This window comes from Thermomonas flagellata (assembly GCF_022419185.1).
Classification (GTDB): domain Bacteria; phylum Pseudomonadota; class Gammaproteobacteria; order Xanthomonadales; family Xanthomonadaceae; genus Thermomonas; species Thermomonas flagellata.
Map to the genome: position 1 here is coordinate 53,503 of NZ_JAJOZK010000011.1, position 48,892 is coordinate 102,394.

The window sequence follows — 48,892 nt, forward strand, 5'->3', positions numbered from 1 at the left end:
TACGGCGAACTGGACTGGGGCGAGGACGGCCGCTATCCGCTGTTCGTCCTGCGCAGCCGCGGGTGGGATGACGCGCGGCCGCTCGCGCTGGTCACCGGCGGCGTGCACGGCTACGAGACCAGCGGGGTACAGGGTGCGCTGCTGTTCGCGGCGCGCGATGCGGCGGCCTACGCCGGCCGCGCCAACCTGCTGGTGGTGCCCTGCGTCAGTCCCTGGGCCTACGAGCGCATCCAGCGCTGGAACCCGCTGGCGCTGGATCCCAACCGCAATTTCGTGGCGGCAAGCCCGTGCGCGGAGTCGGCGGCGCTGTGGGCGCTGGTGCATCCGCTGCGCGGGCGGATCGCGCTGCACATCGACCTGCACGAGACCACCGACAGCGACGAGCGCGAATTCCGCCCGGCCCTGGCCGCGCGCGACGGCAAGCCGTTCCAACCCGGCACCATTCCCGACGGGTTCTACCTGTGCGCCGACAGCGCGCGGCCGGCGCCGGCCTTCCAGCAGGCGATCAATGCTGCGGTCGCCGAGGTGACGCACATCGCGCCGGCGGATCCGGACGGCACGATCATCGGATCCAAGGTGGTGGCGCCGGGCGTGATCGAGTACGACTACCGCGCGCTCGGCCTGTGCGCCGGGATCACCGATGCGGCCTACGTCACCACCACCGAGGTCTATCCGGACAGCCCGCGCGCCAGCCCGGCGCAGTGCAACGAGGCGCAGGCGACGGCGGTGCGGGCGGCGCTCGCGTTCGTGCTGGCCGCGTCCTGAGGCGGCGGCGCCCCCCACCAACGGCACAGGCACGCCGCCGGCACCCGCACTAGGGTGCAGCGGTTACTACCGGCACTCACAGGTGGAGCACATGGCAAAGCGGACATGGCTGGCGATCGGGATCGCGCTCGCGCTGGGCGCGACGGCGGTGGCAGTGGCGGCGCCCCCGCCGGGCAAGGCTGCGGGCAAGGCCCAGATCGGCGATTTCGGGGTGGACCTGTCCGCGCGCGACCTCGCGGTGAAGCCCGGCGACGACTTCAACCGCTATGCCAGCGGGCACTGGATCGACACCTACCAGCTCAAGGACTACGAGACCAGCTACGGCTCCTTCAATGAGCTGCGCGACCGCGCCGAGGCGCAAACCCGGCAGATCATGGACGAGCTGCTGGCGCGCAAGGACCTCGCCCCGGGCAGCAACGCGCAGAAGCTGCGCGACTACTACCTGAGCTTCACCGACCGCGCCACCCGCGACGCGGCCGGGATCAAGCCGCTGCAGCCGGTGCTGGACAAGATCGCCGCGATCGACGGCAAGGACAAGCTGGTCGCGGCGTTCGGCGAGGCCGGGATCGACGGCAGCAGCGCGCCGTTCGGGTTCTACGTCGGCATCGACCGCAAGAACCCCGACCGCTACCAGGTCAACCTCGGGGTCGGCGGCCTGGGCCTGCCGGACCGCGACTACTACCTCAACCCCGATCCGCGCTTCGCCAAGATCCGCGAGGCCTACCTCGCCCACATCCAGCGCATGCTTGGCTTCGCCGGCATCACCGGCCCCGACGCCAAGGCGCGCGCCGAGGCGGTGCTGGCGCTCGAGACCGCGCTGGCCAAGCCGCAGTGGGACCGGGTGCAGCTGCGCGACCGCGACAAGACCTACAACGTCCTGACCTTCGCCGAGCTGCAGCAGAAATACCCCGGCTACGACTGGGCCGCGCAGCTGCGCGCGCAGCAGATGCCGCAGCCGGCCGACCTCAACGTGGCCACCCCGGACGTGCTGCAGCCGGTGATCGACATCGTCGACGCCACCCCGCTGTCCACCTGGCGCGACTACCTCGCCTTCCACGCGGTCGATGGCAACGCCGAGCTGCTCAGCAGCCAGATCGACCAGGCCGCGTTCGAGTTCAACGGCAAGGTGCTGGGCGGGCAGAAGGCGCAGCGCGAGGACTGGAAGCGCGCGCTGGCGCTGGTCGGCGCCCGCAACGGGCTGGGTGACGCCCTCGGCGAGCTGTACGTGGCGCGCTACTTCAAGCCGGAGGCAAAGGCGGCGATGGATGCGCTGGTGGAGAACCTGCGCGCGGCGCTGCGCCAGAACATCGAGCAGCTGGACTGGATGGGGCCGGCGACCAAGGCCGAGGCGCTGCGCAAGCTGTCCACGTTCCGCCCGAAGATCGGCTACCCGTCGCAGTGGAAGGACTATTCCAGCGTCAGCATCAGGCCGGACGACCTGCTCGGCAACGCGATCGCGCTGCGCAAGTTCAACCGCGTCGACCAGAACCGCCGGGTCGGGCAGAAGACCGACCGCGAGGAATGGGGCATGACCCCGCAGACGGTGAACGCCTACTACAACTCGGCGTTCAACGAGATCGTGTTCCCGGCCGCCATCCTGCAGCCGCCGTTCTTCGACGTGAACGCGGACCCGGCGGTGAACTACGGCGCGATCGGCGCGGTGATCGGCCACGAGATGGGCCATGGGTTCGACGACCAGGGCAGCAAGTCGGATGCCGACGGCATCCAGCGCAACTGGTGGACGCCCGAGGACCGCGCCCGCTTCGAGCAGCGCACCCAGGCGCTGGCCAAGCAGTACGACGCCTACTGCCCGCTGCCGGGGCAATGCGTGAACGGCAAGCTGACCCTGGGCGAGAACATCGGCGACCTCGGCGGCCTGTCGATGGCCCACACCGCCTACCAGCTCAGCCTCAAGGGCAAGCCGGCGCCGGTGATCGATGGCCTGACCGGCGACCAGCGCTTCTACTTGGCCTGGGCGCAGGTGTGGAAGGGCAAGTACCGCGACGAGGCGCTGCTGCGGCTGATCAAGACCGACCCGCACGCGCCGGTGATGTACCGCGCCAACGGCCCGGTGCGCAATCTGGATGCCTGGTACCAGGCGTTCGGGGTGAAGCCGGGCGACGCGATGTACCTGCCGCCGGAGCAGCGCGTGCGCATCTGGTGAGGCCGGCCCGCCGCCGCGCCCTGCATCCGGCGCGCGGCGGGTGCATACTCGTGGCGCGGCGCGGGGACTCCCCCGGAACGCCGCCTAACGGGAGGAGCGCGTCATGCAGGCGAACGTGGGTGGCATCGACAAGTGGCTGCGGATCGTGGTCGGGCTGGCGCTGATCGCCTGGGCGTTGCTCGGCGGGCCGGTCTGGGCCTGGATCGGGGTGGTGCCGCTGCTGACCGGGCTGTTCAACTTCTGCCCGATCTACAAGCTGATCGGCGTGAATACCTGCCGACGCTGAGCGCCGGCAAGCCCGTTACCATCGCGGTGGCCGCGGCGACGCGGCCGGATGCGCCTCAGCCGCCCTTGGCGGATGACGCGGCGGCGGGCGCCTTGCCGCCGGCCTTGGCCTGCGCGGCCTGCAGGGCGTCCAGCATCTGCTTGACGTGCTGGTTCGGGTTCATGGAGTCGTACTCGGCGAGGATGCGGCCGTCCTGCCCGATCAGGTAGGACGTGCGGCTGGACAGGTCCGGCTTGAGCGTGAGGGTGGCGTCGTAGGTCTTGGCGATCTTCGCGCCCTCGTCCGCCGCGACCGGGAACTTGCCGGCGCATTTCTCGGTGTCCTTGGAAAACTCCGCCAGCCGCTCGGTATTGCCGGCGGTCACGCCGATCACGCTGGCACCGTGCGCCTTGAACCGGTCGATGGCCTGCGAGAACGCGGCGGCTTCGACGTTGCAGCCCGGGGTGAAGGCGGCCGGGAAGAAGTAGAGCACCACCGGCCCCTTGGCCAGCGCGGCCTTGAGGTCGTAGGTGAAGGGCTGGCCGGCGAGGAAGGCGGGTGCGGTGAACATCGGCGCGGGCGTGCCGGGCTTGAGCGCGGCGCCGGCGACGGACGAGGCGGCCAGCAGGCCGAGCAGGACGGGCAGGGCGAGGCGGCGCATGGCAGGCTCCGGTGGGGGTGGCAGCCGATGGTACGCCCGCGGCACGGCCGCGGATGCGCCCGGCCTTCGCCGTGCCGCAGCATGCGCCGGCCGCGGTGGTTTGCTAGCGTCCGGCCATGGCCTCGGTCGATCCCGCCAGCGCCCCGGAGCCGGCGCCGCGCCCGTTCGCGGTGCCCTGCCGCCGGCTGGGCTGGGACGCGCCGTGGCGCTGGCTGGCGCTGGGCTGGCGCGACCTGCGCCGCGCGCCCGGGATCAGCCTCGCGTTCGGCGCGGTGGTGGTGGTCGTCAGCCTTGTGGTCGCCGCGCTGGCGTGGTCGCTCGGGCGCTTCGCGCTGCTGGCGACCCTGCTGTCCGGCTTCGTGTTCGTGGCCCCGCTGCTGGCGGTCGGCCTGTACTGCGTCAGCCGCAGCCTGGAGCGCGGGCTGGCGCCGAGCCTGCGCTGCTCGTGCGGGATGATGCGGCGCGTGCTCGGCCAGGCCGGGGTGTACGCGCTGGTGCAGGGCGTGGTGATCCTGCTGTGGTCGCGCGCCGGGATGATGCTCAGCGCGCTATGGCCGATGGAGGCAGGCGACCGCCTGGCCCTGTTCGAATACCTGCTGGTCGGCAGCGGCGTCGGCGCGGTGTTCGCCGCGCTCACCTTCGCGATCTCCGCGTTCTCGCTGCCGATGATCGCCGATCGCGACGTGGACATGGTCACCGCCTGCGTCTCCAGCGTGAACGCGGTCCTGCGCAACAAGCCGGTGATGCTGCTGTGGGGCGCGCTGCTGGTGGCGATCACGGCGCTCGCCTTCGCCACCGCCCTGCTCGGGCTGGCGGTGGCGATGCCGTGGTTGGCCTACGCCACCTGGCACGGCTACCGCGAGACGTTATTGCCGAACGACTGGCCAAGCCTCGAATAGGCCCGGCCTGCGCCCGGCGATCAGTGCAGGCTGAACCCGAGGATCGCCGCCAGCACCACCGGCAGGATCACCGCGTAGTCGTTGCCGCGGTCGTAGTAGCCATACTGGTAGCGGGCGTAGTAGCCGTCGCGGTAGCCGCGCTCGAAGCCCTGCCGGAAGTAGTAGCGGTAGGCGTCGTAGCCGATCAGATAGCCGGGATAGCCGAAGCTGGCGTCGATCCAGGCGTAGTTGGCGCGCGGGTCGTAGCGCCAGCCGTCCTGGCGGTCGGCGCGGCCGGCGTACCAGCCCTCGCGGTAGCCGTCGCGCACGGCGCGCTCAAGCACCTCGGCGCCGTACTGGTTGGTGAAGTACCAGCGGCCGTCGTAGCCGTAGCGGATGCGTGCCGGCGCCGCGTAGTAGGGCGACTGCCAGTTCCACCACGCCCGCTCGCGCTCCCAGCGCGCCTGTTCGGCTTGCCAGCGCCGCCAGTAGTCGCGCTGGTAGCGCAGTTGGGCGGCGCGGCGCTCGCGCTCGGCCTCCTGCTGGCGGCGCTCGTAGTCCCACTGCCGGCGCGCCTGCTCGCGCTGCCACTGCTCGGCCTGGCGGCGGTCCTGCTCGTAGCGGCGGCGCGGGTCCTCGCGTCCGCGCGGGTCGTCGCGCCAGTCGCGGCCCGGGCGGGCATCGCGGTCGCGGCGTTCCTCCCAGCTGCCGCGGCGGGCCTCTTCGCGGGCGCGCTGCTCGGCGATCATGCGTGCATCCGCCTGCAGGCCGGCGCGCCGTGCCGCGTCGTCCGCCTGTCGCCGTGCCTCCTCGGCCACGCGCGCCTGCTGCGCATCTGCCTGCGCCCTGGCCTCGGCCTCGCGGCGGGCGGTTGCGGCGCGGCGTGCTTCCTCACGCGCCTGTTGCCAGTCCTGCGCGGGCAGCTCCGGCCGGTGCGCGTCGCGTGCCGGGGGAGGCGCGCCATCGCGGATATCGAAGCCGGCCCGGCGCTCGGCCTGGCGCTCGCGCAGGGCATCGCCCCAGGGCTCATGGCGCTCCGGCCGGATCGGGCCTTGGAACCGCGGCGGCGCATCGGCCTCGCCCTGGTGCTCGCGCGGCGGACGCAGGCGCTCGCCGAACGCGGCGCGGCGTTCCTCGGCCACTTGCGGGCGTGCCTCCGCCTCGCGCGGCTGCGCATGGCGCGGCTTGCGCGCCTCGATGCCGTCCTCGGCGTCCTGTGCGGCGGCGGGCAGGGCCGCGCCGGCACCGGCGAACAGGCCCAGGGCGATGACCAGGGAAGTGCGTTCGGCAAGGCGGAACATGGTCGGTCTCCGGCGATGCGCGAGCCCCCTCGCGCTGCTCGCAGTTGACGCGGCGGGCAATGAACGCCTGCTGAGAATTCCGCCTTGCGGTGCCCCCGTCCGCGTCCGGCCTCACGGGCATTCAGCCGGCGTCCGGCGTGACCATCGGCAGTGGCCGTGGTCGTGCCGGAATGCCAGCCTGCGCGCCTTCCGGCAGGAGCATGCGTATGCGGCGATGGGTGGGGTGGCTGTTGTGGGCGGTGGCGATGCCGGCCATGGCGGTTGCGGCTGACCAGCCGGCGCTGACCACCACCACCGCCGCCACCGGCCTGCCGCGCACGCCGGAGCAACTGGCGACCACGATCGAACTGGCCGACCTGGCGTTCAAGGTCGATCCCGCGCGCAAGTGGCTGGATGCGGACGCGCACCTCACCCTGCGCCTGGCGCGCCCGCTGCCGGCGCTGGTGGTGGACCTGGACCGCAACTACACGGTGTCCGCGGTGGAGGTGGACGGCCGCCCGGTGCGCTGGAGCAACCCCGAGGGGCGCATGCGCATCGCGCTGGAGTCACCGCTGCCGGCCGGGGCGCGGCCGGTGCTGCACATCCGCTACGCCGGCCACCCGCACGAGGCGAAGAAGGCGCCGTGGGACGGCGGCATCGTCTGGGCCACCGCACCCACCGGCGAGCCGTGGGTGGCCACCGCGGTGCAGGGCGAGGGCTGCGACCTGTTGTGGCCGTGCATCGACCACCCGCTGGCCAAGCCGGAGCGGGTGGTGCAGCACATCACGGTGCCGGCGCCGCTGGTGGCGGCCAGCAACGGCGTGCAGACCGGGATGGAGGAGAAGGACGGCTGGCGAACCTACCACTGGAGCGCGCGCCAGCCGGCCACCTACGCGATCGCGCTCAACATCGGCCCGTACGAGCTGCTGCAGGCCGACTACGCCTCCCGCTACGGCAACACCATCCCGCTGCGCTTCTGGTACCTCAAGGGCCGCCGCGCGCAGGCCGAGGGGCTGTTCGCACAGTTCGCGCCGATGCTGGAGTTCTTCGAGGAGAGGATCGGCCCGTACCCGTTCGGCGACGAGAAGATGGGGGTGGTGGAAACCCCGCACCTGGGCATGGAGCACCAGACCATCAATGCCTACGGCAACGATTACCGCAAGGCCGAGACCGGCTACGACTGGCTCTTGCAGCACGAGTTCGCGCACGAGTGGTTCGGCAACCAGCTGACCAACACCGACTGGGACGACTTCTGGCTGCACGAGGGGTTCGCCACCTACATGCAGCCGCTGTACCTGCAGTGGCTGCGCGGCGACATGGAGTACGACGCCGCGCTGATGAAGATGCGCTCGGTGCTGATGCTGAAGCACCCGGTGGTGGCCGGCCACCCGATGCTGGAGAAGGACGTGTCGGATGCCAGCCGCGGCCCGGGCAACGACGTGTACTACAAGGGCGCGCTGATGCTGCACACCCTGCGCGGGTTGATCGGCGAGGATGCCTTCTTCCGCAGCATCCGCGAGCTGGTCTACGGGACGGATGCTCCACGGCCCGGGCAGTTCCGGCCGCGCCAGGCCTCGACCGACGATTTCGTCGCGATCGTCAACCGCGTCACCGGCCGCGACTACCGCTGGTTCTTCGATGCCTACCTGCGCACGGTGCAGCTGCCGGCGCTGCTGGCCGAGCGCGACGGCGGCATGCTGCGTCTGCGCTGGCAGGTGGAGGGCGGGCGCCCGTTCCCGATGCCGGTGCAGGTGCGCATCGGCCGCCGCGTGGTGGAGGTGCCGATGACCGGCGGGCAGGGCGCGGTGGCGATCGCGGCGGACGAGAGCTACACCCTGGACCCGCATTCGAAGGTGCTGCGCGACCTGCCGTACATGGCCGAATTCCAGCAGGACCAGGCCGCGCGCGCCCGCGCCGCGGCGGAAGCGGCCAAGGCGGCGACGGAGAACGCGGCAGCGGGCAACAACACGGCGACGGACAAGCGCTGAAGGCGGCCTTGTCGGGAGGGCTCAGGCCCGCGCCTGCAGCCAGCGCGCTGCGCCTTCGCCGGCGAGGCGGCCTGCGCGCGACTAGAATGCGCGCTTTGCCGCCAAGCGCCGCGCCGCCACCGCATGATCCTCAACATCGCCGCCTACCGGTTCGTGGCGATCGCCGATGCCGATGCGCTGGCCGCGCGCCTGCACGCGCGCGCCGCGGCTGCCGGGTTGCGCGGCACCGTGCTGGTCGCGCCGGAAGGCCTGAACCTGTTCCTCGCCGGTGCGGAGGGGCCGCTGCGCGGGTTCCTCGCCTGGCTGCGCGCCGACCCGCGCTTTGCCGCGCTGCACGCCAAGGAAAGCTGGAGCGAGGCGGTCCCGTTCGCGCGGCTGAAGGTGAAGCGCAAGCCGGAGATCATCACCTTCCGGCGCGAGGCGGCCTCGCCGCTGCGGGCCGGCCTGCGCGCGCCGGCGGTGGATGCGCCGACGCTGGCGCGCTGGATCGCACAGGGCCATGACGATGCCGGGCGCCGCCTGGTGGTGCTGGACACCCGCAACCGCGAGGAGGTCGCGCACGGTACTTTCGCTGGCGCGCTGACCCTGCCGATCGACCGCTTCACCGACCTGCCGGCGGCGCTGGCCCCGCACCGCGAGGCGCTGCGCGATGCCACCGTGGTCAGCGTGTGCACCGGCGGCATCCGCTGCGAGAAGGCGGCGTTGTGGATGCGCGCGGACGGGATGGACAACGTGCTGCAGCTGGACGACGGCATCCTCGGCTACTTCGCGCGCGTCGGCGGGGTCGGCTACCGCGGCCGCTGCTTCGTGTTCGACGACCGCATCGCGCTGGATCCCCGGCTGCGCCCGCTGCGGGACGGCGCCCCGGCATGAGCGGCGATCCCGCGCTGCACGTGGTGCACAGCGACTGGCTGGCGGTCCTGCTGCTGGTGCTGGCCCTGTATGCCGCGTTCAAGCTCGCCGGCGCGCTGCTCAAGGCCGCGCTGTGGATCGCGATCCTGCTGCTGGCCTGGTGGTACTTCGGTCCCGCGCTCGGGCTCCCCTGGCCGTGGTGAGCGAGGCAGTGCGGGCTCAGGCGGCCAGCGCACGGCCGGCGGCATGGCCGCTGGCCCAGGCCCACTGGAAGTTGTAGCCGCCCAGCCAGCCGGTGACGTCCACCACCTCGCCGATGAAATACAGCCCCGGCAGGTGGCGCGACATCATGGTCTGTGATGACAGCCCCTCGGTGTCCACCCCGCCAAGCGTGACCTCGGCGGTGCGGTAGCCCTCGGTGCCGCTGGCCACCAGCGGCCAGTCGCGCAGCAGTGCGGCGATGCCGTCCAATTCGCGCGGGGTGTACTGGCGCAGCGGTTTGCTGGCGATCCAGTGCGCGCACAGGCGCTGCGCGAAGCGCTTGGGCAGCACCTCGGCCAGCAGCGTCTTCAGTTCGGCATCGCGCCGCGCGTGCTGCCACTCGCGCAGCAGCGCATCCGCATCCTGCCCGGGCAGCAGGTCCAGCCGCAGGTCGTCGCCGGGTTGCCAATAGTTGGAGATCTGCAGGATCGCCGGGCCGCTGAGGCCGCGGTGGGTGACCAGCAGGAAGTTGCGGAAGGCCATGCCGTTGCAGCGCGCCTCCACCGGCAGCGCCACCCCGGCCAGGTCGTGCAGGCGCTCGGCGTGCCTGCCGCTCAGCGTCAGCGGCACCAGCCCGGGGCGGGTGGGCCGCACGGCGTGGCCGAACTGCCGGGCCAGCGCGTAGCCGAACCCGCTGGCGCCCATGCTGGGGATCGACAGCCCGCCGCTGGCGACCACCAGCGACGGCGCCTCGAAGCGGCCCTGCGCGGTGTGCAGGCGGAAGCGCCCGGCGTCGGTGTGCTCCACCCGCTCGATCGCACAGTGGGTGCGGATCTCCACCCCGGCGGCCGCGCACTCGGCCAGCAGCATCGCCACGATCTGCTTGGAGGACTCGTCGCAGAACAGCTGGCCCAGTTCCTTCTCGTGGTAGGCGATGCCGTGCCGCTCCACCAGCGCGATGAAATGCCAGGGCGTGTAGCGCGCCAGCGCCGACTTGCAGAAGTGCGGGTTGGCCGAGAGGTAGTTCGCGGGCGTGGTGCCGGTGTTGGTGAAATTGCAGCGCCCGCCACCGGACATCAGGATCTTCTTGCCGACCTTGTTGGCATGGTCGAGCACCCGCACGCGCAGGCCGCGCTGGCCGGCGGTCAGCGCGCACATCAGGCCGGCGGCACCGGCGCCGATGACGAGGGCATCGCAGGACGTGGCGGGCGGGGCGGTCATCCGCGCAGGGTCAGGGCAGGGGAGGGCGCGTCATTCTCGCCGCAGGGCGTGCTCGCGCGCGCCAGCGCGGCGATGGCACCCTGCGCGGGGACTGCACGGGAATGGCGGCGGGAGCGGGTCGCGTGGCTCAGCGCGGTCCGCGCGGCTTGAAGCCGCCGGGCTTGCGCGGGCCGCCGGGGCCGCCCGGGCCCGGACGGGCGCCGCGCGGCGGACCGAAGGCGCGCTTGCGCTTGGGGGCGTCGATGTCGGCATCGGTGGCCGGGCGCATCCGCAGCGGGCGGCTGGCCACGCGCACCGTCTGCAGGTGCTGCAGCAGTTCGTCGGGCATGCCTTGCGGCAGGTCCACCAGGGTGTAGTCGTCGCGGATGTCGATGCGGCCGATGTAGCGGCTTTCCAGGTCGGCCTCGTTGGCGATGGCACCGACGATGTGGCCGGGTTGGGCACCGTGCCGGTAGCCCACCTCGATGCGGTAGGTCTGGATCCCGACATCGGCCGGCAGTGGCGTGCGCGGGCCGTGTTCGCGCGGCGCGCGGGCCGGACGCTCGGGCCGCGGCGGCCGCCCCTCGCGAGCGGCAGGGGTCTTTTCCGGGACGGCCGGCGTGGGCAGCAGCAGCGGGGTCTTGCCCTGCACCAGCTTGGCCAGGCCGGCGGCGATCTCCACCGCCGGCACGTTCTTCTCGCGCTCGTAGCGCTCCACCAGGTCGCGGAACACCGACAGGTCGTCGCCGGCCAGCGCGCCGTCGATGCGGTCGAGGAACTTGGCGACCCGGCGCGCGTTCACCGCGTCCACGCTGGGCAGGGCCATCGGCTCGATCTTCTGCCGGGTGGCGCGCTCGATCGCACCCAGCATGCCGCGCTCGCGCGGGGCCACGAACAGGATCGCCTCGCCGCTGCGGCCGGCGCGGCCGGTGCGGCCGATCCGGTGCACGTAGCTCTCGGTGTCGTAGGGGATGTCGTAGTTCAGCACGTGGCTGATGCGTTCCACGTCCAGGCCGCGCGCGGCCACGTCGGTGGCCACCAGCACGTCGATGTCGCCGTCCTTCAGGCGCTGGATGGTGCGCTCGCGGGTCTTCTGCTCGACGTCGCCGTTGATCGCCGCCGCCGCGAAGCCGCGCGCGGACAGCTTCTCGGCCAGCTCCTCGGTGGCCAGCTTGGTGCGCGCGAAGATGATCATGGCCTCGAACGGCTCGGCCTCCAGGATCCGGGTCAGCGCGTCCAGCTTGTTGGTGCCGCTGACCATCCAGTAGCGCTGGCGGATGCTGGCCGCGGTGGTGGTCTGCGCCTTGATCGCGATCTCCACCGGCTCGCGCAGGTAGGTCTGGGCGATGCGCTTGATCGGCGCCGGCATGGTCGCGGAGAACAGCGCCACCTGGCGGGTCTCCGGGGTCTTCTTCAGCACCGCCTCGACGTCGTCGATGAAGCCCATGCGCAGCATCTCATCCGCTTCGTCCAGCACCAGCATGCGCAGCCCGGACAGGTCCAGGGTGCCGCGCTCTAGGTGGTCGATGACCCGCCCGGGGGTACCCACCACCACGTGCACGCCGCGGCGCAGCGCGTGCAGCTGCGGGCCGTAGCCCTGGCCGCCGTAGATCGGCAGCACGTGGAAGCCGGGCAGGTGGTGGGCGTACTTCTGGAAGGCCTCGGCCACCTGGATCGCCAGTTCGCGGGTCGGCGCCAGCACCAGCACCTGCGGCTTGCCCGGGGCCGGGTCCAGCCGCGCCAGCGCGGGCAGGGCGAAGGCGGCGGTCTTGCCGGTGCCGGTCTGGGCCTGGCCGAGCACGTCGCGTCCTGCCAGCAGCGGCGGGATGGTGGCGGCCTGGATCGGCGAGGGCGACTCGTAGCCGACCTCGCGCAGCGCGGCCAGCAGGGGCTCGGGCAGGCCGAGGTCGGAGAACAGGACAGGGGCGGTATCGCCGCGCATGGTGCCTCTGGGCGGGATCGCCGGCTGCAGACAGGCGCGCAGTGTACGCCGCCGGTGGCCGGCGCACGCGCTGTCCGCGGCCATCGGTGTTGCCGCGGTTACCATCCATGCATGTCGCGCCTGCGTTTCGACAACCAGTTCCGGCGCCTGCTGCCGGGCGATCCGGAGCTGCGGGTGTTCCCGCGCCAGGTGCAGGCGGCGTGGAGCGCGGTGGATCCGGAGCCAGTGGTCGCGCCGCGGCTGCTGGCGCACTCAGAGGAATTGGCGGCAGCGCTCGGCTTCGCCCCGGAGGACGTGGCCGCGCCATGGTTCGTCGCGGTGTTCGCCGGCAATGCGCTGCTGCCGGGGATGCAGCCGATCGCCACCTGCTACGGCGGGCACCAGTTCGGGCGCTGGGCCGGGCAGTTGGGCGATGGCCGTGCGATCCTGCTCGGCGAGGCGGTGCTGGCGGACGGTGGCCGCCGCGAACTGCAGTTGAAAGGGGCTGGGCCGACCCCGTATGCGCGCGGCGCGGACGGCCGCGCGGTGCTGCGCTCGAGCCTGCGCGAATTCGTGTGCAGCGAGGCGATGCACCACCTCGGGGTGCCGACCACGCGCGCGCTCAGCCTGGTCGCGACCGGCGAGGCGGTGGTGCGCGACATGTTCTACGACGGCCATCCGCGCGCGGAGCCGGGCGCGGTGGTGTGCCGGGTGGCGCCGTCGTTCCTGCGCTTCGGGCATTTCGAACTGCCGGCCATGCGCGGCGACCTGCCGCTGCTGCGGCAGCTGGTGGCGCTGTGCATCGCGCGCGACTTCCCGCACCTGGCCATGGCCGGCAGCGAGGAGGCACGCCTCGGCGACTGGTTCGCCGAGGTGTGCGCGCGTACTGCGCGCCTGGTCGCCGAGTGGATGCGGGTCGGGTTCGTGCACGGGGTGCTCAACACCGACAACATGTCGATCCTCGGCCTGACCCTGGATTACGGCCCGTTCGGCTGGATCGAGCCGTACGACCCGGACTGGACGCCGAACACCACCGATGCCCACGGCCGCCGCTACCGCTTCGGCTGGCAGCCGCGGGTCGCCTACTGGAACCTCGCCATGCTGGCGCAGGCGCTGGCGCCGCTGTGCCCGGACCCGGCGCCGCTGCAGGCCGGGCTGGACCGCTATGCCGCCGAATACGCCGCAGCCGAGCGTGCGGTCTGCGCGCGCAAGCTGGGGCTGTCTGCCTGCGAGGACGCAGATCTGGCCCTGCTGCGCCGGCTGCGGCTGCTGCTGCGCGACTTCGAGGCGGACATGACCCTGTGGTTCCGCGCGCTGGCCGAGGTGGACCCGCAGGCGCCGACGCTGGCGCCGTTCGAGGCCGCGTTCTACGACCCTGCGCGGCGCGCCGCGGGCGAGGCGGCGCTGCAGGACTGGCTGGCCGCCTACGCCGCGCGGGTGCAGCGCGACCCGCTGCCGGCCGCGCAGCGGATCGCGCGGATGCAGGCCGCGAACCCGCTGTACGTGCCGCGCAACTGGCTGCTGCAGGAAGCGATCGACCGCGCCGAGGCCGGCGACACCGGCGCCCTCCGCGATTTGCTGCAAGTGCTGCAGCGACCGTACCAGGAACAGCCAGGGCGCGCGCACTATGCCGCGCGCCGGCCCGACTGGGCGCGCACGCGCCCGGGCTGCGCAATGCTCTCCTGCAGCTCCTGAGGGCGCGGCCGGTTTCACCCGGGCGCAAGCGCGTGGTGCCGCGTGGGGTATGGCCGCGTGCCACGGCGGGCGGCTACACTATGCAGGTTATGCAGAGCGAGGCACGTGCGTGCTAGCCCAATACCTCCCCACGCTGCTGTTCCTGGTGGTCGCCGCCGGCATCGGCATCGCCCTGATCGTGGTCGGCAACCTGCTCGGCACCAAGCGCCCCGACCCCGAGAAGCTCTCGCCCTACGAGTGCGGCTTCAACGCCTTCGAAGACGCGCGCATGCGCTTCGACGTGCGCTACTACCTGGTCGCGATCCTGTTCATCGTGTTCGACCTGGAGATCGCGTTCGTGTTCCCGTGGGCGGTGGTGTTCCGCGAGCTCGGGGTGTTCGGCCTGGTCGAAATGGGCGTGTTCCTCGCCCTGCTGGTGATCGGCTTCGTGTACGTCTGGAAGCGCGGCGCGCTGGAGTGGGAATGAGCAACCTCGTGCAGAAGGCCCTGGAGGCCGCCAGCAATCCGCTGCCGGAAGGCCGGCTCGACGACATCCTGCGCCCGGGCGCGGACGACAACCCGCTGCTGCGCGAGGGCTTCGTCACCACCAGCCTGGACGCGCTTTGGAACTGGGCACGCACCGGCTCGATGTGGCCGATGACCTTCGGCCTGGCCTGCTGCGCGGTGGAGATGATGCACGCCGGCGCCGCGCGCCTGGACCTCGATCGCTACGGCGTGGTGTTCCGCCCGTCGCCGCGCCAGTCCGACGTGATGATCGTGGCCGGCACCCTGTGCAACAAGATGGCCCCGGCGCTGCGCAAGGTCTACGACCAGATGCCCGACCCGAAGTGGGTGATCTCGATGGGCAGCTGCGCCAACGGCGGCGGCTACTACCACTATTCCTATTCGGTGGTGCGCGGCTGCGACCGCATCGTGCCGGTCGATGTGTACGTGCCGGGCTGCCCGCCGACCGCGGAGGCGCTGGTGTACGGCATCCTGCAGTTGCAGAAGAAGATCCGGCGGATGGAGCGCAACCCGTTCACCGGCGGGGCCCGCGCGGAGGGCGCGCGCGCATGAGCACGCTGGCGCAGGAACTGGCGGCGCGCTTCGGCGAGGCCGCGGTCGAGGTCGCGCAGCCGCGCGGCGAGGTCACCCTGCGCGTCGCCCCGGCGCAGTGGCGGGAGACCTGCCTGGAGGTGCGCGACGGCTTCGGCTTCGACACCTTCATCGACCTGTGCGGAATCGACTACCTCGGCTACGGCGGCGACGAGTGGGACACCGACGTGTCGTCTGAGGGCTTCAGCCGCGGCGTGGAGGGGCAGGGGCCCGGCCGCTTCAAGTGGGGCGAGCGTCCCAGCCACCAGGTCGCGCAGCCCGGCGCGGCGGCGCCCGACGCGGTCGCCGGCGGGCGCTTCGGCGTCGCCCTGCACCTGCTGTCGATCCGCCGCAATCTGCGCCTGCGCCTGCGCTGCCGGCTGGCCGACGACGGCTTCCCGCTGCTGGCATCGGTGGTGCCGGTGTGGCGTGGCGCCAACTGGTTCGAGCGCGAGGCCTTCGATCTCTTCGGCATCGTGTTCGATGGCCACCCGGACCTGCGCCGCATCCTCACCGACTACGGCTTCGTCGGCCATCCGTTCCGCAAGGACTTCCCGCTGATCGGCAACGTCGAGGTGCGCTACGACCCGCAGCAGCAGCGCGTGGTGTACGAACCGGTCACCAGCGTGGAGCCGCGGGTCGGGGTGCCGCGGGTGGTGCGCCACGACGCCCGCTACGCGACCGCCGAGGGCGAGCGCAGCGACCGCCTCCTGCAGCGGGAGACCCAGCGATGAGCGTGCAACCCAGCCACGAGGCCTTCGCCAGCAACCCGGCCGAGGCCCGCCAGGAGATCCGCAACTACACCATGAACTTCGGCCCGCAGCACCCGGCCGCGCACGGCGTGCTGCGCCTGATCCTGGAAATGGACGGCGAGGTGGTGCGCCGCGCCGACCCGCACATCGGCCTGCTCCACCGCGGCACCGAGAAGCTGGCGGAGAGCAAGCCGTTCAACCAGTCGATCGGCTACATGGACCGGCTGGACTACGTCTCGATGATGTGCAACGAGCACGCCTACGTGCGCGCGATCGAGACCCTGCTCGGGATCCAGGCCCCGGAGCGGGCGCAGTGGATCCGCACCATGTTCGACGAGATCACCCGCATCCTGAACCACTTGATGTGGGTCGGCTCGAACGCGCTCGACCTCGGCGCGATGGCGGTGTTCCTGTACGCCTTCCGCGAGCGCGAGGAACTGATGGACTGCTACGAGGCGGTCAGCGGCGCGCGCATGCACGCGGCCTACTACCGCCCCGGCGGCGTCTACCGCGACCTGCCCGGGAAGATGCCCAAGTACCGCGAGTCGCCGTGGCACAAGGGCGCCGCCCTGCGCCGCCTGAACGAGGCGCGCGAGGGCTCGCTGCTCGATTTCCTCGAGCACTTCACCCGCGAGTTCCCCAAGCGGGTGGACGAGTACGAGACCCTGCTGACCGACAACCGCATCTGGAAGCAGCGCACGGTCGGGATCGGCGTGGTGAGCCCGGAGCAGGCCAAGGCCTGGGGCATGAGCGGGCCGATGCTGCGCGGCTCCGGGATCGAGTGGGACCTGCGCAAGAAGCAGCCGTATGCCAAGTACGCGGAGGTCGACTTCGACATCCCGGTCGGCCGCAACGGCGACTGTTACGACCGCTACCTGGTGCGCATGGCCGAGATGCGCGAGGCCAACCGCATCATCGCCCAGTGCGTGCGCTGGCTGAAGGCCAATCCCGGCCCGGTGATGCTGGACAACTACAAGGTCACGCCGCCGCCCCGCGAGGCGATGAAGGACGACATGGAAGCCCTGATCCACCACTTCAAGCTGTTCTCCGAGGGCTACTGCGTGCCGCCGGGCGAGACCTACGCCGCGGTCGAGGCGCCCAAGGGCGAGTTCGGCTGCTACCTGGTCAGCGACGGCGCCAACAAGCCGTTCCGGGTTCACCTGCGCGCGCCCGGGTTCGCCCACCTGTCCTCGATGGACGAGATCGTCAAGGGCCACATGCTGGCCGACGTGGTGGCGATGATCGGGACCTACGACATCGTGTTCGGCGAGGTGGATCGATGAAGGCGACCGGCAACTTCGAGGCCTGCCGCAACGTGGATCCGATGCAGGCGCTGAGCGACGCCACCCGCGCCCACATCGACCACTGGCTGGCCAAGTTCCCGCCCGACCGCCGGCGCTCGGCGGTGCTGCAGGGCCTGCACGCGGCGCAGGCGCAGAACGGCGGCTGGCTGACCGACGAACTGATCGCGGCGGTGGCGAAGTACATCGGCATCCCGCCGGTGTGGGCCTACGAGGTGGCGACCTTCTACTCGATGTTCGAGACCGAGAAGGTGGGCCGCCACAACGTGGCGTTCTGCACCAACATCAGCTGCTGGCTGAACGGCGCCGAGGACCTGGTCGCGCACGCGGAGAAGAAGCTCGGCTGCCGCCTCGGCGAATCCACCGCGGACGGGCGCATCTACCTCAAGCGCGAGGAGGAGTGCGTGGCCGCCTGCTGCGGCGCGCCGGTGGTGGTCATCGACGGGCATTACCACGAGAAGCTCACCCCCGAGAAGGTGGACGAGCTGCTGGACGGGCTGAAGTGATGGGCGGACAGTCGCACGTGTCGCAGGGCACCGGCCCGGTCGGGCCGGCGCCAACCGAATTCCAGGCGGTGTACACCACGCTGCACTACGACAAGCCGTGGTCGTACGAGAACTACCTCAAGACCGGCGGCTACCAGGCGCTGCGCAAGGTGCTGACCGAGAAGATCCCGCCGGAGGCGGTGATCGAGATGGTCAAGCAGTCCGGCCTGCGCGGCCGCGGCGGCGCGGGCTTCCCGACCGGCCTGAAGTGGAGCTTCATGCCCAAGGGCCCGGGCCAGAAGTACATCCTCTGCAACTCCGACGAGTCCGAGCCGGGCACCTGCAAGGACCGCGACATCCTGCGTTACAACCCGCACGCGGTGATTGAGGGCATGGCGATCGCCTGCTACGCCACCGGCAGCAGCGTGGCCTACAACTACCTGCGCGGCGAGTTCCACCACGAGCCGTTCGAGCACGTGGAGGAGGCGCTGGCCGAGGCCTACGCGCACGGCTGGCTGGGCAAGGACATCCTCGGCAGCGGGATCGACATCGACATCCACAACGTGCTCGGCGCCGGCGCCTACATCTGCGGCGAGGAGACCGCGCTGATGGAGTCGCTGGAGGGCAAGAAGGGCCAGCCGCGCTACAAGCCGCCGTTCCCGGCCAACTTCGGCCTGTACGGCAAGCCGACCACGATCAACAACACCGAGACCTACGCCTCGGTGCCGGCGATCATCCGCAACGGCCCGGAGTGGTTCGCCGCGCTCGGCAAGCCCAACAACGGCGGCTGCAAGATCTTCTCGGTGTCCGGGCACGTCAACAACCCGGGCAACTTCGAGGTGCGCATGGGCACCCCGTTCGCCGAACTGCTGCAGATGGCCGGCGGCGTGCGCGGCGGCAACCGCCTGAAGGCGGTGATCCCGGGCGGCTCCTCGATGCCGGTGCTGCCGGGCGAGGTCATGCTCGGGCTGACCATGGACTACGACAGCATCCAGAAGGCCGGCTCCGGGCTGGGTTCCGGCGCGGTGATCGTGATGGACCACACCACCTGCATGGTGCGCGCCTGCCAGCGGATCGCCCGCTTCTACTTCAAGGAGAGCTGCGGCCAGTGCACCCCGTGCCGCGAGGGCACCGGCTGGATGTACCGCATGCTGACCCGGATCGCCAACTTCGAGGCGACGCTGGACGATCTGGCCATGCTGCGCGCCGCCGCCGGCCAGATCGAGGGCCACACCATCTGTGCCTTCGGCGAGGCCGCGGCCTGGCCGGTGCAGGGCTTCCTGCGCCACTTCTGGCACGAATTCGAATACGCCATCGTGCACAAGCGCTTCTACGTCGACGACGAACGCGCCGGCACCCTGGTCCCGTCCGAGAAGGTGGCCGCGTGAGCGCACAACCCGCCAACCCGAACCTGCCGCCCGACCACGTCACCGTCTACATCGACGGCAAGGAACTGGCCGCGCCCAGGGGCTCGATGATCATCCAGGCCGCCGACAAGGCCGGCATCCCGATCCCGCGCTTCTGCTACCACGAGAAGCTGCCGATCGCCGCCAACTGCCGCATGTGCCTGGTGGACACCGAGATCGGCGGCCGTCCGGCGCCGAAGCCGTCGCCCGCCTGCGCCACCCCGGTGATGGACGGGATGCGGGTCTACACCCGCAACGACAAGGCGCTCAAGGCCCAGCGCAACGTGATGGAGTTCCTGCTGATCAACCACCCGCTGGACTGCCCGATCTGCGACCAGGGCGGCGAATGCGAGCTGCAGGACCTGGCGCTCGGCTACGGGCGCTCGGTCAGCCGCTTCGTCGAGCGCAAGCGGGTGGTGGCGGACGAGGACCTCGGCCCGCTGGTGGTGACCGAGATGACCCGCTGCATCCAGTGCACGCGCTGCGTGCGCTTCACCGCGGAGATCGCCGGCACCTACGAGCTGGGCGGCATGCAGCGCGGCGAGAACCTGCAGATCGGCACCTACGACGGGCAGCCGCTGATGACCGAGCTGTCCGGCAACGTGATCGACGTGTGCCCGGTCGGCGCCCTGACCAACAAGGTGTTCCGCTTCCGCGCGCGGCCGTGGGAGCTCATCGCGCGGCCGTCGCTCGGCTTCCACGACGCGCTCGGCAGCAACCTGTTCCACCACGTGCGCCGCGGCGAGATCCTGCGCAGCGTCCCGCGCGACAACGAGGCGGTCAACGAGTGCTGGCTGTCCGACCGCGACCGCTACGCGCACCAGGGCCTGTACGCCGAGGACCGCGCCACGGTGCCGCTGATCCGCGACGGCGAGGGCTTCCGCGAGGCGTCGTGGGAGGACGCGCTCAAGCATGCCGCCGCGCTGCTGCGGGCGCAGGGCGGCGACGACCTCGGGGTGCTGGTGCACCCGGCGACGTCGAACGAGGAGGGCGCGCTGCTGGCGCGCTTGGCCGACGCGCTCGGCTGCGGCCACCTCGACCACCGCATCGGCCAGCTCGACCTGTCCGACGGCGCCGCGGCGGAGGCCTTCCCGCTGCCGCTCGCGGAGATCGAGCAGGCCGACGCGATCGTGCTGGTCGGCACCCACCTGCGCCACGAGGTGCCGCTGCTGCACCAGCGCGTGCGCAAGGCGGCCAAGCGCGGCGCGCGCGTGCACGTGGTCAACCCGGTCGACTTCGACCTCACCTTCGCGCCGGCGTCGCGCCGGATCGTGCCGCCGTCGCAGCTGGCCGCGGCGCTGGGCGAGGTCGAACTCGGGGAAGCCGCCCATGCGGTGGTGATCGTGGGGGCGCTGGCCGAGAACGGCGCGCACGCGGCCGCGATCCGCCGGGCCGCCGCTGCCTTCGCCGCGGCGCGCAACGCCAGGCTCTGCCGCATCCCGCAGGGGGCCAACGCGCTGGGACTCACCCAGCAGGGCGTGCTGCCGGCCGGGCTGGACGCGCAGGCGATGCTGCGCCAGCCGCGCAAGGCCTACCTGCTGTACGGGATCGAGCCGGGGCTGGACTTCGCCGACACCGCGGCCGCGCTCAAGGCGCTGGGCGGCGCGCGGGTGCTGGCGTTCAGCCATTACGCCTGCGCCTCCACCCGCGCGGTCGCCGAGGTGATCCTGCCGATCGCCGCGCTGCCGGAGCTCGACGCCACCCTGACCAACCTCGAGGGCCGCGTGCAGGCGGCGAGCGCGGCCGGGCGCGCGCCCGGGCAGGCGCAGCCGGGCTGGCGCGTGCTGCGCGCGCTCGGTGGCGAACTGGCGCTGCCGGGCTTTGACTTCACCGACCTCGGCGATGCCGGGCTGGCGCCGCGTGCGCGCCGGCCGGCGGCGGGCAGCGCCGCGCCGGCTGGCGCCGCGTCCGGGCTGGAAGTGGTGGCCACCGCGGCGATCTACCGCAGCGATGCCACCGTGCGCCGCGCCGACGCGCTGCAGGCGCATCCGCTGACCGCAGGCCCCGGGTTGCGCCTGCATCCGGACGATGCCGCCGCGCTCGGCCTGCAGGCCGGCGACATGGCGCGGGTGCGCGGCGCGGATGGCACCGCGAGCCTGCCGGCGACCCCGGATGCGCGGGTCGCGCGCGGTTGCGCCTGGATCGAGACCGGCTATGGCCCGACCGCGCCGCTGGCGGCGCAGGCGCGGGTGGAGGTGGTGCGCGCATGAGCCTGGGCATGACGATGTTGCTGCCGCAACTGCCGGAGCTGGCCGCGCCCCTGCGCGACGGCCTGCTCGGGCTGGGCACCTTGGGCGCCTTGCTGTGGATCGTGCTCAAGATCCTGGCGATCGCGGTGCCGGTGATCCTGGCCGTCGCCTTCTACGTGGTGTGGGAGCGCAAGCTGATCGGCTGGATGCACGTCCGCCACGGGCCGATGTACGTCGGCTTCGGCGTGTTCCAGGCGTTCGCCGACGTGTTCAAGCTGCTGTTCAAGGAAGTGCTGCAGCCGCAGGCGGCGCACCCGGTGCTGTACCGGCTGGCCCCGCTGCTGGTGCTGGTGCCGGCGTTCGCGGCGTGGGCGGTGGTGCCGTTCGACGCCCGCCTGGTGCTGGCCGACGTCAACGCCGGCCTGCTGTACCTCTTGGCGATGACCTCGCTCGGCGTTTACGGGATCATCCTCGCCGGCTGGGCCTCCAACTCGAAGTACGCCTTCCTCGGCGCGATGCGCGCCGCGGCGCAGGTGGTCAGCTACGAGATCGCGATGGGCTTCGCCCTGGTCGGCGTGCTGATCGCCGCCGGCAGCCTCAACCTGTCGCAGATCGTGCTGGCGCAGGCCGGCGACCACGGCTTCCTGGACTGGTTCTGGCTGCCGCTGCTGCCGCTGTTCCTGGTCTACTTCATCTCCGGCGTGGCCGAGACCAACCGCGCGCCGTTCGACGTGGTCGAGGGCGAGTCGGAGATCGTCGCCGGCCACATGGTCGAGTACTCCGGCTCGCAGTTCGCGCTGTTCTTCCTCGCCGAGTACGCGAACATGATCCTGGTCAGCTTCCTGACCTCGCTGTTCTTCCTCGGCGGCTGGCTCAGCCCGTTCCACGGCTGGGGCATCCCGCTGCTGTCGGCGGACGGCTGGTGGTGGCTGCTGGCCAAGGTGTTCTTCTTCGCCAGCGCGTTCATCTGGTTCCGCGCGAGCTTCCCGCGCTACCGCTACGACCAGATCATGCGCCTGGGCTGGAAGGTGTTCATCCCGATCACCATCGCCTGGATCTGCGTGACCGCGCTGCTGGTGTATTTCGGCGTCATCCGGGCGGGGCAGTGAGGCCATGAGCAAGATCGCGTCCTACTTCAAGAGCCTGCTGCTGCTGGAGCTGCTGGCCGGGCTGGGGCTGACCCTCAAGTACCTGTTCCGCCCCAAGTACACCCTGATGTACCCGATGGAGAAGTTCCCGCAGTCGCCGCGCTTCCGCGGGCTGCACGCGCTGCGCCGCTACCCGAACGGCGAGGAGCGCTGCATCGCGTGCAAGCTGTGCGAGGCGGTGTGCCCGGCGCTGGCGATCACCATCGACTCCGAGCCGCGCGCGGACGGCACCCGCCGCACCACCCGCTACGAGATCGACCTGTTCAAGTGCATCTTCTGCGGGTTCTGCGAGGAATCCTGCCCGGTGGACTCGATCGTCGAGACCCACGTGCACGAGTACCACTTCGACCGGCGCGGCCAGAACATCCTGACCAAGCCGCAACTGCTGGCGATCGGCGACCGCCTGGAGGCGGAGATCGCCGAGCGCCGCGCCGCCGACGCGGCGTACCGCTGAAGGGCCGCCTGCATGAGCCTCGATTTCCCGACCCTGGCCTTCCTGGCCTTCGCCGCGGTCGCCGCGATCGCGGCGCTGGCGACCATCGCCGCGCGCAACCCGGTGCACGCCGCGCTGTGGCTGGTGCTGACCTTCTTTTCGGTCGCCTGCACCTGGATCATCGGCGGCGCCGAATTCCTCGGCATCGCGCTGGTGCTGGTGTACGTCGGCGCGGTGATGGTGCTGTTCCTGTTCGTGGTGATGATGCTGGACGTGGACCTGGCGCCGCTGCGCGAGGGCTACGTGCGCTACCTGCCGGTCGGGCTGCTGGTGGCGCTGGTGATGCTGGCGGAGATCCTGGCCCTGATCGGGGTGCGCGCCGCGCTACAGGCGCCGCTCGCGGACAATGCCGCGGTCGCCACCGCCGAGGTGCCGAACACGGTGTGGCTGGCGCGCGCGCTGTTCACCGACTTCCTGCTGCCGTTCGAGGTGGCCGCGGTGATCCTGACCGTGGCGGTGATCGCGGCGGTCATGCTGACCCTGCGCCGCCGCCGCGGCGTGCGCCACCAGGACCCGGCGGCGCAGGCGCGGGTGCGCGCGGGCGAGCGCCTGCGCATGGTCAAGATGGCGCCGGCCGCGCCGGCGCAGCCGCAGGCACCGGCCGGGCCGGGGGAGGGCGCGTGATGCACGGTCTGTTCGGGGCCCTGACCCTGGGCCATTACCTCGCGCTCGGCGCGGTGCTGTTCTGCATCAGCGTGGCCGGCATCTTCCTCAACCGGAAGAACGTGATCATGCTGCTGATGTCGCTGGAGCTGATGCTGCTGGCGGTGAACGTCAACTTCGTGGCGTTCTCGCGCGCGCTCGGCGACGCCGCCGGCCAGGTGTTCGTGTTCTTCATCCTGACCGTGGCCGCGGCCGAGGCCGCGATCGGCCTGGCGATCCTGGTCACCCTGTTCCGCAACCGCCGCACCATCGACGTGGCGGACATCGACTCGCTCAAGGGCTGAGGGCATGGCGATCTCCAAGACCCACCTGCTGCTGATCGTGCTGCTGCCGCTGCTGGGCAGCGTGCTGGCCGGGCTGTTCGGTCGCCGCATCGGCCGCGCCGGCGCGCACACCGTCACCATCCTCGGCGTGGCGGCCAGCTGCGCGCTGTCGGCCTACGTGCTGTGGCAGCTGCTGCAGGGCGCGGCGCCGTTCAACCAGAACATCTACACCTTCTTCCAGGTCGGCGGGATCGGCGCGCACGTCGGCTTCATGGTCGACAAGCTCAGCGCGATGATGATGGTGGTCGTCACCTTCGTGTCGCTGCTGGTGCACGTCTACACCATTGGCTACATGGCCGACGACGACGGCTACCAGCGCTTCTTCAGCTACATCTCGCTGTTCACCTTCTCCATGCTCATGCTGGTCATGAGCAACAACTTCCTGCAGCTGTTCTTCGGCTGGGAGGCGGTCGGGCTGGTGTCCTACCTGCTGATCGGGTTCTGGTTCAAGCGCCCGAGCGCGGTGTTCGCCAACCTCAAGGCGTTCCTGGTCAACCGCGTGGGCGACTTCGGCTTCCTGCTCGGGATCGGCGGCGTGCTGTACTGGATCGGCACGCTCGACTACGCGACCGCGTTCGCCAACGCCGGCGGCATCCGCGACCTGACCTTCAGCCCGTGGCAGGGGGTGGAGTGGGCGGTGCCGACCGTGATCTGCATCGGCCTGTTCGTCGGCGCCATGGGCAAGTCCGCGCAGGTGCCGCTGCACGTGTGGCTGCCGGACTCGATGGAGGGCCCGACCCCGATCTCCGCGCTGATCCACGCCGCCACCATGGTGACCGCCGGGATCTTCATGGTGGCGCGGATGTCGCCGCTGTTCGAGCTGTCGCCGACCGCGCTGGCCTTCATCCTGTTCATCGGCGCCACCACCGCGTTCTGGACCGGCCTGATCGGCATGGTGCAGAACGACATCAAGCGGGTGATCGCCTATTCGACCCTGTCGCAGCTGGGCTACATGACGGTGGCGCTGGGCGTGTCGGCGTACTCGGCGGCGGTCTACCACCTGATGACCCATGCCTTCTTCAAGGCGCTGCTGTTCCTCGGCGCCGGCTCGGTGATCATCGGCATGCACCACGAGCAGGACATGCGCAAGATGGGCGGCCTGCGCAAGTACATGCCGATCACCCACCTGACCATGTGGATCGGCACCCTCGCGCTGGTCGGCACGCCGTTCTTCAGCGGGTTCTACTCCAAGGACACCATCATCGAGGCGGTGGCCGACTACGCGCACGAGCACACCGGCTGGATCGCGCAGTACGCCAATTGGGCGGTGTTGCTGGGCGCGTTCGTGACCAGCTTCTACAGCTTCCGCCTGCTTTACATGACCTTCTTCGGTGCGGAGCGCTTCCGCCACGCGCATGCCTCGCACGGCGAGCACGGGCACGAGACCCACAGCGAGCCGGACCACCACCACGGCCCGGTGGAGCCGCACGAGAGCCCGTGGGTGGTGACCCTGCCGCTGGCGCTGCTGGCGATCCCATCCGCCGCGATCGGCTTTTTCACCGTCGGTCCGATGCTGTTCGGCACCGACGTGATGGGCCACGCGCGCCAGCTGCCGTTCTTCCTCGGCGCGATCGAGGTGCTGCCGCAGCACGAAGTGATGGCCACGCTCGCGGCGCAGTTCCACGGCCCGGTCGCGTTCGCCCTGCACGGGTTCAGCGCGCCCGCGTTCTGGCTGGCGCTGATGGGCTTCCTGCTGGCGACCCTGCTGTACCTGGTCAAGCCGGAGTGGCGGCACGCGATCAAGCGCACGCTGGCCCTGCCGATCCGGGTGCTCGACCGCAAGTACTGGATGGACGATTTGTGGATCGGCGGCTTCGCCGGCGGCGGCGTGCTGCTCGGGCGGCTGTTCCGGCGCGTGGACGGCGGCCTGATCGACGGGGTCGCGGTCAACGGCAGCGCGCAGGCGGTCGGCCTGGCCGCGCGCGTGCTGCGCCGGGTGCAGTCCGGCTACCTCTACCACTATGCGTTCGCCATGATCCTGGGCCTGATCGCGCTGCTGGCGCTGGCCAACCACTACTGGCTGTGAGCCCGACCCCCGCACGATGGATACCGCAAGCGTGACCCACTGGCCCCTGCTCAGCCTGCTGATCTGGCTGCCGATCCTCGGCGGCGTGCTCACCCTGTTCGCCGGCAATGCGCGCCCGCGGCTGGCGCGCTGGGTCGCGCTGGCGTTCGCGCTGGCGACCCTGGCCCTGTGCGTGCCGCTGTTCGCCGGTTTCGACCTCGCCGACCCGGCGATGCAGTTCGGCGAGCGCCTGCCGTGGATCCCGGCCTACGACATCCAGTACCACCTCGGCGCGGACGGCATCTCGCTGGCCCTGATCGGGCTGACCGCGCTGACCACGGTGCTGGCGCTGATCGGCGCCTGGGGCTCGGTGGACAAGCGGGTGAGCCAGTACTACGCCGCCTTCATGATCCTCGAGGGCCTGATGATCGGGGTGTTCGCGGCGCTGGACGCGGTGCTGTTCTACGTGTTCTTCGAGGGCATGCTGATCCCGATGTTCATCATCATCGGGGTGTGGGGCGGCCCGCGCCGGGTGTACGCCGCGGTCAAGTTCTTCCTGTACACCTTCCTCGGCTCGGTGTTCATGCTGGTCGGGCTGGTGTACCTGTACCTGAAGGGCGGCAGCTGGCAGATCGCGGACATGGCCGCGCTGCCGCTGAGCCTGACCGAGCAGACCTGGCTGTTCTTCGCCTTCCTGTTGGCGTTCGCGGTCAAGGTGCCGATGTTCCCGGTGCACACCTGGTTGCCGGACGCGCACGTGGAGGCGCCGACCGCCGGCTCGGTGATCCTGGCCGCGATCATGCTGAAGATCGGCGGCTACGGCTTCGTGCGCTTCGTGCTGCCGATCGTGCCCGACGCCGGTGCCGCCTGGGCCTGGCTGGTGATCGCGCTGTCGCTGATCGCGGTGGTCTACGTCGGCCTGGTCGCGCTGGTGCAGGAGGACATGAAGAAGCTGATCGCGTACTCGTCGGTCTCGCACATGGGCTTCGTGACCCTCGGCATCTTCATCGCCTTCGCGCTGGTGCGCGGCGCGGGCAACGCGGATGCCGCGCGCCTCGGCCTGCAGGGCGCGATGGTGCAGATGATCAGTCACGGCTTCGTGTCCGGCGCGATGTTCTCCTGCGTCGGCGTGCTGTACGACCGCATGCACACCCGCATGATCCGCGACTACGGCGGGGTGGCCAACGTGATGCCGTGGTTCGCCCTGTTCTGGGTGCTGTTCGCGATGGCCAACTCCGGCCTGCCCGGCACCAGCGGCTTCGTCGGCGAGTTCATGGTGATCCTCGCCAGCTTCCAGCAGAGCCCGTGGATCGCGTTCGCCGCCGCATTCACCCTGATCATCGGCGCGGCCTACACCCTGTGGCTGACCAAGCGCGTGATCTGGGGCGACGTGGGCAACGCGCACGTCGCCGCGCTGAAGGACATCGACGCGCGCGAATGGATCGTGCTCGGCGTGTTCGCCGCCGGCGTGCTGCTGATCGGCGTGTGGCCGAAGCCGCTGACCGACCTGATGGAGCCGTCCATCGCGCAACTGGCGGGCCAGCTCGCCGCGACCAAGCTGTGAGAGGCCGCCGCCCATGACCCCGACCATGCCGACCCCCGCCGACCTCCTGCCCCTGCTGCCCGAGCTGCTGCTCGTCGGCGGCGCGTTCGCCCTGCTGCTGCTCGACCTGTTCCTGCCGGAGCGCCGGCGCCTGCTGACCCACCTGCTGGCGATCGTGCTGCTGCTGGCGGTCGGCGTGCTGGTCGCCGCCGGCTGGGGCGGGCAGGGCACGGTGCTGGCCGGGATGTTCGTGCGCGACAACCTGGCCGACGTGCTCAAGGTAGCGATCGCGTTCGTGTCCGCGGCCGCGCTGGTGTATGTGTGGCCTTGCCTGCGCGAGCGCGGGCTGTACCGCGGCGAGGTCTCGGTGCTCGTGCTGTTCGCGGTGCTGGGCATGTTCCTGCTGGTCTCCGCCGGCAGCCTGGTGATGGTCTACCTCGGGCTGGAGCTGCTGGCGCTGTCCTCGTACGCGCTGGTCGCGATCGACCGCGACAGTCGGATCGCGTCGGAGGCGGCGATGAAGTACTTCGTGCTCGGCGCGCTCGCCTCCGGCATGTTGCTGTACGGCATGTCGCTGGTGTACGGCGCGACCGGCACCCTCGACCTCGCCGCGATCGCCCGCATCGCCGCCGCGCCGGCGCAGCCGGTGATGCTGCTGACCGGGGTCGCGTTCATGGTCGCCGGGATCGCCTTCAAGTTCGGCGCGGCGCCGTTCCACATGTGGCTGCCGGACGTGTACCAGGGCGCGCCGACCCCGATCACGCTGTTCATCGGTTCCGCGCCCAAGCTCGCCGCGTTCGCGATGGCGATCCGCCTGCTCGAGGTCGCCGCCGGGCCGCTCGGGCCGAGCTGGCACCCGCTGCTGGCTGGGCTGGCCGCGCTCTCGCTGGTGGTCGGCAACCTGTTCGGCCTGGTCCAGGCCAACCTGAAGCGGATGCTCGCGTATTCGACCGTCTCGCACGTCGGCTTCCTGTTCCTCGGCCTCGCCGCCGGCGGCGCCGCGGGCTACGCCGCGGCGATGTTCTACGCGATCAGCTACGCGATCATGGCGGTCGCCGCCTTCGGTGCGATCGTGCTGTTGTCGCGGCGCGGCTTCGAGGCCGACCGCATCGCCGACTTCCGCGGCCTGAACGCGCGCGATCCGTGGACTGCGGGCCTGGTGCTGTGCGTGATGGCCTCGCTGGCCGGGGTGCCGCCGTTCCTCGGCTTCTGGGCCAAGCTCGCGGTGCTGCGCGCGGCGGTCGAGGGCGGCCTGCTGTGGCTGGCGATCGTGGCGATCCTGGCCGCGGTGGTCGGTGCGTTCTACTACCTGCGCGTGATCAAGGCGATGTACTTCGAGCAGGCCGAAGGCGAGGAGGTCGCGCACCCGCGCGACGACCGCCTGCTGCGCGTGGTGTTCGGCGTGAATGCGCTCGGGCTGCTGGCGCTGGGCCTGTTCTGGAGCCCGCTGATGGCCTGGTGCCAGCAGGCCTTCGCCTGAACCGCCGCGGCCGGCGCCACGCCGGCCGCGCCTACCCGTGGCCGCCGGCCATGGTGCCGGCCTCCGGGTGCCGCTGCTGCCAGGCGGCCAGCCGCTGCCGGTAGTCCTCCAGTTCCTCGGCGTAGATGTCGTACACGCAGCGCGCGCAGCCGCTGTCGCAGCAGTCGCCCGGCAGCGGCGGCTGCGGCGGGAGCGGGCGCGGATCGGGATCCGGCGGCGGAGCCGGGGTGTTCATCGCTTCAGGCCGCGCAGCGCGTCCGCCAGCGCGCTGTTGAACGGCGCCTTGCCCGGCTGTGCCTGCGGCGGCGCGGGGCGCGTGCCGCGCGCGGCCTGGCCGTCGCGGCGGGGCGGGCGATCCTCGCGCCGCGCATCGGGGCGGGCCTCGCCGCGCGCGTCGCCGACCGGGTCATCGAGACGCCGGGTCAGGGCGATGCGCTTGCGCGCCACGTCCACCTCCAGCACCTTGACCTTGACGATGTCGCCGGCCTTCACCACCTCGCGCGGATCCCTCACGTAGCGCTCGGACAGCGCCGAGATGTGGACCAAGCCGTCCTGGTGCACGCCGATGTCCACGAAGGCGCCGAACGCGGCGACGTTGCTGACCACGCCCTCCAGCACCATGCCGGGGCGCAGGTCGCGGATGTCCTCCACGCCGTCGGCGAACTGCGCGGTCTTGAACTCGGGGCGCGGGTCGCGGCCGGGTTTTTCCAGCTCCTTGAGGATGTCGCGCACCGTCGGCTCGCCGAAGCGCGCGTCGGTGAACTGCGCGGGCTTGAGCGCGCGCAGCAGGGCGGCGTCGCCGATGATCTGCTTCACCGTCCTGCCGGTCGCGGCGAGGATGCGCTCGACCACCGGGTAGGCCTCCGGATGCACCGCCGAGGCATCCAGCGGCTGCTCGCCGTCCATGATGCGCAGGAAGCCGGCGCACTGTTCGAAGGTCTTCTCGCCCAGGCGCGGCACCTTCAGCAGTGCCTTGCGCGACGGGAAGGCGCCGTGCTGGTCGCGGTAGGCGACGATGTTCTCCGCGACCGTCGCCGACAGGCCGGAGACGCGTGCCAGCAGGGCGCCGGAGGCGGTGTTCACGTCCACCCCGACCGCGTTCACGCAGTCCTCGACCACCGCATCCAGCCGCCGCGCCAGGCGGTACTGGTCCACGTCGTGCTGGTACTGCCCGACCCCGATCGACTTCGGCTCGATCTTGACCAGCTCGGCCAGCGGATCCTGCAGCCGGCGCGCGATCGACACCGCGCCGCGCAGCGACACGTCCAGATCCGGGAACTCCCTGGCTGCCAGTTCCGAGGCCGAGTACACCGATGCGCCGGCCTCGCTGACCACGATCTTCTGTGCGTTCAGCTCCGGCGCCCGTTTCAGCAGGTCGCCGACCAGGCGGTCGGTCTCGCGGCTGGCGGTGCCGTTGCCGATGGCGATCAATTGCACGCCGTGGGCGAGGCAGAGTTTCTTCAGCGTCGCCAGCGAGGCCTCCCACTGCCGCTTGGGTTCGTGCGGATAGAGGGTGTCGGTGGCGACCAGCTTGCCGGTGGCATCCACCACCGCGACCTTGACCCCGGTGCGCAGCCCGGGGTCGAGCCCGAGCACCGGCTTCGGGCCGGCCGGCGCGGCCAGCAGCAGGTCCTTGAGGTTGGCGCCGAACACCGCGATCGCCGCCTCCTCGGCCTGCTCGCGCGCCTGCTGGAACAGATCGAGCGTCAGGTGCATGTGGATGCGGGCACGCCAGGCCAGGCGCACCGCGTTGCGCAGCCAGGCATCGGCCGCGCGGCCGCGCGCCTCGATCCCGGCGTGGCGGGCGATCCGCGCCTCCGCGTACTGGTGCCCGGCCTCGGCGTCCACGCCGGGCTCGAGGTCGAGTTGCAGGATCTCCTCGCGTCGGCCGCGCAGCAGCGCCAGCATGCGGTGCGAGGGAATGGTGGCCAGCGGCTCGGCGTGGTCGAAGTAGTCGCGGTACTTCTCGCCGGCGGCTTCCTTGCCCTCCACCACCTTGGATCGGATCCGGCCCTCGCGCGCCAGCCAGTCGCGCAGCTCGCCCAACAGCGCGGCGTCCTCGCCCCAGCGTTCGATCAGGATCGCGCGCGCGCCTTCCAGCGCGGCCCTGGCATCGGCCACGCCCTTGTCGGCATCGACGAAGCCGGCGGCGAAGTCCTCCGGCAGCTGCGTCGGATCGGCCAGCAGGCCGTCGGCCAGCGGCTCCAGCCCGGCCTCGCGCGCGATCTGGGCGCGGGTGCGGCGCTTGGGCTTGTACGGCAGGTACAGGTCCTCCAGCCGCGCCTTGCTGTCGGCGGCCTCAATCTCGGCGCGCAGCGCGTCGGTCAGCTTGCCCTGCTCTTCGATGCTGGCGAGGATGGCGGCACGCCGCTCCTCCAGTTCGCGCAGGTAGGCCAGCCGGGTTTCGAGCGTGCGCAGCTGGGTGTCGTCCAGGCCGCCGGTAGCTTCCTTGCGGTAGCGCGCGATGAACGGGACCGTCGCCCCTTCGTCCAGCAGCGCGATCGCGGCCTGCACCTGCGCGGGCTGGGCGCCGATCTCCGCGGCGAGGGTGGTCGCGATCTGGCGGGCGAGGGGGGACGTGGCGGCGGACGGTGGCATCGGCGATGCGGCATGGCGAAAGGGGCCGCCATTGTCGCGGCGGCAGGCGCAGGCCGACAGCTTGACAACCGCGGGCGCCGCGGCTCAGTCGGCGTGGCGCGGCCGGCGCCAGCTCACGTACGCGCCCAGCAGTACGCCGAGCCCCGCCATCGCCAGCATGTACTGGATCGGCGCCGCCGGATCGCGCCGGATCGCCAGGCTCAGCAGCACCGGGGTGAGGCCGCCGGCGATGGCATAGGCGGTGTTGTAGGCGAACGACAGCCCGGAGAACCGCACCGCCGGCGGGAAGCCGCTGACCGCCACCGCCGGCACCATCGCCGCGACCCCGGCGGAGGTGCCGGCCAACGCGTACAGCGCGTGCGAATAGGCGCCGGCCAGCGCGCTGCCGTAGAACAGCCAGAAGCTCGCGCCCAAAAGCAGGCTCCACAGCACCAGCAGGCGTCCGGCGCCGAAGCGGTCGGCCAGCGCGCCGGCCAGCAGGATCGCCAGCACGCAGGTCAGCACCGCCAGGCTGTTGCCGGCGAGCGCGGTCCCGCGCGGCACGCCCAGGCCCTGCAGCAGGGTCGGCATCATCAGCACGGTGACGATCACCGCGGCGGTCAGCAGCCAGGTCAGCAGCATCGCCAGCACCACCGCACCAGCGTGGTCGCGCAGCACCGCCTTGATCGGCAGCTCCGCGGCCAGCGCCTGGCGCGCCTTCAGCTCCGCGAACACCGGGGTCTCGTGCAGGTGCTGGCGCAGCACCATCGCGATCAGCCCGAACACGCCGCCGAGCAGGAACGGCAGCCGCCAAGCCCAGGCGCGCACCTCCGCCTCGGTGAACGCGGCATTGACCGCCTGCGCGGTCAGCGAGCCGAGCAGAATCCCGGTGCACAGCCCGGCGGAAAGCGCGGCGCAGGCGAAGTTGCGGTGGCGTGCGGCGACGTGCTCGGTCACGAACACCCAGGCGCCCGGTGCTTCACCGCCGATCGCGGCGCCCTGCAGGATGCGCAGCAACAGCAGCGCCAGCGGCGCGGCCACGCCGATGGCGGCGTACGTCGGCAGCAGGCCCATCAGCAGGGTCGGCACCGCCATCAGCAGGATGCTGAACATGAACATGCGCTTGCGCCCAATGCGGTCGCCGAAGTGCGCCATCAGCACGCCGCCGAGCGGGCGCGCGAGGTAGCCCGCGGCGAAGATGCCGAAGGTCTGCGCCAAGCGCAGCCAGTCCGGCATGTCGGCGGGGAAGAACAGCTGCCCCATCACCGTGGCGAAGAACACGAAGATGACGAAGTCGTAGAACTCCAGCGCGCCGCCGAGGGCGGACAGCACCAGGGTCTTGGCCTGCTGCCGGCTGAGGCCGGTGGCGGCGAGCGGTTGGGTGGTCGCGTGCATGCCGGCAAGCCTATGCGATGCCGTGGAGGGATGGCGCTGCGCTGCAGCATGCCTGGCCTGGGCCGGGCGCGGGCCAGGCATCCTCCCGGCTCCGTGAGCCATGCCGCGATGCTGCGGATCGGCCGCAGGATGCGAAGGCGCAGCCGCCCTGCGCGGCGGGCGGCTGCGCGCGGGCTCAGGCGAACAGATCGTCCTGGGCGCGGCTGCCGTCTGGCGCGGCGAATCCGGACAGGCCCACGCCCGCCAGCCGGTAGCGGGTCGTGGCGGGTAGGCCCACGCGCGCGCGCAGCGCACAGGCGGTGTCGGCCAGCGCCTGTTCCGAGGTCGGCGGTTCCGCCGCGGTCAGGCTGCGGGTCAGGATGCGGAAGTCGGCGGTCTTGAGCTTGAGCACCACCGTGCGCGCGACCCGTTCGGGATGGCGGGCGCGCTCGCGCAGGTAGCCCGCCCAGGTCTTGCCCGCCAGCCGCCGCAGGTGCGGTTCCAGCGCCTGCAGCGGCAGGTCGTCGGGAAAGGTGTCCTCGCTCGACACCTGCAGGGTCGGGCGCTCGGACTCCACCTCACGGTCGTCGATGCCCCGTGCCAGCGCGTGCAGGCGCAGGCCCCAGCGCCCGAAGCGCGCCTGCAGCGCCTCCGCGCCGAATGCGCGCAGGTCGGCGCAGGTGGCGATGCCCAGTTCGGCCAGCTTCGCTTCCATCACCTTGCCGACGCCGGGAATCTTGCCGACCGGCAACGCGGCGACGAAGGCATCGACCATCGCCGGCTTCACCACGAACTGGCCGTCCGGTTTGTGCCAGTCGCTGGCGATCTTGGCCAGGAACTTGTTGGGCGCGATGCCGGCGGAGGCGGTGAGCTCCGTCTCCGCGCGGATCGCCTCGCGGATCTCGCGGGCGATCGCGGTAGCGCTGCCGAGGTCGCGCCGGGGCGCGCTGACGTCGAGGTAGGCCTCGTCCAGCGACAGCGGTTCGATGCGGTCGGTGTAGCGTTCGAAGATGGCGCGGATCTGGCGCGACACCGCCTTGTAGCGGGGAAAATCCGGCGGCACGAACACCGCCTGCGGGCACAGCCGCTCCGCGCGCAGTGCCGGCATCGCCGAACGCACCCCGAAGCGGCGCGCCTCGTAGCTGGCGGCGCATACCACCGAGCGCGCTCCGCGCCACGCCACCACCACCGGCCGCCCGCGCAGCGCGGAATCGTCGCGCTGCTCGACCGACGCGTAGAACGCGTCCATGTCGACGTGGATGATCTTGCGTGGCGGCGCGCTCACCGCGCCATTGTAGGCAGGCTCACACCAGCCCGAAGGCGTAGTACAGCCCGATCACCACGAATACCGCGGCGGTCTTGACCAGGGTGATCGCGAAGATGTCGCCGTAGGCCTGGCGGTGGGTGAGGCCGGTGACCGCGAGCAGGGTGATCACCGCGCCGTTGTGCGGCAGGGTGTCCATCCCGCCGGAGGCCATCGCCGCGACCCGGTGCAGCACCTGCATCGGGATCCCGGCCGCTTCGGCGTTGGCGATGAAGGTGTCGGCCATCGCCGCCAGCGCGATGCTCATGCCGCCGGAGGCGCTGCCGGTGATGCCGGCCAGCGCGGTGACGGTGACCGCCTCGTTGACCAGCGGGTTGGGGATGCTGCCCAGCGCGTGCGCCACCACCAGGAAGCCGGGCAGGGCGGCGATCACCGCGCCGAAGCCGTATTCCGAGGCGGTGTTCATCCCGGCCAGCAGGGCGCCGCCGATCGCGGCCTTGCTGCCTTCGGCGAAGCGCGCGCGCACCGGCCGCCAGGCCAGCAGCAGGACGCAGGCGATGCCCGCCAGCAGCGCGCCTTCCACCGCCCAGATCGCGACCAGCTTGGAGGTCTCCTGCACCACCGGGGCGGGGTTGCCGACCACCGCCGGCACGAAGCTCACGCTGTCGCCGTAGACGCGCGGGATCCACAGGGTCAGCAGCTTGTTGCCCACCCCCACCACCACGAGCGGCAGCAGCGCCAGCAGCGGATGCGCCGGGCGCCCGCCGTGGAAGGCCATCGGCTCGTTCTGCAACTGCGCCGGGTCGCCGTAACCCTCGCCGCGGCGCACGGCGGCCAGCCGCCGCCATTCCAGCCACGCCAGCCCGGCCAGCAGGATGAACACCGCGCCGAGCGTGCCCAGCCACGGCGCCGCCCAGGTGGTGGTGCCGAAGAAGGTGGTCGGGATGATGTTCTGGATCTGCGGGGTGCCGGGTAGGGCGTCCATGGTGAAGGTGAACGCGCCGAGGGCAATCGTGCCGGGGATCAGCCGCTTGGGGATGTCGCCTTGGCGGAACAGCTCGGCCGCGAACGGATACACCGCGAACACCACCACGAACAGCGAGACTCCGCCGTAGGTCAGCAGCGCGCATACCAGCACGATCGACAGCATCGCCCGGCGCGCCCCGACCACCCGGATGGTGGCGGCGACGATGCTGCGCGAGAACCCGGACAGCTCGACCAGCTTGCCGAAGATCGCCCCGAGCAGGAACACCGGGAAGTAGAGCTTGAGGAAGCCCACCAGCTTGTCCATGAACAGGCCGGTGAACATCGGCGCCACCAGCGCCGGGTCGGTCAGCAGCACCGCGCCCAGGGCCGCGACCGGGGCGAACAGGATCACGCTGTAGCCGCGGTAGGCGACCAGCATCAAGAAGCACAGCGCGGCCAACACGATCAACAGCGACATGGCGCCTACCGCCAGCGGGAGCGAGCCGGCAGTCTCGGCCGCGGGCCCCGGACGGCCCATTGTCCGAACGTCCAATGCCGCCGGGCCCGGCGCCGGCCTACCTTGCCGGCGTGGCGGCGGGCGTCCGTCCGCCCGCATGCACCCGCAAGGAGGGGAGAAATGCAACGCAAGCACCTGAGCCAGGCCATCCGCGCCCTGCTGGCCGCCTCGCTGCTGGCCGGCGCGCCGGCCTACGCCGCCGAGGAGGCGCCGCCGCAGGACGGCCAGAAGACCACCACCCTGGAAAGCGTCAAGGTCACCGCGCGCAAGCGCGAGGAGACCCTGCAGGACGTGCCGGTGGCGGTGACCGCGTTCACCGCCGGCCAGCTCGACCGCCTGGACGTAAAGGACCTGGCCAACCTCGACGGCCAGGTGCCGAACCTGACCATCTACGCGGCGCGCGGCTCCAACACCACCCTGACCGCCTACATCCGCGGCGTCGGCCAGTCCGATCCGCTGTGGGGCGTGGATCCGGGCGTCGGCCTGTACCTCGACGACGTGTACATCGCGCGCCCGCAGGGCGCCCTGCTGGACGTGTTCGACGTGGAGCGGATCGAGGTGCTGCGCGGGCCGCAGGGCACCCTGTATGGCAAGAACACGATCGGTGGCGCGATCAAGTACGTCTCGCGCGGGCTGTCGCCGGACTTCAACGGCTTCGCCTCGGTCGCACTCGGCAACTACGGCCAGCGCGACGTGAAAGCCGCGCTCGGCGGCGGCCTCGGTGGCAGCCCCTACCTGCGCGGGCGGATCGCGTTCGCGCGCCTGCGCAACGACGGCTTCGGCGAGAACATCGTCACCGGCGCCCCGGTCAGCAACAAGGACACCACCGCCTGGCGCGCGCAGCTGGGCGCCTACGTCACCGACGACGTGGACATCCAGTTCGCGCTCGACCACGTGCTGGACGACTCCGGCGTGCGCGGCGCGCGCATGCTGGAGGCCAACCGCTTCGTGCCCAACACGCCGCCGCTGGCCAGCCGCTACGACGTGCGCAACGGCATGCCGGACTTCAACTACACCCGGGTCAGCGGCGGCTCGATCACCGCCAACGTGCGCGCCAGCCAGGACTGGACCTTCAAGTACATCCTGGCCAAGCGCGAGTCCAAGACCGGCACCAACATCGACTTCGACACCACCCAGGCCAAGATCGCCGACGTCACCGCCTACTACAGCGACCAGCAGGTGACCAACGAGCTGCAGGCCAACTACGACGCCGGCGGCCGCCTGCGCGGGGTGATGGGCCTGTACAGCTTCGACGGTTGGGCCGGCGGGCGGGTGCTCAACAACTTCTTCAACCTGCTGTTCGGCGACACCCAGGGCAAGGTCTATACCAAGAGCTTCGCGGTGTACGCGGACTGGACCTACGAGTTGAGCGACCGCGTCAGCCTCGATGTGGGCGCGCGCTACACCAACGAGGAGAAGCACGCGATCGTGCTCAACCGCGGATATTCCGACGCCACCTTCACCCGCCCGATCTCGGTCGCCGCCAATTTCGACAAGACCACCACCTTCAAGAACGTCTCGCCCAAGCTTTCGATCGACTACAAGCTGAGCCAGGAAGTCATGCTGTACGGGCTGTACACCCGCGGCTTCAAGTCCGGCGGCTACAACATCCGCGCGCAGGCGGTGGCGGTGCCGCGCTCGGCCAATCCGTTCCGCGACGAGACCGTGGACAGCTTCGAGGTCGGCAGCAAGATGGCGCTGCTGGACGAGCGCCTGTTCGTGAACCTCGCCGCCTTCCACAACCGCTACAAGGACATCCAGCTGTCGGTGTTCACCGCCTACGATAGCAACGGCGATGGCGTGGACGACGCCTTCTTCGGCGACTTCACCAACGCCGGCGCGGGCACCGTCAACGGGCTGGAGGTCGAATACCAGTGGAAGCTGGCGCCGCACTGGTCGCTGGCCGGCAACCTGGCCTGGCTGGATGCCAAGTACGACCGCTTCATCTATGCCGGGGTGAACATCGCCAACGAGCAGAAGTTCACCAACGCCCCGCGTTTCAACGGCGGGATCAATCTCGAGTACCGCCGTCCGGTCGGGCAGGGCAATGTGTTCGCCCGCATCGGCTACACCTACCAGACCGAGGTGGTGGCCACCACCGAGATCCTGCGCGCGGAGGTGCCGCCGTTCGGGCGCCCGCCGATCACCCAGGGGCCGTACGGCCTGCTCGGCGCGACCGTGATCTGGACGATCAACCCGACCTGGACCGTGTCGCTGCAGGGCAGCAACCTGCTGGACAAGCATTACCTGACCACCGGCTACAACCTCAACCGTGCGCTCGGCGTCTACACCGGGTTCTACGGGCCGCCGCGCCAGGTGAGCCTGAGCGTTCGCTACAACTTCTGATCGGGCAGCCCAGGCCCGGCGGCATGCCGGGGCGGGCGGGAGGCGACGGCGGGCTCCGGCCCGCCGTCGCGCTATCCTCGCCGGCCATGCACGCCGCCGCTACCATCGGGTGCCGATCCCCGCGATGCCTGACGGGCAAGCCATGCTGAGCGCCGCCGCCGTCGTCGTCGCGGCCCTGGTCTGGCTCGGCCTGCTGTTCGGGGTCGCACTCTATGCCGAGCGCCATCCGCGGGTGCTGGCCCCGCATTGGCGGCATGTGTACGCGCTGTCGCTGGCGGTCTACTGCACCTCCTGGACCTTCTATGGCACGGTCACCCAGGCCGCGCGCTACGACTGGCCGCTGCCGCCGACCTTCGTCGGCACCCTGCTGCTGTACCTGTTCGGGGCCGGCGCGCTGCTGCGGCTGGTGGAACTGGCGCGCGCCAGCAACGCGACCTCGATCGCCGACCTGATCGCGACCCGCCTCGGCAAGGACGCGTGGCTGGCCGCGGCGATCACGCTGGTCGCGGCGCTCGGGCTGATCCCTTACATCGCCCTGCAGCTGAAGGCGGTGTCGATGAGCTTTTCGCTGCTGACCGCCGCGGCACCGGGCGCGAGCCAGCCGCCATGGCGCGACAGCGCGCTGTACGTGGCGCTGCTGATGGCGCTGTTCGCGATGCTGTTCGGCACCCGCCGTGCCAGCGTGACCGAGCACAACCGCGGCCTGGTGCTGGCGATGGCGTTCGAGTCGCTGTTCAAGCTGGCGGCGATGCTCGCGCTGGGCGCCTTCGTCTGGTTCGGCCTGCAGTTGCCCGCCACGCCGGCGCCGCCGCCACGGGTGGATGCAGGGGGCTTCCTGCCGCTGGTGGTGCTCGGGGGGCTGGCGATGTTCACCCTGCCGCACCAGTTCCACGTGGGCGTGGTCGAGTGCCGCGACCCGCGCGACGTGCTGACCGCGCGCTGGCTGTTCCCGCTGTACCTGGTCCTGATCGCGCTGCCGGTGCTGCCGTTGGCACGCGCCGGCGACGCCTTGCTGGCCGGACGCGGGGTGCCGTCCGACCTGTACGTGCTGGCGCTGCCGTTGTCGCAGGCGCATGCGCCGCTGGCACTGTTCGCCTTCCTCGGCGGCTTGAGCGCGGCGACCGGGATGGTGGTGGTCAGCACCCTCACCCTGAGCCTGATGATCGGCAACCACTGGCTGGCGCCCGGCCTGCTGCGCGGGGCCTGGGGCCGCGGCGGCCAGGGCGATCTGCGTGCCGACGTGCTGCTGCTGCGCCGGCTCGGGATCGCGCTGCTGATGCTGCTGGCCTGGGCCTACAGCCGGCACGTGGCCGGCAACGCGGCGCTGGCCGACGTCGGCGCGCTCTCGTTCTCGGCGTTGGCGACCCTGGCGCCGCCGCTGGCGTTCGCGGTCTGGCGGCCGCAGACGCCGCCGCGCGCGGTGCTGCTGGGGCTGCTGGCGGCGTTCGCGACCTGGCTGTGGGTGCTGCCGCTGCCATTGCTGCTGGCGGACGCGGCGCCGGCCTGGCTGCGCCACGGGCCGTTCGGCATCGCCTGGCTGGCACCGGCCGAGCTGTTCGGGCTGGAGGCGTTCAGCCCGCTCGGGCGCGCGGTCACCGCCAGCCTCGCGGTCGGCACCGCGTTGCCCCTGCTGGCCGGCGGCTGGCTGCGCCCGGCGCTGCAGGCCGGCTCGCGCCCGCTGCAGGCCGAAGCCCTGGCCGCGGTCGCGCGGCGCTTCCTGCCGGCCGCGCAGGTGCAGGCACTGCTGTCCGGCGCGCATCCGGAGGCGGCGGTCGAGCGTGCGCTGTCGGCGGTGCTCGGGGCGTCCTCGGCGCGCGTGCTGCTGGACGCGGCGCGCCGGCGCCAGCCGGGCGCCGATCTCGACACGGTCGCCGCGATCATCGGCGAGGCCTCGCAGGACCTGCGCTTCAACCAGCGCGTGCTGGAGGCGGCGCTGGAGAACATGAGCCAGGGCATCAGCGTGGTCGATGCGCAGTTGCGGCTGGTGGCCTGGAACCGCCGCTACGCCGACCTGTTCGGGTTCCCGCCGGGCCTGCTGCAGGTGGGCATGCCGATCGCGGAGGCCTCGCGCTGGGCGCTGCGGCACGTTCTGCAGGTGCCGCAGCAGGCGCTCGAGCGCGCGCTGCAGGTGCGCCTGGCGCACATGCGCGCCGGCACCTCGCATCTGTCCGAGCGGGTGTTCCCGGACGGCAGCATCATCGAAATCCGCGGCAATCCGATGCCCGGCGGCGGCTTCGTCGCCACCTTCACCGACGTCACCGCGTTCCGGCGCGCCGAGGCCGAACTCAAGCGCAGCAACGAAACCCTCGAGCAGCGGGTGGCCGAGCGCACCCTGCTGCTGGAATCGGCCAAGCGCGAGGCGGAGCAGGCCAACGAGGCCAAGGGCCGGTTCCTGGCGGCGATCGGCCACGACCTGCTGCAGCCGCTGCACGCCGCGCACCTGTTCACCGATGCGCTGCGCGAGCGCGGCGATGCCGAGCAGCGGCGGCTGGCGGCGCACATCGGCGGCGCACTGGAGGCCACCACCGACCTGTTGACCACGCTGCTGGACATGTCGCGGCTGGAGGCGGGCGGGCTGCAGCCGCAGCGACGCGTGCTGCCACTGGCGGAAGTGCTCGAGCCGCTGGTCGCGCAGTTTCGCGCGCTGGCCGCGGAGCGCGGCCTGCGCCTGCGTCATGTGCCGACCCGCGCCTGGGTGGAGTGCGACCCGCAGCTGCTGCGGCGGGTGCTGCAGAACTTCCTCGCCAACGCGCTGCGCTACACCGAGCGCGGTAGCGTGCTGCTCGGCGTGCGCCGGATGGGCGACCGTCTCGGGATCGAGGTGCACGACACCGGCCCGGGCATTCCCGATGCCCAGCGCGAGGCGATCTTCGAGGAATTCCGCCGCGGCGAGGGCGCGCCGGGGCAGGGGCTCGGGCTGGGGTTGGCGATCGCGCGCCGGATCGCCGACCTGATGGACACCCCCATCGGCTTGCGCAGCCAGCCCGGGCGCGGCAGCTGCTTCTGCGTGCAGGTGCCGCGGCGGCCGCCACCGCCCGCGCCGCGCCTGCCCGCGCGCGGGCTGGCCGGGCTGCCGGTGCTGGTGGTGGACAACGATGCCGCGGCGCGCGCGGCGCTGGCGGCGCTGCTGCGCGGCTGGGGCTGCGTGGTGCACGAGGCCGGCGATGGTGCGGCGGCGCTGCAGGTCCAGCAGCAGAGCCCCTGCGCACTGTGGATCCTCGACTACCACCTCGACCATGGCGAGGACGGCATCGGCGTGCATGCCCGCCTGTGTGCGATGGCTGGTGCGGTGCCGGCACTGCTGGTCAGCGCCGACCGCAGCGGCGAGGTGGCGCGGTTGGCGCAGGAGGCCGGGCTGTCGCTGCTGGCCAAGCCACTGCGCCCGCTGGCGCTGAAGTCGGTGCTCGACCGCCTGCGCACCGCGGCGGAGGCGACCGCTCAGCGTGCATAGCCGCGCAGCAACTGCAACAGGCGGTCGGCGCGGGCGGCGCGGCGTGCGGCATCGTCCTCGCCCACCACTTCATCGCGCAGGCGCTCGTCCAGCACCTGCATCATCAGCGCCTGCGCCGCCCCGCGCACCGCGGCGATCTGCACCAGGATGTCCTCTGGCGGCGCTTCGCGTGCGAGCGCGCGCTCGAGCGCCTCGACCTGGCCGGCCAGGATGTGCACGCGGGTGCGCAGGGTGCCGGCAGGGGGATGGGCGACAGTCATGGCATGCTCACTGGATCGGATGGGCGATCGCGCGGGCGACCGGGCGATCATCGGACGGAGGGGAGGCAACCGGCATGACCCGGATCAAACCTGTGCAGGTGCGCATGAAGCTGCGGCTGGAATTCGCCAACGGGCTGCTGCTCGGACCGGGCAAGGCCGAGCTGCTGGAGGGCATCCGCGAGACCGGCTCGATCGCGGCCGCCGGGCGGCGCATGAAGATGAGCTACAAGCGCGCCTGGGACCTGGTGGAGGCGATGAACCGCTGCCTGCGCGAACCGGTGGTGCACACCAGCAAGGGCGGCAGCGGCGGCGGCGGGGCCAGCCTGACCGCCACCGGCGAAGCGGTACTGGCGCACTACCGCCGGCTGGAGGCCGCCGCGACGCAGGCCGCCGCGGCCGAGGTGCGGGCCTTGCAGCGGCTGCTGCGGGCCGGGGATGGTGGTCACGGGGCGTAGTCGAACTTCAGGTACACGCTGCGTCCCGGCTCCGGGAAGCCCCAGGCCAGCTCGTACTGGCGATCGCCGAGGTTGCGCGCGCCCAGCGCGACCCGCCAGGCCGGCGTGGCCTGCCATTGCACCTGCAGGTTAGCCAAGGTGTAGCGTCCTGTACGCAGGTAGCTGCCAGCCGGCCCGTCGCTCCAGCGCGCGCCGGCCTCCTCGAGGCTGGGCGTGACCGTCCAGGCCGGGGCCGGGCGCCAGGTCGCATACAGCAGCAACTGGCGGTCCGGCGTGCCGACCGGGCGGTAATTGGGCTGCAGCGGATCGGTGATGCGGCGGCGCAGGAAGGTCGCATTGCCACCGACCTGCAGGGTGTCGCCGAGGCGCGCCTCGCCGCCGAGCTCCAGCCCGGTGATGCGGCCATCGCCGACGTTGCGGGTCTGGGTCAGCTGCGGCGGGCCGGGATCGACCACCACGGTCTGGATCATGTCGCGCAGCCAGGAGTGGAACAGTGCCGCCTGCAGCCGGCCGGCCGCGCCGAACTGGCGCTGCCAGGACAATTCGAGGTTGGTGCCGCGCTCGCTGCCCAGATCCGGATTGGGGATGGCGGTGCCGAAGCGGGTGCTGAAGCGCTCGAAATTGGTCGGAAAGCGCGTGCGCGAGGAAATGCTGGCACCGAAGCGGGTGTCCGCATCCTGCTGCCAGTACAGTGCAGCCTGTCCGTTCCAGGCATGGCTGCCGCCGGTCGGGTAGGCGAACAGGCCGCGGCTGCTGCTGTAGTCCTGCGCCAGCTTGACCCGGTTGCTGTCGTAACTGGCGCCGAACACCGCCTCGAGCGCGTCGCCAGCCTGCCAGGTGTCCTCCACCGCCAGCGACCAGGTGTCCTCGCGACTGCGCTGGAGGGGCTCGCGGAAGCGTAGCGCGGGGTTGGGGTTGGTCGGGCGGTTGACGTTGAACTCGGTATGGCAGTCGCTGCGCCAGTGCGCGGCCAGCCGCAGCCGGTGCCCCGCTGCCGGCACGAGGCCGAGTTCCACGCTGCCGCCGAGGCTGGTGTCGGCGTAATAGCTGTTGAAGCGGCCGGGGTTGGACTGGGTGGTGTAGCTGGCGTCGTCGTAGGCCGACAGCACGTTGTCGAAGCGGTTGCGGTAGGCGCGGGTCTTCAGGTAGGTGCCGCCGTCCCACTGGGTCTGGGTCAAGAGGTACAAGTTGCGGATGTTCCAGTCCGGCCAGTCCCAATAGCTGTTGGGCGGGTTGGGCGGGTTGTTGTAGACGTTGAGCGGCGCGCCCTTGCGGCCGTCCTGGCGGGTGAAGCTCAGGCTGTATTCGTCGCTGGCATTCGGGGTGAGGCCGAACTTGAGGTTGATCCGGCTGTCGCGGCTGGCCGAGCGCAGGCGGTCGCCGGGCGGCTGGATCGGCGTGCCGCGGAACCCGTCCGGCAGCCGCCAGTGGTCGCGGTCGAGCACGCTGGCGCTGGCCTGCGCGTAGAACAATGGCTGCCGGGTGCCGACGGTCGCGCTGCCGTTCCACGCGGCTTCGCGGCCGTCCCCGTCGAATTCCATCCCGCCGCTGACGCGTGCCTCGAACGGCGCCACCGGCTTGCGGGTGACCAGGTTGATCGCGCCGCCGACCGCGCCGGGGCCGTCGATCACCGACGCATAGCCCTTGTTGATCTGCACCTCGGCCAGATCGGTGGTGAGGAAGCGCCGGAAGTCCAGGCGGTTGTCGGCCGGCAGGTAGATGCGCACGCCGTCGATCGACAGCGGCACCTGCAGGCGGCCATAGCCGCGCACGAAGATGTCGTGCTCGTTGCGGCGGCCGTTGGTGTCCTGGGTGCTGGTCACGCCCGGGGTCAGCTTGACCGCGTCGTCGAGGGTGAGGGTGTCGAAGGTCCACATCTCGCGCGCGGTGATCAGCGCGTCGTCCACCTCGGCATCGCTCGGGCGGTTGCCGACCACGCTGAGCTGGCCGAGCGTGAACACGGCATCGCGGCGGGCCTGTTCCTTCGCATCGGAGGCATCGCCGCCGCTGCTGACCGGATCGGCTGCGCGTGCGGGCGGGGCGAAGCTTGTGGTGGCGGTCAGCGCGATGGCACAGGCAATCGCCAGGTGCCGTAGGCGAAACGGCATGTGGAACCCCCTCGGGTATCGTTATTTACAGAAAAATATATCGGTAATCAGTGTGCCGGGCAACGACGCATCCACCGTCATGCGCGCAATGGGGGAGGGCCGGGGCCTACAGGGTCTGCAGCCAGTCCAGCAGGCGTTCGCGTTGTGCTGCCGGCAGCGCATCGAAGCGCGCCCGTGCGGCGGCGGCCTGGCCACCGTGCCAGGCGATGGCCTCCTCTAGGCTGCGCGCGCGGCCATCGTGCAGCAGGCGCAGTGGGCGCTGGCCTTCCAGCGCGGTGCTCATGCCCCACAGCGGGGCGGTGCGCCAGCGGCTGGGCAGCGGGCGTCCGGCGCCGTCGCGGTCGGCAAGGTCCGGGCCGAGGTCGTGCAGCAGCAGGTCGGTGTAGGCCGGGATCGCGCCGCCGCCGGCCAGCGGCAGGCGCGGGCGGTGGCAGTCGGTGCAGCCGACGCGGGCGAATAGCGCAGGGGCGTCAGGCAACTGTGCGGCGCGCGCGATCGCCTGTGGCGTGCGCCGCATCGCCTCGCCCTGCTGGAACGCGACCACCGCGGCGAACAGGTCCGGGGCGACCTCCGGTGTGCTGCCCTGCGGCGCCGCGCGGCAGGCGGCATCGCCTGGCGCGCAGTCGTCGCTGGCCAGCAGCGTGTTGGTCAGGCCCATCTCGCGCGCGAACGCAGCGGCGGTCTGGCCGGCGATGTCGGGTTGGGTCGCCTGCCAGCCGAAGCGGCCGAGGCGCCGGCCCTGTGCGGTGTCGACCCAAGCTGGCGTGCCGCGCACCGCGGCCGGCTGGCGCGCGGGCAGTGCCAGCACCGCGGCCTCGGGCACGCGTTCGAGCAGGCCGCTGCCGAGCACCGCCGGGGCCAGGCGCGGCATCAGCACCAGGTCCTGCGGCGGCGGAGCGTCCCCGGCGAGGCGCACCGTGTAGGCCGGTACGTGCAGCAGGAGCGTGCTGCCATCGGCGCGCCGGTAGGCGCGGGGCTGGTAGCGCACGTCGACCTGCGCCTCCACTGCAAAGCCGGCAATGGCGGACGTGTTGAGGAGCCGGCCGAAGCGGACGTGGCCGGGCGTGATCGTGCCGTCCGGCTGGCGGGTCGCGACCTGCAGCACCAGGTCCGGCGGAACCGGCCCATCGCCCTGCGGGCCGCGCCCGCGCCGGCGGCTGTTGTGGCAGGCATCGCACGACGCCGCGTCGAACACCGGCCCGAGCCCGGAGCGGCGGCCGCCGCTGCCGGCCGGCATCCAGGTCGTGTTGAAGACCGCATGCCCGAGGTCGAACTGCGCCTGCGCGGCTGGGGCGAGCGCCTGCCACGGCTGCGGGTCGTGCGCGTCGTCGGCGATCCGCACCGGCCGCGTCCCGGCGCCGAGGGCGAGCGCGCTGGCGAGCAGGCCGGCCAGCAACAGGGCGCCTGCGAGCGGCGGGCGAACGCGCATCAGCCGTCCGCCGCCGGCACGATCACTACCCCGACTTCGGCGTCGGCGCCGCCGGCCAGTTGCAGCAGCAGCCGCCCGGCGGGCAGCCGGTAGGCCACGATCTTGTGCACCAGCGGGCACCCGCGTTGGCCCTGGAAATCGCGCGAGGGGATCACGCGGCCGGCATCCACCACGTCCAGCCAGTGGCCGCTGGTGATCGCGATTCGGTAGTCCCCGGCGCGCGGTACGTCGAACGCGAGCAGGCCGGCGCGGGCGGCGTCCTCCAGCATCGGCTTGCCGGGACGGGCGGCCAGCCGCACCTGGTCCTGTGCCGGTAGTTGCACCCGGTAGTGGCGCTCGAGTGCGAGAGTGGGCGCGGTCTGCGCCGTGGCACCGGCAGCGACGGCCAGCGCCGGCGCCTGCAGCAGCGTCAGCTCACGCTGCACGTCCCATTGGAAGCCGCTGCAGGCGGGCGGCAGCGCGGCCGGCGTGGTGATGTCGGCGGCTCGAACAGCCGGCAGGGCGAACAGGACGAATAGGAGGGCAGCGGAACGGTGCATGGCCGCAGGTTTCGATATGGTGCGGCGACTATATCCGATCGCGCCCGGGGTGGGTGCAGTCACACCGCAGTTGACCGCGCCGCGACCGAGTCCGTAGCATGCGCGACTTTCCCCAGCGTCCCGCCTGCCTTGGACAGTCGAAGCCGATCCCGGAACCTCCGTCGAACCGCCGGTCCGTGATGTCCGAGGGCCCGTCGGTCGGCGACGGGCCGCGCCGCGCGTGCGCAGCGCCTGCCTACTGTTTCCGTTAGTTGCTTCGGCCTCCGGGCGAAGGGCCGCCTTCGTCCGCCGGAGTGCCGCACATGCGCCTGCTGCCCTTGCTGATCGCCTCCAGCCTGCTGGCCTATGCCGGGCAGGCGCGCGCCGATGCCAGCCTGTCCGTGGACGATGCCACCGTGACTCCGCGTGGGCAGTGCCAGCTGGAGTCCTGGCTACGGGAGCGGCCGCGCCTGCGGCTGGCGGAACTGACCAGCGTGCCGGCCTGCAATCCGCGCGGGATCGAGTACAGCCTGATGCTCAGCCATTTCCCCGCCGCGGCCGGCAGTAACCAGGCCGGGCTGATGCTCAAGCATGTGTGGGGCGATCTGGACGCCGAGGGCCGCGCCGTGGCGGCCTCGCTGGCGGTGACTCGCACGGCGGGCAGCGGCCACCGGCTCGGCTGGGCCTTCAACCTGCCGCTGAGCGTGGCGTTGTCGTCGCGCGCCGGCACCCTGCTGCACCTGAACCTTGGCTGGAACCGGCCGGCCGGCAGTCCCGGCAAGGCGATGGGCGGGGCCGGGCTGGAGCAGCCGCTGGGGCAGGACTGGACCGCGTTCGCGGAAGCTTGGGCCGACCACCACCGCTGGCGGCAGCTCGGGCTGCGCCGCCAGTTCGGCCCGCGCGTGAGCGTCGACCTGATGGCCGGCCGGCGTTCGGGGCCGCAGCCGGAGACACTGTTCACGCTGGGGCTCAACCTCGCCCAGTCGCCCTGAGCGGGGCACGCTGACCCCGCCGCGTCATCGTCGGAGCCGACCATGCCGTCCATGTTCCCGCTGCCCACTGGATTGCTGCGCACCGATGCGCGCACGCGCGCCGCCTGGCTGCCCAACCCCTACGACCTGGCCGCGTTCGCGCTGCTGGTGGCGGTGCTGGTGCTGCTCGGGCATAGCGCGGCGCAGATGCGGGCGCCGCTGGAGGCCTTGGGGCAGGCCCCGGTCAGCCTCGACGTCCGCCACCTGCCGGAATACGGCCTGCGCACCACCGTGCGCATGTTCGCGGCGATGGCGGCCTCGCTGCTGTTCACCTTCACCGTGGCGACCTGGGCGGCCAAGAGCCGGCGCGCCGGGCAGTTGATCGTGCCGGCGCTGGACATCCTGCAGTCGGTGCCGGTGCTGGGCTTTCTGACCTTCACCGTGACCTTCTTCCTCGGCCTGTTCCCGGGGCGCCAGCTGGGCGCGGAGCTGGCGGCGATCTTCGCGATCTTCACCAGCCAGGCCTGGAACATGGCGTTCTCGTTCTACCACGCGCTGCGCACGGTGCCGCGCGACCTCGACGAGGTCTGCCGCGGCTTCGGGCTGTCGGCCTGGCAGCGCTTCTGGCGGCTGGAGGCCCCGTTCGCCGCGCCCGGGCTGGTCTGGAACATGATGATGTCGATGTCCGGCGGCTGGTTCTTCGTGGTCGCCTCGGAGGCGATCACGGTCGGCGACACCACGGTCGAACTGCCCGGCATCGGCTCCTACCTGGCGCTGGCGATCCGCCGGCAGGACTTCGCCGCGGTCGGCTGGGCGGTATTGGCGATGGCGGTGCTGATCGTGCTCTACGACCAGCTGGTGTTCCGCCCGATCGTGGCCTGGGCCGACAAGTTCCGCGCCGAGCAGACCGCCGGCAGCGAGCGCCCGCGCTCGTGGGTCTACGACCTGGTCCGGCGCACCCGCCTGCTCAAGCGCTTGGGCGCGCCGCTGGCGTGGCTGTGGGAGCGCAGCCTGCGCCTGCGCTGGACGCGGCCGGTAGCGTGCGCGGCTGACGCGATGCCAGCCCGGCCGTGGCTGGACCGGGCATGGGCGGCGCTGCTGCTGACCGCGGCCGGCTGGGGGCTGTGGCTGGCGCTGGTTTATGCCCGCGCGCACCTGGACGCGGCCGACTTCGTGCATGCGATCGGCGGTGGCCTGGTGACCCTGCTGCGGGTGGCGGTGCTGATCGCGCTGACCTCACTGGTGTGGGTGCCGATCGGGGTCTGGGTCGGCCTGCGCCCGCGCCTGGCGGAGAAGGTGCAGCCGCTGGCGCAGCTGCTGGCGGCGTTCCCGGCCAACGTGCTGTTCCCGTTCGCGGTGGTGGCGATCGCCGCCACCGGCGCCAACCCGGACATCTGGCTGTCGCCGCTGATGGTGCTGGGCACCCAGTGGTACATCCTGTTCAACGTGATCGCCGGTGCCAGCGCGTTCCCCCACGACCTGCGCGAGGCGGCGCAGGTGTACCGGCTGCGCTCGTGGACCTGGTGGCGGCGGGTGATCCTGCCGGGCATCTTCCCGTACTACGTGACCGGGGCGCTGACCGCCTCCGGCGGCTCCTGGAATGCCAGCATCGTCGCCGAGCTGGTGCAGTGGGGCGACCGCACCTACACCGCCTACGGATTGGGCAGCTACATCGCGGAGGCCACCGCGCGCGGCGACTACCCGCGGGTGGTGCTCGGGGTAGTGGTGATGGCGGTGTTCGTGACCCTGTTCAACCGCCTGCTGTGGCGGCGCCTGTACGACCATGCCGAGCGCCGCCTGCGCCTGGACTGAGCAACCGTCTTGGCAGTCAAGCGTGATGAAGAGTCAAGTCCCAGCTGGAGCGGTGCCTTGCAATGGCATTGAGCACGGTCAGCAGCTTGCGCATGCAAGCCACGAGGGCAAC

40 protein-coding genes (1 of these 40 cut by a window edge) are annotated in these 48,892 nt (G+C 71.5%); 27 read left to right on the top strand and 13 right to left on the bottom strand.

Going from position 1 to position 48,892, the window contains the following annotated elements:
• From ML340_RS10670 to ML340_RS10680, 3 genes are all read left to right on the top strand, one after another.
• Positions 1-765, top strand: the 3' portion of a protein-coding gene (locus tag ML340_RS10670; protein ID WP_240099471.1) for a M14 family metallopeptidase. Its footprint begins 168 nt before the window's first position; only the last 765 of its 933 coding nucleotides appear in the window; its start codon lies off the left edge, out of view; the stop codon is at positions 763-765.
• A 91-nt stretch (positions 766-856) separates the two neighbouring features.
• Positions 857-2,929 (top strand): M13 family metallopeptidase, encoded by a 2,073-nt coding sequence (locus ML340_RS10675; protein WP_240099473.1) that lies wholly within the window; start codon positions 857-859, stop codon positions 2,927-2,929.
• A gap of 103 nt (positions 2,930-3,032) precedes the next feature.
• Positions 3,033-3,215: a YgaP family membrane protein gene (locus ML340_RS10680; RefSeq protein WP_240099475.1), complete on the top strand. Its 183-nt coding sequence runs from the start codon at positions 3,033-3,035 to the stop codon at positions 3,213-3,215.
• Between the two features lie 55 nt (positions 3,216-3,270).
• On the opposite strand, the gene ML340_RS10685 is transcribed toward ML340_RS10680, so the two are convergent.
• Entirely contained in the window at positions 3,271-3,855 is a 585-nt protein-coding gene (locus ML340_RS10685; RefSeq protein ID WP_240099477.1) for a peroxiredoxin, read from the bottom strand.
• Between the two features lie 116 nt (positions 3,856-3,971).
• On the opposite strand from ML340_RS10685, the gene ML340_RS10690 reads away from it, so the two are divergent.
• A complete protein-coding gene (locus ML340_RS10690) occupies positions 3,972-4,754 on the top strand; it encodes a DUF2189 domain-containing protein (protein WP_240099479.1) in 783 nt (260 codons plus the stop codon).
• Positions 4,755-4,774: 20 nt separating this feature from the next.
• Here the strand turns inward: ML340_RS10690 and ML340_RS10695 are convergent, their stop codons facing one another.
• Positions 4,775-6,034, bottom strand: coding sequence for a hypothetical protein (locus tag ML340_RS10695; RefSeq protein WP_240099481.1), 1,260 nt, complete (start codon positions 6,032-6,034; stop codon positions 4,775-4,777).
• A gap of 254 nt (positions 6,035-6,288) precedes the next feature.
• Between ML340_RS10695 and ML340_RS11950 the strand changes: the two genes are divergently transcribed.
• The 3 genes from ML340_RS11950 to ML340_RS10710 all read left to right on the top strand — a co-directional run bounded on the left by ML340_RS11950 (position 6,289) and on the right by ML340_RS10710 (position 9,056).
• On the top strand, positions 6,289-8,001 hold the full coding sequence (locus ML340_RS11950; RefSeq protein ID WP_275672713.1) for a M1 family metallopeptidase: 1,713 nt from the start codon (positions 6,289-6,291) through the stop codon (positions 7,999-8,001).
• A 123-nt stretch (positions 8,002-8,124) separates the two neighbouring features.
• The gene (locus tag ML340_RS10705; protein ID WP_240099483.1) at positions 8,125-8,874 is read left to right on the top strand and encodes a sulfurtransferase; all 750 of its coding nucleotides are present in this window, start codon (positions 8,125-8,127) and stop codon (positions 8,872-8,874) included.
• A complete protein-coding gene (locus tag ML340_RS10710; protein ID WP_240099485.1) occupies positions 8,871-9,056 on the top strand; it encodes a hypothetical protein in 186 nt (61 codons plus the stop codon). Before ML340_RS10705 ends, ML340_RS10710 begins: the two co-directional genes overlap by 4 nt.
• 16 nt (positions 9,057-9,072) lie before the next feature.
• Here the strand turns inward: ML340_RS10710 and ML340_RS10715 are convergent, their stop codons facing one another.
• Together ML340_RS10715 and ML340_RS10720 are read right to left on the bottom strand one after the other, a co-directional pair.
• Positions 9,073-10,275: a BaiN/RdsA family NAD(P)/FAD-dependent oxidoreductase gene (locus ML340_RS10715; protein WP_240099487.1), complete on the bottom strand. Its 1,203-nt coding sequence runs from the start codon at positions 10,273-10,275 to the stop codon at positions 9,073-9,075.
• Positions 10,276-10,402: 127 nt separating this feature from the next.
• Entirely contained in the window at positions 10,403-12,196 is a 1,794-nt protein-coding gene (locus tag ML340_RS10720; protein ID WP_240099489.1) for a DEAD/DEAH box helicase, read from the bottom strand.
• Positions 12,197-12,307: 111 nt separating this feature from the next.
• Between ML340_RS10720 and ML340_RS10725 the strand changes: the two genes are divergently transcribed.
• From ML340_RS10725 to nuoN, 15 genes are all read left to right on the top strand, one after another.
• On the top strand, positions 12,308-13,870 hold the full coding sequence (locus ML340_RS10725) for a protein adenylyltransferase SelO (protein ID WP_240099491.1): 1,563 nt from the start codon (positions 12,308-12,310) through the stop codon (positions 13,868-13,870).
• A gap of 109 nt (positions 13,871-13,979) precedes the next feature.
• Complete coding sequence (locus tag ML340_RS10730; protein ID WP_240099493.1) at positions 13,980-14,336, top strand: NADH-quinone oxidoreductase subunit A; 357 nt, start codon at positions 13,980-13,982, stop codon at positions 14,334-14,336.
• Positions 14,333-14,926, top strand: a complete 594-nt coding sequence (locus ML340_RS10735) for a NuoB/complex I 20 kDa subunit family protein (protein WP_240099495.1) — start codon at positions 14,333-14,335, stop codon at positions 14,924-14,926. The genes ML340_RS10730 and ML340_RS10735 overlap by 4 nt, the downstream gene beginning before the upstream one ends.
• Complete coding sequence (locus ML340_RS10740) at positions 14,923-15,678, top strand: NADH-quinone oxidoreductase subunit C (RefSeq protein ID WP_240099497.1); 756 nt, start codon at positions 14,923-14,925, stop codon at positions 15,676-15,678. The genes ML340_RS10735 and ML340_RS10740 overlap by 4 nt, the downstream gene beginning before the upstream one ends.
• Positions 15,675-16,979: an NADH-quinone oxidoreductase subunit D gene (locus tag ML340_RS10745; protein WP_240099499.1), complete on the top strand. Its 1,305-nt coding sequence runs from the start codon at positions 15,675-15,677 to the stop codon at positions 16,977-16,979. The genes ML340_RS10740 and ML340_RS10745 overlap by 4 nt, the downstream gene beginning before the upstream one ends.
• On the top strand, positions 16,976-17,503 hold the full coding sequence (gene nuoE / locus ML340_RS10750) for an NADH-quinone oxidoreductase subunit NuoE (protein ID WP_240099501.1): 528 nt from the start codon (positions 16,976-16,978) through the stop codon (positions 17,501-17,503). The genes ML340_RS10745 and nuoE overlap by 4 nt, the downstream gene beginning before the upstream one ends.
• A complete protein-coding gene (gene nuoF / locus ML340_RS10755) occupies positions 17,503-18,870 on the top strand; it encodes an NADH-quinone oxidoreductase subunit NuoF (protein WP_240099502.1) in 1,368 nt (455 codons plus the stop codon). The genes nuoE and nuoF overlap by 1 nt, the downstream gene beginning before the upstream one ends.
• Entirely contained in the window at positions 18,867-21,098 is a 2,232-nt protein-coding gene (gene nuoG / locus ML340_RS10760; RefSeq protein ID WP_240099504.1) for an NADH-quinone oxidoreductase subunit NuoG, read from the top strand. The genes nuoF and nuoG overlap by 4 nt, the downstream gene beginning before the upstream one ends.
• Before the next feature lie 14 nt (positions 21,099-21,112).
• Positions 21,113-22,186, top strand: coding sequence for an NADH-quinone oxidoreductase subunit NuoH (gene nuoH, locus ML340_RS10765; RefSeq protein WP_240099542.1), 1,074 nt, complete (start codon positions 21,113-21,115; stop codon positions 22,184-22,186).
• A gap of 4 nt (positions 22,187-22,190) precedes the next feature.
• Positions 22,191-22,679, top strand: coding sequence for an NADH-quinone oxidoreductase subunit NuoI (gene nuoI, locus ML340_RS10770; protein ID WP_240099506.1), 489 nt, complete (start codon positions 22,191-22,193; stop codon positions 22,677-22,679).
• A 12-nt stretch (positions 22,680-22,691) separates the two neighbouring features.
• On the top strand, positions 22,692-23,342 hold the full coding sequence (locus tag ML340_RS10775; protein WP_240099508.1) for an NADH-quinone oxidoreductase subunit J: 651 nt from the start codon (positions 22,692-22,694) through the stop codon (positions 23,340-23,342).
• Entirely contained in the window at positions 23,342-23,665 is a 324-nt protein-coding gene (gene nuoK / locus ML340_RS10780; RefSeq protein WP_240099510.1) for an NADH-quinone oxidoreductase subunit NuoK, read from the top strand. The genes ML340_RS10775 and nuoK overlap by 1 nt, the downstream gene beginning before the upstream one ends.
• Positions 23,666-23,669: 4 nt before the next feature.
• Complete coding sequence (gene nuoL, locus ML340_RS10785) at positions 23,670-25,730, top strand: NADH-quinone oxidoreductase subunit L (protein ID WP_240099512.1); 2,061 nt, start codon at positions 23,670-23,672, stop codon at positions 25,728-25,730.
• Between the two features lie 31 nt (positions 25,731-25,761).
• Positions 25,762-27,273, top strand: coding sequence for an NADH-quinone oxidoreductase subunit M (locus ML340_RS10790; RefSeq protein WP_240099514.1), 1,512 nt, complete (start codon positions 25,762-25,764; stop codon positions 27,271-27,273).
• Positions 27,274-27,286: 13 nt separating this feature from the next.
• Positions 27,287-28,732: an NADH-quinone oxidoreductase subunit NuoN gene (gene nuoN, locus ML340_RS10795; protein WP_240099516.1), complete on the top strand. Its 1,446-nt coding sequence runs from the start codon at positions 27,287-27,289 to the stop codon at positions 28,730-28,732.
• A gap of 31 nt (positions 28,733-28,763) precedes the next feature.
• On the opposite strand, the gene ML340_RS10800 is transcribed toward nuoN, so the two are convergent.
• The 5 genes from ML340_RS10800 to ML340_RS10820 form a co-directional block, all read right to left on the bottom strand.
• On the bottom strand, positions 28,764-28,967 hold the full coding sequence (locus ML340_RS10800) for an oxidoreductase-like domain-containing protein (protein ID WP_240099518.1): 204 nt from the start codon (positions 28,965-28,967) through the stop codon (positions 28,764-28,766).
• On the bottom strand, positions 28,964-31,330 hold the full coding sequence (locus ML340_RS10805; protein WP_240099520.1) for a Tex family protein: 2,367 nt from the start codon (positions 31,328-31,330) through the stop codon (positions 28,964-28,966). The genes ML340_RS10800 and ML340_RS10805 overlap by 4 nt, the downstream gene beginning before the upstream one ends.
• A gap of 84 nt (positions 31,331-31,414) precedes the next feature.
• Positions 31,415-32,704, bottom strand: a complete 1,290-nt coding sequence (locus ML340_RS10810) for an MFS transporter (RefSeq protein WP_240099522.1) — start codon at positions 32,702-32,704, stop codon at positions 31,415-31,417.
• 175 nt (positions 32,705-32,879) lie between these two features.
• Positions 32,880-33,968 (bottom strand): DNA polymerase IV, encoded by a 1,089-nt coding sequence (dinB, locus tag ML340_RS10815; protein ID WP_338064434.1) that lies wholly within the window; start codon positions 33,966-33,968, stop codon positions 32,880-32,882.
• 19 nt (positions 33,969-33,987) lie between these two features.
• A complete protein-coding gene (locus tag ML340_RS10820) occupies positions 33,988-35,391 on the bottom strand; it encodes a GntP family permease (protein WP_240099524.1) in 1,404 nt (467 codons plus the stop codon).
• Positions 35,392-35,550: 159 nt separating this feature from the next.
• On the opposite strand from ML340_RS10820, the gene ML340_RS10825 reads away from it, so the two are divergent.
• Entirely contained in the window at positions 35,551-37,776 is a 2,226-nt protein-coding gene (locus tag ML340_RS10825; protein WP_240099526.1) for a TonB-dependent receptor, read from the top strand.
• Between the two features lie 142 nt (positions 37,777-37,918).
• Entirely contained in the window at positions 37,919-41,227 is a 3,309-nt protein-coding gene (locus ML340_RS10830; protein ID WP_240099527.1) for a hybrid sensor histidine kinase/response regulator, read from the top strand.
• Here ML340_RS10830 and ML340_RS10835 read toward each other — a convergent pair.
• Entirely contained in the window at positions 41,215-41,487 is a 273-nt protein-coding gene (locus ML340_RS10835; protein WP_240099529.1) for a metal-sensing transcriptional repressor, read from the bottom strand. The genes ML340_RS10830 and ML340_RS10835 overlap by 13 nt on opposite strands.
• A gap of 74 nt (positions 41,488-41,561) precedes the next feature.
• Between ML340_RS10835 and ML340_RS10840 the strand changes: the two genes are divergently transcribed.
• The gene (locus ML340_RS10840; RefSeq protein WP_240099531.1) at positions 41,562-41,942 is read left to right on the top strand and encodes a winged helix-turn-helix domain-containing protein; all 381 of its coding nucleotides are present in this window, start codon (positions 41,562-41,564) and stop codon (positions 41,940-41,942) included.
• Here ML340_RS10840 and ML340_RS10845 read toward each other — a convergent pair.
• The 3 genes from ML340_RS10845 to ML340_RS10855 all read right to left on the bottom strand — a co-directional run bounded on the left by ML340_RS10845 (position 41,930) and on the right by ML340_RS10855 (position 46,018).
• Positions 41,930-44,050, bottom strand: coding sequence for a TonB-dependent receptor plug domain-containing protein (locus ML340_RS10845; RefSeq protein WP_240099533.1), 2,121 nt, complete (start codon positions 44,048-44,050; stop codon positions 41,930-41,932). The two genes, ML340_RS10840 and ML340_RS10845, sit on opposite strands and share 13 nt — an antisense overlap.
• Before the next feature lie 106 nt (positions 44,051-44,156).
• Complete coding sequence (locus ML340_RS10850; RefSeq protein WP_240099535.1) at positions 44,157-45,479, bottom strand: di-heme oxidoredictase family protein; 1,323 nt, start codon at positions 45,477-45,479, stop codon at positions 44,157-44,159.
• A complete protein-coding gene (locus ML340_RS10855; RefSeq protein WP_240099536.1) occupies positions 45,479-46,018 on the bottom strand; it encodes a hypothetical protein in 540 nt (179 codons plus the stop codon). Before ML340_RS10855 ends, ML340_RS10850 begins: the two co-directional genes overlap by 1 nt.
• Positions 46,019-46,320: 302 nt before the next feature.
• On the opposite strand from ML340_RS10855, the gene ML340_RS10860 reads away from it, so the two are divergent.
• Both ML340_RS10860 and ML340_RS10865 read left to right on the top strand, forming a co-directional pair.
• On the top strand, positions 46,321-46,989 hold the full coding sequence (locus tag ML340_RS10860) for a hypothetical protein (RefSeq protein ID WP_240099538.1): 669 nt from the start codon (positions 46,321-46,323) through the stop codon (positions 46,987-46,989).
• 51 nt (positions 46,990-47,040) lie between these two features.
• Positions 47,041-48,780 (top strand): ABC transporter permease, encoded by a 1,740-nt coding sequence (locus ML340_RS10865; RefSeq protein ID WP_338064435.1) that lies wholly within the window; start codon positions 47,041-47,043, stop codon positions 48,778-48,780.
• The last annotated feature ends 112 nt before the right edge of the window (positions 48,781-48,892 follow it).

Bases quoted from the DNA above. Each gene is read 5' to 3' on its own strand.
- ML340_RS10690 (WP_240099479.1), top strand. From the start codon at position 3,972: ATGGCCTCGGTCGATCCCGCCAGCGCCCCGGAGCCGGCGCCGCGCCCG.
- ML340_RS10820 (WP_240099524.1), bottom strand. From the start codon at position 35,391: ATGTCGCTGTTGATCGTGTTGGCCGCGCTGTGCTTCTTGATGCTGGTC.
- ML340_RS10775 (WP_240099508.1), top strand. From the start codon at position 22,692: ATGAGCCTCGATTTCCCGACCCTGGCCTTCCTGGCCTTCGCCGCGGTC.
- ML340_RS10825 (WP_240099526.1), top strand. From the start codon at position 35,551: ATGCAACGCAAGCACCTGAGCCAGGCCATCCGCGCCCTGCTGGCCGCC.
- ML340_RS10695 (WP_240099481.1), bottom strand. From the start codon at position 6,034: ATGTTCCGCCTTGCCGAACGCACTTCCCTGGTCATCGCCCTGGGCCTG.
- nuoL (WP_240099512.1), top strand. From the start codon at position 23,670: ATGGCGATCTCCAAGACCCACCTGCTGCTGATCGTGCTGCTGCCGCTG.
- ML340_RS10845 (WP_240099533.1), bottom strand. From the start codon at position 44,050: ATGCCGTTTCGCCTACGGCACCTGGCGATTGCCTGTGCCATCGCGCTG.
- ML340_RS10810 (WP_240099522.1), bottom strand. From the start codon at position 32,704: ATGCACGCGACCACCCAACCGCTCGCCGCCACCGGCCTCAGCCGGCAG.
- nuoK (WP_240099510.1), top strand. From the start codon at position 23,342: ATGCACGGTCTGTTCGGGGCCCTGACCCTGGGCCATTACCTCGCGCTC.
- ML340_RS11950 (WP_275672713.1), top strand. From the start codon at position 6,289: ATGGCGGTTGCGGCTGACCAGCCGGCGCTGACCACCACCACCGCCGCC.
- ML340_RS10675 (WP_240099473.1), top strand. From the start codon at position 857: ATGGCAAAGCGGACATGGCTGGCGATCGGGATCGCGCTCGCGCTGGGC.
- ML340_RS10805 (WP_240099520.1), bottom strand. From the start codon at position 31,330: ATGCCACCGTCCGCCGCCACGTCCCCCCTCGCCCGCCAGATCGCGACC.
- ML340_RS10840 (WP_240099531.1), top strand. From the start codon at position 41,562: ATGACCCGGATCAAACCTGTGCAGGTGCGCATGAAGCTGCGGCTGGAA.
- ML340_RS10835 (WP_240099529.1), bottom strand. From the start codon at position 41,487: ATGACTGTCGCCCATCCCCCTGCCGGCACCCTGCGCACCCGCGTGCAC.
- ML340_RS10830 (WP_240099527.1), top strand. From the start codon at position 37,919: ATGCTGAGCGCCGCCGCCGTCGTCGTCGCGGCCCTGGTCTGGCTCGGC.
- ML340_RS10855 (WP_240099536.1), bottom strand. From the start codon at position 46,018: ATGCACCGTTCCGCTGCCCTCCTATTCGTCCTGTTCGCCCTGCCGGCT.
- ML340_RS10710 (WP_240099485.1), top strand. From the start codon at position 8,871: ATGAGCGGCGATCCCGCGCTGCACGTGGTGCACAGCGACTGGCTGGCG.
- ML340_RS10685 (WP_240099477.1), bottom strand. From the start codon at position 3,855: ATGCGCCGCCTCGCCCTGCCCGTCCTGCTCGGCCTGCTGGCCGCCTCG.
- nuoH (WP_240099542.1), top strand. From the start codon at position 21,113: ATGTTGCTGCCGCAACTGCCGGAGCTGGCCGCGCCCCTGCGCGACGGC.
- ML340_RS10745 (WP_240099499.1), top strand. From the start codon at position 15,675: ATGAGCGTGCAACCCAGCCACGAGGCCTTCGCCAGCAACCCGGCCGAG.
- ML340_RS10735 (WP_240099495.1), top strand. From the start codon at position 14,333: ATGAGCAACCTCGTGCAGAAGGCCCTGGAGGCCGCCAGCAATCCGCTG.
- ML340_RS10740 (WP_240099497.1), top strand. From the start codon at position 14,923: ATGAGCACGCTGGCGCAGGAACTGGCGGCGCGCTTCGGCGAGGCCGCG.
- ML340_RS10850 (WP_240099535.1), bottom strand. From the start codon at position 45,479: ATGCGCGTTCGCCCGCCGCTCGCAGGCGCCCTGTTGCTGGCCGGCCTG.
- nuoF (WP_240099502.1), top strand. From the start codon at position 17,503: ATGGGCGGACAGTCGCACGTGTCGCAGGGCACCGGCCCGGTCGGGCCG.
- ML340_RS10705 (WP_240099483.1), top strand. From the start codon at position 8,125: ATGATCCTCAACATCGCCGCCTACCGGTTCGTGGCGATCGCCGATGCC.
- ML340_RS10860 (WP_240099538.1), top strand. From the start codon at position 46,321: ATGCGCCTGCTGCCCTTGCTGATCGCCTCCAGCCTGCTGGCCTATGCC.
- ML340_RS10680 (WP_240099475.1), top strand. From the start codon at position 3,033: ATGCAGGCGAACGTGGGTGGCATCGACAAGTGGCTGCGGATCGTGGTC.
- nuoN (WP_240099516.1), top strand. From the start codon at position 27,287: ATGACCCCGACCATGCCGACCCCCGCCGACCTCCTGCCCCTGCTGCCC.
- ML340_RS10725 (WP_240099491.1), top strand. From the start codon at position 12,308: ATGTCGCGCCTGCGTTTCGACAACCAGTTCCGGCGCCTGCTGCCGGGC.
- ML340_RS10865 (WP_338064435.1), top strand. From the start codon at position 47,041: ATGTTCCCGCTGCCCACTGGATTGCTGCGCACCGATGCGCGCACGCGC.
- ML340_RS10715 (WP_240099487.1), bottom strand. From the start codon at position 10,275: ATGACCGCCCCGCCCGCCACGTCCTGCGATGCCCTCGTCATCGGCGCC.
- nuoI (WP_240099506.1), top strand. From the start codon at position 22,191: ATGAGCAAGATCGCGTCCTACTTCAAGAGCCTGCTGCTGCTGGAGCTG.
- nuoE (WP_240099501.1), top strand. From the start codon at position 16,976: ATGAAGGCGACCGGCAACTTCGAGGCCTGCCGCAACGTGGATCCGATG.
- ML340_RS10720 (WP_240099489.1), bottom strand. From the start codon at position 12,196: ATGCGCGGCGATACCGCCCCTGTCCTGTTCTCCGACCTCGGCCTGCCC.
- ML340_RS10800 (WP_240099518.1), bottom strand. From the start codon at position 28,967: ATGAACACCCCGGCTCCGCCGCCGGATCCCGATCCGCGCCCGCTCCCG.